This is a genomic window from Vibrio sp. QJM3NY_39 (genome assembly GCF_057785895.1).
This window is the reverse complement of record NZ_CM173505.1, coordinates 3,226,879-3,284,549: the sequence shown is the minus strand read 5'-3', so window position 1 is coordinate 3,284,549 and position 57,671 is coordinate 3,226,879. Positions and strand designations below refer to the sequence as shown.

General features: G+C 43.8%; 46 protein-coding genes and 1 riboswitch. Of the genes, 34 read left to right on the top strand and 12 right to left on the bottom strand.

The annotated features are described in order from the left end of the window. Positions 1-65 precede the first annotated feature (65 nt). On the bottom strand, positions 66-1,433 hold the full coding sequence (lysC, locus tag AC3CHU_RS14520) for a lysine-sensitive aspartokinase 3 (RefSeq protein ID WP_171314850.1): 1,368 nt from the start codon (positions 1,431-1,433) through the stop codon (positions 66-68). 109 nt (positions 1,434-1,542) lie between these two features. Next, positions 1,543-1,720, bottom strand: a riboswitch (Lysine riboswitch). 176 nt (positions 1,721-1,896) lie between these two features. Between lysC and AC3CHU_RS14515 the strand changes: the two genes are divergently transcribed. Beyond that, positions 1,897-3,036, top strand: a complete 1,140-nt coding sequence (locus AC3CHU_RS14515; RefSeq protein ID WP_171308604.1) for a pyridoxal-phosphate-dependent aminotransferase family protein — start codon at positions 1,897-1,899, stop codon at positions 3,034-3,036. 104 nt (positions 3,037-3,140) lie between these two features. On the opposite strand, the gene AC3CHU_RS14510 is transcribed toward AC3CHU_RS14515, so the two are convergent. From AC3CHU_RS14510 to AC3CHU_RS14495, 4 genes are all read right to left on the bottom strand, one after another. Continuing rightward, positions 3,141-4,904 (bottom strand): PglL family O-oligosaccharyltransferase, encoded by a 1,764-nt coding sequence (locus AC3CHU_RS14510; RefSeq protein WP_171314852.1) that lies wholly within the window; start codon positions 4,902-4,904, stop codon positions 3,141-3,143. A 96-nt stretch (positions 4,905-5,000) separates the two neighbouring features. After that, entirely contained in the window at positions 5,001-7,832 is a 2,832-nt protein-coding gene (uvrA, locus tag AC3CHU_RS14505) for an excinuclease ABC subunit UvrA (protein ID WP_488524805.1), read from the bottom strand. Between the two features lie 182 nt (positions 7,833-8,014). Beyond that, on the bottom strand, positions 8,015-8,884 hold the full coding sequence (gene galU, locus AC3CHU_RS14500) for a UTP--glucose-1-phosphate uridylyltransferase GalU (RefSeq protein WP_488524804.1): 870 nt from the start codon (positions 8,882-8,884) through the stop codon (positions 8,015-8,017). A gap of 157 nt (positions 8,885-9,041) precedes the next feature. Then, positions 9,042-9,689 (bottom strand): LuxR C-terminal-related transcriptional regulator, encoded by a 648-nt coding sequence (locus tag AC3CHU_RS14495; RefSeq protein WP_017073009.1) that lies wholly within the window; start codon positions 9,687-9,689, stop codon positions 9,042-9,044. 278 nt (positions 9,690-9,967) lie between these two features. Here AC3CHU_RS14495 and AC3CHU_RS14490 point away from each other — a divergent pair, with 278 nt between their 5' ends. The 26 genes from AC3CHU_RS14490 to tldD all read left to right on the top strand — a co-directional run bounded on the left by AC3CHU_RS14490 (position 9,968) and on the right by tldD (position 40,458). Further along, the gene (locus tag AC3CHU_RS14490; RefSeq protein WP_017078845.1) at positions 9,968-10,534 is read left to right on the top strand and encodes a single-stranded DNA-binding protein; all 567 of its coding nucleotides are present in this window, start codon (positions 9,968-9,970) and stop codon (positions 10,532-10,534) included. Between the two features lie 161 nt (positions 10,535-10,695). Further along, a complete protein-coding gene (gene csrD, locus AC3CHU_RS14485) occupies positions 10,696-12,711 on the top strand; it encodes an RNase E specificity factor CsrD (protein ID WP_488524803.1) in 2,016 nt (671 codons plus the stop codon). A 2-nt stretch (positions 12,712-12,713) separates the two neighbouring features. Further along, positions 12,714-14,156: an MSHA biogenesis protein MshI gene (locus AC3CHU_RS14480; RefSeq protein ID WP_488524802.1), complete on the top strand. Its 1,443-nt coding sequence runs from the start codon at positions 12,714-12,716 to the stop codon at positions 14,154-14,156. After that, on the top strand, positions 14,156-14,803 hold the full coding sequence (locus AC3CHU_RS14475; RefSeq protein ID WP_488524801.1) for an MSHA biogenesis protein MshJ: 648 nt from the start codon (positions 14,156-14,158) through the stop codon (positions 14,801-14,803). Before AC3CHU_RS14480 ends, AC3CHU_RS14475 begins: the two co-directional genes overlap by 1 nt. After that, entirely contained in the window at positions 14,796-15,128 is a 333-nt protein-coding gene (locus tag AC3CHU_RS14470) for a hypothetical protein (protein ID WP_004735948.1), read from the top strand. The genes AC3CHU_RS14475 and AC3CHU_RS14470 overlap by 8 nt, the downstream gene beginning before the upstream one ends. Before the next feature lie 15 nt (positions 15,129-15,143). Next, on the top strand, positions 15,144-16,811 hold the full coding sequence (mshL, locus tag AC3CHU_RS14465) for a pilus (MSHA type) biogenesis protein MshL (protein WP_065207161.1): 1,668 nt from the start codon (positions 15,144-15,146) through the stop codon (positions 16,809-16,811). A 52-nt stretch (positions 16,812-16,863) separates the two neighbouring features. Then, positions 16,864-17,703, top strand: a complete 840-nt coding sequence (locus AC3CHU_RS14460) for an ExeA family protein (RefSeq protein ID WP_017078839.1) — start codon at positions 16,864-16,866, stop codon at positions 17,701-17,703. A gap of 2 nt (positions 17,704-17,705) precedes the next feature. Further along, a complete protein-coding gene (locus AC3CHU_RS14455) occupies positions 17,706-18,857 on the top strand; it encodes a tetratricopeptide repeat protein (protein ID WP_488524800.1) in 1,152 nt (383 codons plus the stop codon). After that, entirely contained in the window at positions 18,847-20,571 is a 1,725-nt protein-coding gene (gene mshE, locus AC3CHU_RS14450; protein WP_488524799.1) for an MSHA fimbrial ATPase MshE, read from the top strand. Before AC3CHU_RS14455 ends, mshE begins: the two co-directional genes overlap by 11 nt. Positions 20,572-20,583: 12 nt before the next feature. Next, positions 20,584-21,807 carry a type II secretion system F family protein gene (locus tag AC3CHU_RS14445; protein ID WP_488524798.1) on the top strand — a complete coding sequence of 408 codons (1,224 nt, stop codon included), beginning with the start codon at positions 20,584-20,586 and terminating at the stop codon, positions 21,805-21,807. Between the two features lie 3 nt (positions 21,808-21,810). Next, positions 21,811-22,266: an MSHA biogenesis protein MshF gene (locus AC3CHU_RS14440; protein ID WP_102495632.1), complete on the top strand. Its 456-nt coding sequence runs from the start codon at positions 21,811-21,813 to the stop codon at positions 22,264-22,266. 79 nt (positions 22,267-22,345) lie between these two features. Next, a complete protein-coding gene (locus tag AC3CHU_RS14435; protein WP_488524797.1) occupies positions 22,346-22,921 on the top strand; it encodes a prepilin-type N-terminal cleavage/methylation domain-containing protein in 576 nt (191 codons plus the stop codon). Between the two features lie 35 nt (positions 22,922-22,956). Beyond that, the gene (locus tag AC3CHU_RS14430) at positions 22,957-23,421 is read left to right on the top strand and encodes a type II secretion system protein (protein ID WP_488524796.1); all 465 of its coding nucleotides are present in this window, start codon (positions 22,957-22,959) and stop codon (positions 23,419-23,421) included. 146 nt (positions 23,422-23,567) lie between these two features. Then, a complete protein-coding gene (locus AC3CHU_RS14425; protein ID WP_488524795.1) occupies positions 23,568-24,065 on the top strand; it encodes a prepilin-type N-terminal cleavage/methylation domain-containing protein in 498 nt (165 codons plus the stop codon). After that, a complete protein-coding gene (locus AC3CHU_RS14420; protein ID WP_054547871.1) occupies positions 24,062-24,424 on the top strand; it encodes a type IV pilus modification PilV family protein in 363 nt (120 codons plus the stop codon). Before AC3CHU_RS14425 ends, AC3CHU_RS14420 begins: the two co-directional genes overlap by 4 nt. Continuing rightward, on the top strand, positions 24,424-25,146 hold the full coding sequence (locus tag AC3CHU_RS14415) for a PilW family protein (protein ID WP_488524794.1): 723 nt from the start codon (positions 24,424-24,426) through the stop codon (positions 25,144-25,146). Before AC3CHU_RS14420 ends, AC3CHU_RS14415 begins: the two co-directional genes overlap by 1 nt. Next, a complete protein-coding gene (locus AC3CHU_RS14410) occupies positions 25,136-25,579 on the top strand; it encodes an MSHA biogenesis protein MshP (RefSeq protein ID WP_488524793.1) in 444 nt (147 codons plus the stop codon). Before AC3CHU_RS14415 ends, AC3CHU_RS14410 begins: the two co-directional genes overlap by 11 nt. A 7-nt stretch (positions 25,580-25,586) precedes the next feature. Further along, positions 25,587-29,384, top strand: a complete 3,798-nt coding sequence (locus AC3CHU_RS14405) for a LamG-like jellyroll fold domain-containing protein (RefSeq protein ID WP_488524792.1) — start codon at positions 25,587-25,589, stop codon at positions 29,382-29,384. Between the two features lie 150 nt (positions 29,385-29,534). After that, a complete protein-coding gene (locus AC3CHU_RS14400; protein ID WP_004735928.1) occupies positions 29,535-30,578 on the top strand; it encodes a rod shape-determining protein in 1,044 nt (347 codons plus the stop codon). A gap of 94 nt (positions 30,579-30,672) precedes the next feature. After that, positions 30,673-31,560, top strand: coding sequence for a rod shape-determining protein MreC (mreC, locus tag AC3CHU_RS14395; RefSeq protein WP_004735927.1), 888 nt, complete (start codon positions 30,673-30,675; stop codon positions 31,558-31,560). Further along, on the top strand, positions 31,550-32,038 hold the full coding sequence (mreD, locus tag AC3CHU_RS14390) for a rod shape-determining protein MreD (RefSeq protein ID WP_004735926.1): 489 nt from the start codon (positions 31,550-31,552) through the stop codon (positions 32,036-32,038). The genes mreC and mreD overlap by 11 nt, the downstream gene beginning before the upstream one ends. A gap of 7 nt (positions 32,039-32,045) precedes the next feature. Further along, positions 32,046-32,732, top strand: a complete 687-nt coding sequence (locus tag AC3CHU_RS14385; protein ID WP_017090476.1) for a Maf family protein — start codon at positions 32,046-32,048, stop codon at positions 32,730-32,732. 20 nt (positions 32,733-32,752) lie between these two features. After that, a complete protein-coding gene (gene rng / locus AC3CHU_RS14380; protein WP_004735923.1) occupies positions 32,753-34,222 on the top strand; it encodes a ribonuclease G in 1,470 nt (489 codons plus the stop codon). A gap of 10 nt (positions 34,223-34,232) precedes the next feature. After that, complete coding sequence (locus tag AC3CHU_RS14375; RefSeq protein ID WP_488524791.1) at positions 34,233-38,105, top strand: YhdP family protein; 3,873 nt, start codon at positions 34,233-34,235, stop codon at positions 38,103-38,105. Between the two features lie 75 nt (positions 38,106-38,180). Beyond that, complete coding sequence (locus AC3CHU_RS14370) at positions 38,181-38,993, top strand: carbon-nitrogen hydrolase family protein (RefSeq protein ID WP_488524790.1); 813 nt, start codon at positions 38,181-38,183, stop codon at positions 38,991-38,993. A gap of 19 nt (positions 38,994-39,012) precedes the next feature. Continuing rightward, complete coding sequence (gene tldD, locus AC3CHU_RS14365; RefSeq protein WP_145564581.1) at positions 39,013-40,458, top strand: metalloprotease TldD; 1,446 nt, start codon at positions 39,013-39,015, stop codon at positions 40,456-40,458. 135 nt (positions 40,459-40,593) lie between these two features. Here tldD and AC3CHU_RS14360 read toward each other — a convergent pair whose 3' ends face one another. Continuing rightward, the gene (locus tag AC3CHU_RS14360; protein WP_004735919.1) at positions 40,594-41,973 is read right to left on the bottom strand and encodes a PhoH family protein; all 1,380 of its coding nucleotides are present in this window, start codon (positions 41,971-41,973) and stop codon (positions 40,594-40,596) included. 465 nt (positions 41,974-42,438) lie between these two features. Between AC3CHU_RS14360 and rapA the strand changes: the two genes are divergently transcribed. Beyond that, the gene (rapA, locus tag AC3CHU_RS14355; RefSeq protein WP_017086997.1) at positions 42,439-45,348 is read left to right on the top strand and encodes an RNA polymerase-associated protein RapA; all 2,910 of its coding nucleotides are present in this window, start codon (positions 42,439-42,441) and stop codon (positions 45,346-45,348) included. A gap of 140 nt (positions 45,349-45,488) precedes the next feature. Here the strand turns inward: rapA and AC3CHU_RS14350 are convergent, their stop codons facing one another. After that, positions 45,489-46,766: an NRAMP family divalent metal transporter gene (locus AC3CHU_RS14350; protein ID WP_488524789.1), complete on the bottom strand. Its 1,278-nt coding sequence runs from the start codon at positions 46,764-46,766 to the stop codon at positions 45,489-45,491. Positions 46,767-46,924: 158 nt separating this feature from the next. Here AC3CHU_RS14350 and rluA point away from each other — a divergent pair, with 158 nt between their 5' ends. Continuing rightward, positions 46,925-47,659 (top strand): bifunctional tRNA pseudouridine(32) synthase/23S rRNA pseudouridine(746) synthase RluA, encoded by a 735-nt coding sequence (rluA, locus tag AC3CHU_RS14345; protein ID WP_488524788.1) that lies wholly within the window; start codon positions 46,925-46,927, stop codon positions 47,657-47,659. A gap of 34 nt (positions 47,660-47,693) precedes the next feature. Beyond that, on the top strand, positions 47,694-48,656 hold the full coding sequence (locus AC3CHU_RS14340; RefSeq protein WP_488524787.1) for a D-2-hydroxyacid dehydrogenase: 963 nt from the start codon (positions 47,694-47,696) through the stop codon (positions 48,654-48,656). Positions 48,657-48,831: 175 nt separating this feature from the next. On the opposite strand, the gene AC3CHU_RS14335 is transcribed toward AC3CHU_RS14340, so the two are convergent. From AC3CHU_RS14335 to argR, 4 genes are all read right to left on the bottom strand, one after another. Then, positions 48,832-49,269 (bottom strand): universal stress protein, encoded by a 438-nt coding sequence (locus AC3CHU_RS14335; protein WP_004735912.1) that lies wholly within the window; start codon positions 49,267-49,269, stop codon positions 48,832-48,834. 104 nt (positions 49,270-49,373) lie between these two features. Then, positions 49,374-51,953 carry a TRAP transporter permease gene (locus AC3CHU_RS14330; protein ID WP_488524786.1) on the bottom strand — a complete coding sequence of 860 codons (2,580 nt, stop codon included), beginning with the start codon at positions 51,951-51,953 and terminating at the stop codon, positions 49,374-49,376. A 255-nt stretch (positions 51,954-52,208) separates the two neighbouring features. Next, positions 52,209-53,177 (bottom strand): TAXI family TRAP transporter solute-binding subunit, encoded by a 969-nt coding sequence (locus AC3CHU_RS14325; RefSeq protein ID WP_017078819.1) that lies wholly within the window; start codon positions 53,175-53,177, stop codon positions 52,209-52,211. A 341-nt stretch (positions 53,178-53,518) separates the two neighbouring features. Then, complete coding sequence (argR, locus tag AC3CHU_RS14320) at positions 53,519-53,989, bottom strand: transcriptional regulator ArgR (protein ID WP_004735909.1); 471 nt, start codon at positions 53,987-53,989, stop codon at positions 53,519-53,521. A gap of 351 nt (positions 53,990-54,340) precedes the next feature. Between argR and mdh the strand changes: the two genes are divergently transcribed. Both mdh and AC3CHU_RS14310 read left to right on the top strand, forming a co-directional pair. Further along, complete coding sequence (gene mdh / locus AC3CHU_RS14315; protein WP_004735908.1) at positions 54,341-55,276, top strand: malate dehydrogenase; 936 nt, start codon at positions 54,341-54,343, stop codon at positions 55,274-55,276. Between the two features lie 124 nt (positions 55,277-55,400). After that, a complete protein-coding gene (locus AC3CHU_RS14310) occupies positions 55,401-55,592 on the top strand; it encodes a hypothetical protein (RefSeq protein WP_054547893.1) in 192 nt (63 codons plus the stop codon). Positions 55,593-55,694: 102 nt separating this feature from the next. Here the strand turns inward: AC3CHU_RS14310 and ispB are convergent, their stop codons facing one another. Beyond that, positions 55,695-56,666 carry an octaprenyl diphosphate synthase gene (gene ispB / locus AC3CHU_RS14305; protein WP_171329010.1) on the bottom strand — a complete coding sequence of 324 codons (972 nt, stop codon included), beginning with the start codon at positions 56,664-56,666 and terminating at the stop codon, positions 55,695-55,697. Between the two features lie 268 nt (positions 56,667-56,934). On the opposite strand from ispB, the gene rplU reads away from it, so the two are divergent. Together rplU and rpmA are read left to right on the top strand one after the other, a co-directional pair. Next, entirely contained in the window at positions 56,935-57,246 is a 312-nt protein-coding gene (rplU, locus tag AC3CHU_RS14300; RefSeq protein WP_004740823.1) for a 50S ribosomal protein L21, read from the top strand. Between the two features lie 19 nt (positions 57,247-57,265). Beyond that, entirely contained in the window at positions 57,266-57,523 is a 258-nt protein-coding gene (rpmA, locus tag AC3CHU_RS14295) for a 50S ribosomal protein L27 (RefSeq protein ID WP_004735905.1), read from the top strand. Positions 57,524-57,671: the final 148 nt, after the last annotated feature.

Genomic DNA, 57,671 nt, shown 5'->3' with positions numbered 1-57,671 from the left:
TGCTTAAGAGCAACCCTTTTTGTATCTGTCGTTTGGTGATTTTAACTAATCGAGCAACCGTCGTTTTATTCAAACAGCTCTTGATGCAGTTTTTGAATCGCTAACTTGGAGACAGATTCATCAAGCAAGAAGCACAGGTTGTGTGGGCTCGCTCCGTAACAAATCATACGTAGGTTGAAGTCTTCAAGCGTGCCGAATACTTGCTTCGCATAGCCTTTGCTTTCACTCATGTTGTTGCCAATAAGAGCAACAAGGCATAGGTCGTGTTCAATATCCACAGAACACAGCTCTTCAAGCTCAATTCGAGCGGCTTCTGGTAACTGAGGAGCACCACCTGATGTATCTGTTTGATCGAGAGTGAGTGAGACACTGATCTCTGAGGTAGTGATAAGATCGACAGAGATCTTATGCTTAGCCAGGATCTCGAACACTTTTGCGAGGAAGCCATAAGCATGGAACATATTGGCGCTGCGTAGCGTAACCATGGTTTGGTTGCAGCGTAGGGCAAGCGCTCTGAACAGAGGGGAGCTTTCAACTTGCTGACGAATCCATGTGCCACCGAGCTCTGGTGCTTTTGATGAGCCGACAAATACCGGGATTTGATGGCGTAGTGCCGGGACTAGAGTCGAAGGGTGTAATATCTTCGCGCCAAAGTTTGCCATTTCCGATGCTTCGCTGAAGCTGATCTCTGGGATAGGAGATGCTTTCGATGCGATACGTGGATCCGTGGTGTAGATGCCCGGAACATCAGTCCAGATTTCTAAACCAATCGCTTGTACAGATTCTGCAATCAGTGCCGCTGAGTAATCACTACCACCACGACCTAACGTTGTGGTGTTACCTTCGCTATCGGCGCCGATAAAGCCTTGGGTAACGACAACTTGCTGTTGGCATAGTGGAATCAATTTCTGTTGAGCTAAGGCTGTAATATCTTTTAACAGTGGTTCAGCTTTGCCGAAGTCATCATTGGTGCGCATCACTTCTCTGATGTCAAAACGGACAGCGGGTGTGCCACGCTCGCGAATGATTTGAGCGAGGATATGCGTCGACATCAATTCGCCACATGCCACTAGGTGGTCAGTCAGCTTTGTGCTTACTTGGAACGACGCTGCTTCGGCCGCACTCGCAATGTCATCGAGAATGCAGTGCACATCTTTTTCAATGCTAATTGGGTCAGCTAGCTGATCAAGAATCGCGTTATGAATGTCAGTCAATTGCGTCAATAATTCCTGACGACGAGTTTTGTCTTGGACACCATTCGCTAGCTCAACCAGCAAGTTGGTGACGCCTGAGCACGCGCTGCTCACAACCAGTTTAGTATTTGAGTTATTTTCAATAATGGCAGCACAACGGCTCATTGCTTCAAAGTTGGCAACACTTGTTCCACCAAACTTAGCGACATTAAAAGAACCAGCTACATTAGATGCACTCACGATATATCTCCCACGACTTCCTAAAATAAAATTACGGTTGGGTAATCCAACGTCCGATGTTTTTCGAAGAGAGTATTTAGAGCAAAAAGAGAGGAATTATTAGAATAGTAACCTCAGAAGCTCTTCACCATATAGAAATGGCGACAGTTGCCGGGATTCAGCCCGCTCAACCGATAATAAAGGTCCTGCATCCTTTTATTATCTCGGCACTGCTCCCCCTTGATGCTTTGTATTGGAAATGCGGTTCCACAAAACATCTGCCTGGGCAGTGCTCCTCTTCTGCTAGATAGCCATTTCATTGAACGTGTTTGCGGTAACAATGTCAATCCGTAACTGGAGATATTTAAAAAATAATTTTAACAATTATGTGACACTGGTGTGACCTCAATACTTTTAGCTAATTGATGACGGTATCGATTTGCTTTAGGGTGGATTGTTCACAACATTAACGTAAGGGATGTACATGTCTAATTTAACACTCACTACTGCTATCGAGAGCTTTTATCCGCCACACCGAACGTTAATGGGGCCGGGGCCTTCAGACATTTCTCCTCAAGTATTACAGGCCTTGAGCCGTCCAACTATTGGTCACCTCGACCCGTTATTTATTGCGATGATGGATGAACTGAAACAACTTCTTAAGTATGCATTCCAAACTGAAAATGAATTTACGATTGCTGTTTCTGCGCCAGGCAGTGCAGGTATGGAAACCTGTTTTGTTAACTTGATTGAGCCCGGTGAGAAGGTAATTGTTTGTCGCAATGGCGTTTTTGGTGAACGTATGCGAGAGAATGTTGTGCGCTGTGGTGGTGAAGCGATCCTTGTAGATGATGAGTGGGGCAAGCCCGTTTCCGTTGAAAAGGTCGAAAAGGCATTGGCAGAAAACCCTGATGCAGTTGCTGTCGCATTTGTGCATGCAGAGACGTCTACTGGCGCGTTATCGGATGCTCAAGCGATTTCAGCAGTGGCTCGTCAGTTTGATGCATTGTCGATTGTTGATGCGGTGACATCACTAGGTGGTGTGTCATTGTTGGTTGATGAATGGCAGCTCGATGCGGTGTATTCAGGTAGTCAAAAGTGTCTATCTTGCGTTCCTGGACTGTCTCCTGTCACTTTCTCTCAACGTGCGGTTGAGAAGATGAAGGCGCGTCAAGCTCCCGTACAAAGCTGGTTTTTGGATCAAAGTTTAGTATTAGGTTACTGGAGTGGAGAAGGTAAGCGTAGCTACCACCATACTGCACCTGTGAATAGCCTGTATGCTTTGCATGAGTCGTTGGTTTTATTGAAAAATGAAGGCCTGGATAATGCTTGGTCACGTCACCATGCGATGCACCAAGAGCTTAAAGAAGGCGTAGAAGCACTAGGATTAAAGTTTGTGGTTGATGAAGAGAGTCGTCTTCCGCAGCTCAATGCGCTTTATTTCCCTGAAGGAATCGATGAAGCCAAAATCAGAACACAACTTCTAGAAGAATATAACCTTGAAATTGGCGCGGGACTTGGTTCTTTGGCTGGCAAGGCTTGGCGTATTGGTTTAATGGGTTATGGCGCTCGAAAAGAGAATGTCGCTTTGTGCTTAAAAGCGTTGCAAGACGTTTTAAAATAGCGGCAATAAACTCAAGTTCAAAAGAAAAGCGCACGAGAGATCGTGCGCTTTTTTGTGTCTAGACTAAACGTCAATATGGTGAATTAACTCTAGATTCCTTGGCGTCATTTAGCAGAAGAAATATTATTTTCAGCTTCCGATATTTTCTTATATTGAACCTTGGAAAAGTCTCTATTTGGGAACAAGAAGCTCGCTTCACTACGAATTTGTTCTGCTTTACTGTGATCGCCCAATCCTTGATACGCAAGAATCAGGTTACTGTAGAAAGCAGGCCTTGGCTTACGTTTTATGATCTCTAACGACCAATCTATATAAGGTTGGATCAAGCTAGGATCAGCTTTGTAGAGGCCGATATTTAGATAGGTGCTGTATACGTCCCAATCATAGCGATCTTTCCAGACTACAGGGTTCGTTACCTGCTTAAGAATATCCGGGTTTCTGGGTTTAGAAAGTTCAAATTGAGTTAGGACATAATTGGTATGCAGCGCGCTCAACATATAGAAACTCACCAAGATCGGAACCACCAAGCTAGACACTCTAAACAGGGTTTTACTGACGATACTAAACGGCTGTTGATAGTGACGAGAAGCTCGTTGATCGACCCAGTAAATCAAGATGATGAGTGTTATCCAGTGAATCGCTGAGTGGTAAAAAGGGTACTCGAGCTGAGAATGTAAGAGTATCGGTATAAATAGTGCGAGCAGTGCTAGACGTGTTCCCTTCGCTGAGCTTGCTATACGTGACATGACTAAGAACGCAGCAAGCAAGATCCCGATGATTGGTACTATTCCGCCCTCAACCCCCCAAAACAAGAACTCATTGTGTGGGTGATCCATTGAAGGAAGGCCGGGATGATAATTTGGGTTGAGTTGATGCTGGCGAGCTGTGTATAGCGTGTACTCGGATTCGAATTTCCCGTAGCCATACCCTGTAAATGGCTTTTCGATCATCATATCGAGTGCTTGTGGAAAGGTATAAGCTCGCGGGCTTTCTAAGTTAGCCCTTTTACTGGCGAGGCTATCCGTTGTACTGAGACTGATTACCGAAAAAGCGACCACGATACCGACTAGCACTGATGCGCACCATCCGTAGAAGCGTTTCTTGGTCGTGAATTTGTATAGATAAGGCAGAATGCAGACAAACCCAATGACGGCAGCCAACCATCCGGTACGTGATGCGATGATGATCAGCAAAGGTACGGTTAAGGTCGGGGTTAGGTATAGTAAGAACGACTCGCTAATTTTGTGATTATATTTAGCGGGCTGTCTCGCTAAAAGATACGCTGAAAGCACAAAACCAGTAGCTAAAAAGCTAGCCATAACATTCGGTTGTTGGAATATCCCATAAGGTCGATTAGCCGCAGTGTTGTAACCAAATAGATTGCCGGGTTCCAGTAAGAAATATTGCACGTAACCAAAGAGTGCTTGTATAACCACAGCAAGCACAATGAACCACAACATGCGTTGCTTGTGTTTATTGCTGAACTTAAATTGCTGAAGTACGACGAATAAAGCGAAGCCCGCCCACAATCCCAGTAGTCGACCAGATGCGGCTTGAGGAAAGGCGTTACTGTAGAGCGTGGGTAGCGTAAGTATCACGCAACTGATCAGCAAACCAACGGTTAACTTGGAATATTTGAGTACTCGGTTAGTCGCGAGTTGGTAGAAGCCAATTGCTAACGTAAAGCTAAGAGCTAACCAAGTGGTTGGGTTAAACGATAACGCAAGGCCTGAGCCTCCAGGATTCGGCATGAAAAAATGCATGGCTAACAAGAATACAACAGCTAAAGAAGCCAGAAATGCTTTATTGAGTGGTAGCTGAGTTACCTGATTTTCTAGTTGGGTACCGCTAGTGTGTATTGTTGCCATAAATCCCTAACCTTATAAAAACAGAGCTTGTTCCTTTTGAAACAAGCTCTGTTACTTTAACATTTTTCTGTCTGCTCGCAGGGCGCTATTTTACACCTACTTCAAATTTAACATAGGCTTAAGGAAGCGAGCAGTGTGTGAACCTTCGACTAACGCCACATCTTCAGGTGTACCTTCTGCAACAATCTCACCGCCCCCTTGGCCACCTTCAGGACCAAGGTCTAAGATCCAGTCTGCTGTTTTGACGACATCGAGGTTGTGCTCAATCACGACAACCGTATTACCGTGATCACGCAGCCTATGTAATACCGTCAATAGCTGCTGGATATCGTGGAAATGAAGACCTGTTGTTGGTTCATCAAGAATGTATAAGGTTTTTCCCGTGTCTCGTTTAGACAATTCACGCGCTAATTTAACACGCTGCGCTTCACCACCAGATAAGGTTGTCGCTGCTTGTCCGAGGCGAATGTAAGAAAGGCCAACATCCATCAATGTTTGCAGCTTACGAGCGATAACAGGAACAGGGTTGAAGTATTCTCGAGCATCTTCCACTGTCATCTCTAGAACTTCGTCAATGGTTTTGCCTTTGTAGCGAACTTCTAAAGTTTCACGGTTATAACGCTTACCTTTACACACATCACACGGCACATACACATCTGGCAAGAAGTGCATCTCTACTTTGATGACACCGTCTCCCTGACACGCTTCACAGCGACCACCACGAACGTTAAAACTGAATCGACCTGGCTTGTAGCCACGAGATCGTGATTCTTGGGTACCGGCAAATAACTCACGAATTGGCGTGAAAATACCAGTGTAGGTTGCAGGGTTTGATCTAGGGGTGCGACCGATAGGGCTTTGATCAATATCGATCACTTTGTCGAAATGCTCTAAGCCTTTTATCTTTTTGTGCTGCGCCGGAACTGCGGTTGTAGCACCGTTTAATTGAGTGTGGGCAACTTTAAAGAAGGTGTCATTGATTAGTGTAGATTTACCTGACCCCGATACCCCCGTAATACAGCTGAACAAGCCTACAGGGATCGTCGCAGTGACATTCTTTAGGTTGTTCCCCGTTGCGCCAACGATCTCGACGACCTTTTTCTTGTCGATAGGCGTTCTTTGTTTTGGTATCGCAATTTCTTTGGCGCCGCTCAGGTATTGCCCGGTTAAAGAATTCGGGGTTTCGATGATGTCTTGCATGGTGCCTTCTGCGACCACGTGTCCACCATGCACACCCGCACCTGGGCCGATATCGATAACATGGTCAGCACAACGGATTGCGTCTTCATCATGTTCAACAACAAGCACGGTATTTCCTAAGTCTCTGAGGTGAACCAAAGTTTGCAGTAGACGTTCATTATCACGCTGGTGGAGGCCAATTGATGGTTCATCGAGTACATACATAACACCCACTAAACCAGCACCAATTTGACTTGCGAGACGAATCCGTTGCGCTTCACCACCAGACAGTGTTTCAGCACTGCGTGATAAATTAAGGTAATTCAAACCAACGTTCACCAAGAAATGCAGACGGTCATTGATCTCTTTCATTACTTTATCAGCGATCTGACCACGCTGACCGCTAAGCGATAAGTTTTGGAAAAACTCGAGTGCATCAGCAATGCTGAGCTCAACGATTTCTGGCAGTGTGGTATCGCCAATGAAGACATTTCGAGCTTCTAATCTTAAACGCGTGCCATCACAGCTAGAACACGACTTTGTTGATATGTACTTGGCAAGATCTTCACGCACCGCGCTAGATTCAGTATCGCGGTAACGGCGTTCCAGCGTATTTAAAATACCTTCAAATGGGTGACGTTTGACTCGAATATCACCTCGGTCATTGATGTACTTGAATTCCACTTCAGTACGCCCTGAGCCTTTAAGAATGATCTCTTGAGTCTTTTTAGGCAGAGAGTTGAATGGTACATACAGATCAAAGCCATAATGGTCTGATAGCGATGTTAGCATCTGAAGATAGTAATAGTTCTTCTGATCCCAGCCTTTTATCGCACCTTCTGCAATGCTTAGGTTTTCATCTAAAATCACTCGACTTGGATCAAAATATTGTTGAACACCAAGTCCATCACAAGTACCACATGCACCAGCAGGGTTGTTAAATGAGAATAGGCGCGGCTCAAGTTCTTGCATGCTGTAGCCACACTTTGGACATGCAAAGTTAGCTGAGAACACGATCTCTTCTTGTTCTTTATCATCCATCCAACCGACAACAGCAATGCCGCCAGAGAGCTCTAATGTGGTTTCAAACGATTCAGCCAGGCGTTGTTGAAGATCAGGGCGAACCTTAAATCGATCAACGACCACCTCGATGGTGTGCTTCTTATGTAACTCAAGTGTTGGTGGATCGGATAGGTCACAAGTTTCTCCGTCAATTCGAGCGCGGATAAAACCTTGAGCGGCTAAATTTTCAAGTGTTTTGACATGCTCACCTTTACGTTCTTTGACGATAGGCGCCATTAGCATCATCTTTGAACCTTCAGGGAGTTCCAACACTTTATCGACCATTTGGCTGATGGTTTGCGCAGCCAGAGGGGTATTGTGATCTGGACAGCGTGGTTCACCTACTCGCGCATAGAGCAACCTTAAGTAGTCATAGACTTCCGTAATGGTCCCCACGGTTGAACGAGGGTTGTGAGAGGTCGACTTCTGTTCTATTGAGATAGCGGGAGATAAACCTTCGATGTGGTCGACATCAGGCTTTTCCATAAGAGATAGAAATTGGCGAGCATAAGCAGACAAAGACTCGACATAGCGACGCTGCCCTTCTGCGTAGAGAGTATCAAACGCAAGTGACGATTTTCCTGACCCGGATAATCCCGTGATAACAGTGAGTTTGTCACGAGGTATGGTTAGGTTAATGTCTTTGAGGTTATGCGTACGAGCGCCTCTGATTTCTATTTTATCCATCTCAACAGACCATGTAATTTTAAGTGGATAAAGTATTACATAGAGTGAGATTTGTGCAAAGTTTTACTGGATAAAAAAACAGTAAACAAAAAAGGGTGACTCTTTTGAGTCACCCTTTAAATAATTTATTACGCAGCTAACTAACCGTTAATTATAATTAGTTAATAAGCCAAAACCAGTGATTAAGCTTTTGTTGTTGAGTGCTTACCTAGCTCGATTTGTTGCTGGTCTTTTTTGTATAGGTTTTCAAAGCAGTAGTTTGTTGCCTCGATATAACCTTCTACACTGCCGCAGTCAAAACGTTGGCCTTTAAATTTGTACGCTAATACACAGCCTGATTTTGCTTGTTTTAACAATGCATCAGTAATCTGGATCTCGCCGCCTTTACCTGGCTCTGTTTGCTCGATAAGTTCAAAGATGTCTGGAGTCAGAATGTAACGGCCAATGATCGCGAGATTACTTGGTGCAGTGCCTGGCTCTGGCTTCTCAACCATGTCGTCAACACGGAAAAGATCATCTTTAATCATTTCACCAGAGATAACACCATATTTGTGCGTCTCGTCTTCTGGTACTTCTTGTACTGCAACAATCGAACAACGGAACTGTTTGTATAGCGCAACCATTTGAGCCAGAACGCCCTGCTGCTCATTTACACAAAGGTCATCGGCAAGTACAACTGCGAATGGTTCATCACCCACAAGTTCGCGACCCGTTAAGATAGCGTGGCCAAGGCCTTTCATTTCACGTTGACGAATGTAAGTGAAGTTTGCTGCTTCAATCGTCTCACGGATATTGATCAGCAGGTCTTCTTTATTTGTACCGCTGATCTGATGTTCGAGTTCGTAGTTTTTATCGAAGTGATCCATCAGAGAATGCTTACCACGACCAGTCACAATGCACATGCCGTCCATACCGGCTTCGATCGCTTCTTCAACGCCGTATTCAATTAGAGGCTTGTTTACAACAGGCATCATTTCTTTAGGCATTGACTTAGTAGCAGGTAAGAAGCGTGTACCGTAGCCAGCTGCCGGGAAAAGGCACTTTTTGATCATGATAAGACCCTTTATCTATAATAATTATTGATTCAACCTGAATGGCTGATATTTCTGAGGGCAACTCTAGCATAAGTTATGTCGAAAATTCAGCAACAATACGTATGGTTTACTAGAGTTTCCCTCAAAATTATCATCAGTTTAAGAGGCTGATCAATTATGCAAGTAAGTTCTGATTAGCCCAGGCGATGGCTTGGACTCTATTTTTAACCGCTAACTTACGGAATATCTGATAAAGGTGAGACTTGACGGTGAATTCGCTAATAAACAAATCATCGGCTATTTGAGTGTTTGATGAGCCAGATTGAAGGCAGCGAATCACCTGGATCTCCCTAATGGTTAAATCGACATTGGTGGGTGTCGTGTTGGTGTTGACCATATTGCGGTAATAAAAAAGAAGTTGGTTCGTTACCTTTCTGGGTAACCAGTTGTCACCATTAATGACCTCTTTAAGCCCTTTTGCTATTTTAACTTTTTGTTCAGAATCATAAAACAACCCTTTTAAGACACCATAGGTAAGTAGCTCTGAGGTAGTAAGTTGCTGGGGGACGTTGAACAATATGATCTCATGATTTTTCCACATGACGGGTAAATTAGGGAACACCATGACTAACTTTGGTACCTCTTTGTAATCGATGAGCAAGATACGGTTGCTCTGTTTTCTATCGAAAAGCATCAAGTCGTCCGCTGTCATCTTGTAGAGTGGAATAAATAAGTGCTTTTCTATCTCTTTTACATGTAGATAGGTGTCGCTTGGGTCGATGCACAGAAAGTGTAAAGTGCGAGCGTATCGAGATTTTCTCATTGAAACTCCTTGTTCAATTTGGGTTAGATTTAACGTTGTCATGCATGCTTCGGCTTCTCTAGTGCCTTAATGGTGACTTGCGTTGAATATCAATTCCCAAAGTAAATGAGTGGTTTGTAAGTGGAGAAAAAAGCAACATCGCTCTGAATATCATGATTTGTTACGTTTTTATTCTTTGTATTAGAGCGAGAATAGGAATGCGATTTATCACTGTAGAAAAGCATGCTATTCTTGTGCGCTAAAATTTTCTGAGACTATGAATTTAGACGGAGCAAATCATGGCTAGCCGTGGAGTTAACAAAGTTATATTAGTGGGTAACCTAGGTAATGACCCTGAAATTCGTTACATGCCCAATGGCGGTGCAGTAGCGAACATTACCATTGCAACGTCAGAGTCATGGCGTGACAAAGCAACTGGCGAACAGCGTGAAAAAACAGAATGGCACCGTGTTGCTCTGTTTGGCAAGCTGGCGGAAGTTGCTGGTGAATACCTACGTAAAGGTTCTCAAGTTTACATTGAAGGTCAACTTCAGACACGTAAATGGCAAGATCAAAGCGGTCAAGATCGCTACACAACTGAAGTGGTTGTTCAAGGCTTCAATGGTGTAATGCAAATGCTTGGCGGCCGTGCTCAAGGTGGTGCTCCTGCTCAAGGTGGTATGGGTAACAACCAACAGCAAGGTAGTTGGGGTCAGCCACAACAGCCACAACAGCAGCAACAAGCACAGCAACAATACAGTGCTCCAGCTCAACAGCAGCCGAAAGCACCTCAACAAGCTCCTCAGCAGGCTCAACCTCAATATAATGAGCCGCCAATGGATTTTGATGATGACATCCCATTTTAAGCCCTGTTTTTAATATATTATAAAGACAGTATTAAATTGGAAAAAGCCGCGTTTATCGCGGCTTTTTGTTACCTAGAATTCTTAACGCTTTATTTACAACGTCAATTTATAGTATAAGTAGCAATACGGTATAATGTGAGTTGAAAAGGATTTCGTTATTCATGAGATATACCCCGACACTAAAATTGAGCACTCGATTGGTCGCATTTGTCACTGTGATCGTGATCAGTGCGATGTTCATTCTTTTTATTGGTGGCACACTTTCCTTTAAGCGTATCGGACAAGAATATTTAGATCATTATTTGGTTGGTATTGTCGACGTTGTAGATAAAGAGATGGAAGATCCTGACGCCGCGTATTCGATGCAGCGTTGGATGCCGAAGATGTTGCAGGCGAGCAATATTGTTGAGATGAAACTCTCGAACCAGACTGGCATCGTTTATCGCTTCAAAGATACCTCCCCACAAATTGATCCCAATCGTCTTTATGAAAGAAGCTTCATTCTAGAGCGCAATGAAGGTTATCGAATCGAGTTTAAAGCATTGCCTCCTTATATTGGTTATAGCTACTCAATGGAAGCAATGTGGTCAATTACTTTGGCGGTTGCATTGATCCTTTTCTGTCTGGCTCGTGGTGTTCGTTGGTTGAAGGAACAGTTGATGGGTTCTGAGATCTTGGAAGAGCGAGGAAGAATGATCCTCGCAGGGCAAGTTGAGGCTCATGCAAAGGGAGATGAACTTGAATGGCCATACACGGCAAGTGAAGCCTTGGATGTCTTGATCGAAGAGCTGCAAGATGCTCGTCAAGAAAGAAGCCGCTTCGATACCTTTATCCGTACCCATACCTTCCTAGACAAACTCACAGGCACGGCAAACCGAGTCTTATTCGATAACAAGCTTGAATCGGCTTTGCATGAAAGCGGTGCTCGAGGTGGTGTGTTATTGATACGTATCGACGAATGGGAGCAAGTCCGTGATGCTAATGACAAGCAAATCACTGACGGCTTTATTATCGAAGTTGGCGAAGTATTGTCGAATATTGTTCAACGCTATCCTGATGTTATTTTTTCTCGTTATTACGATGCTGATTTTGCCGTATTTATTCCGCATCAAGGGGCTAAAGATATTGCTACCTTGGCGGCTCAGTGTTTAAGGCAGTTAGACAAGATAACCCCGCCGGAACCTTTAGATTCTGATAATTGGTGCCATATTGGCGTAACCATGTATACCGAAGGTGAGCGTCACAGTCAGATCATGGATGAAACGGAAACGGCATTAAAGAGTGCCCAGCTGGAGCGTATTAATAACTGGAGCCGTTACCCTAAGCAGAATACAAATGAGTTGGATAGAGGCAGTGTTCGTTGGAGAACATTATTGGATAAAGCGCTGCTTCCTGAAAATTTAGTAATCTTTGCTCAGCGATGTTATCTTATGCCGGAATCTGGTCAAGTCAATGAATTACATAGAGAAATATTCACTAGAATTCAGGATCCTGATAAAGGTTTATTGAAATCGTCTCGATTTATGCCTGCGGTAGAGCAAGTGGGTTATCAAGCTCAAATGGACCAATCGGTTCTAAAGGTTTTGTTGAAATCGCTGAAAGAGTCAACTCAGCCTCTCAACTATTCGGTGAATCTGAATGTGACTCCATTTGCGAATAAACAGCATTTTAAGTGGTTTAGAAGTGAGCTATTACAGCTCTCTGCTCAGCATCGCTCTCAGCTTGCGTTTGAGTTTCCTGAAGGGCACTTGATTGCCCACCTTGATTATATGAGACCGGTGGCAAAGATGCTGCGAGGTTTAGGGTGTAAAGTGGTGGTTGGCCAAGCTGGACGAACCATTGTTAGCACTCACTATATAAAGGACTTGAAGGTCAATTACATTAAGCTTCATCGAAGCTTAATAAAGAAAATCGATCAAAGGCATGAGAATCAACTGTTTGTCCGAAGCTTAATTGGGGCATGCGGTGACTCTCCAACTCAAGTTATTGCTGTTGGAGTCGAGACAAAACAAGAAAAGAACACCTTGATAGAGTTAGGCATTAACGGCTATCAAGGGAGATATATCGACGAAGAACAACAAATTATCCCTTTGCCTAATCAAGCTGAAAAGGTCGCGAAAGCGGAATCTGTTGTGAAAGTTGGACGAAGAAATCGATGGCGTAAGAGTAGTAGTTAACAATGAATTTTAAAGCGATTTTAGACAAGATAAAGCCAACTAATAATAAAGGCAGCTCTCAAGTTGTCATGTTAGGCAACGATGCCATTTATATTTCATCGACAGAACAGGAACCTCAAGTAACTAGCATTCCCGTGGTTAATGGGGACTGGGAGAGTGCGCTAAAAAAATCGCTTAGCAGTGAGGCGTTTACTAGTAATAGCCTCCAGCTGATTGTCTGTGCTAACTACTACCAAACCTACCAAATTGATAAACCGGATATTCCAGAGAGTGAATGGTCGGTTGCCCTGCCTTTTTTACTCAAAGATCTTGTATCTGAAAGAGTGACCGAAATTATTGCAAGTGCGGTCGCGTTGCCGACGTCGAATAAGCTGCAAGTGTATGTTCTGCCTAAAAAGCTGTTAGATAAGCTTTTGAATATTGCTAATTCGGTTCAGGTTGAATTAATAGGTGTTGCTCCTGAAGATGAAATCTGGGGCTACAGTGCGGGTGAACTGTCTAACTTTATTCTTCTTCAACGTAGTCAGAACGCACACTTTAAATTAGGTGCTTTTGTTGAGCATACGGTTTGTTTCCAAAGAACGATTCGCAGTGTGGTTCCACCTTTAACGGGTGTTGCATCAAGCGCTCTGCAGTTAGATGGCCTTGCTCTAGAACTCCAACGCTCGATTGATTACCTTTCTTCTCAAATTAAAGGTACTCAACTTCATCAGTTGAAAATCTGCTGTGATGAGGAAGATGAGTCTGAGTTACAAGGCGCGTTAAATAATACATTGAGTTCGACCGTTTCTCTGCTCGTTGAAGGTGAGCGTGATAATTCAGAGAGTTTGTTGGTTAAACTTGCGGCTGAAAAAGAGGCTTTTAATGTCAATCTTTACCCTGAACATCTCAAGCCTAAGAAAGAATATTTTACGCTGACGAATGTTGTTGCGAGCTGGGGGCTCGTTTGTGTGCTGCTACTTGGTGGTTACTTTGTAATGCAGTATCAAGCTTCTAATCTAGATAAAACCCTAACAGCTTTGCAATATGACTCGAACCAGCTTAACAAGCAAGTTAACCAATTGAATAGTAAGTTAACTCAGCATAAACCGTCTCCAGAGAAAGTGGCGGCAGTTGCGCGTCTCAAACGTGAGACTCAGGCTAAAAAAGAGGCTTTGAAGGCGGTAGGACAATACGACGAATCACAACAAGTCGGGTATTCTGGCGTCATGAATTCCTTAGCTAAATTAGGCCGAAATGACATCTCTCTTTCGCACATCTACATGACTCACGATACTTTAGATCTTAGTGGCTTTGCTCGTAACGCAAATGTGGTTCCTAACTGGATTGGTCAGTTTAAAAGTGAGCTTAATTTAGTTGGACGTGCTTTTGAAAAACTAAAAATTGGGCGCAATGATCAGGATGTGGTGACGTTTGAGCTAAGTACTCGCAGGGAGAGTAAATAATGCAGCAGTGGAACCAGCTCAGCGATAAGTTTCTTGCATTAAGTCAGAGAGAAAAATGGCTACTTTTCGTGTGTGGTTTTGTTGGCCTATCTATGTTGTTGTTCACCTTGTTGGTTGAGCCAGCGTATCTCGATTTACAGGCTAAAAATGCTAAGACGATGAATCTGACTCAGGCAAACCAGAGACAGCAAGGTGAGTTGCTCGTTCTTCAAGCTAAGTTAAACAAAGATCCAGACAAAGACATTAATCGAGAGTACAAAAAACTGCTGGTGGAGAGCCAAGATCTGTCACTTCAGCTTTCCCAGATTGTCGATGGACTGATCACGCCTTCTCAAATGTCTCTACTATTGGAGAGTGTTCTTAATGCCGGAAATGGACTTAAGCTCGAATCGCTAGAGTCGTTAAAACCAGAAGCAATTTCGAATAATCAAGAGACCAGTGAATATTCCGGCTATTTTCTTCACCCTGTAAGAATGGAATTAACGGGCAGTTACTTTGATATTTCCGCTTATCTTCAAGCGCTTGAGTCTCTTCCTGTCAGTTATTACTGGCGCACATTTCAGTACTCGGTCGAAGAATACCCTAAAGCTCGACTGGTGTTTGAGGTTTACACACTAGGTACTAGACAGGAGTTTATCGGTGGTTAGAACTCTTTTGTTGTCATTACTTTTTAGTAGCCAAATGGCTTGGGCCGAACAGGATCCTACGGCGCCATTAGGCTGGTTGACGCCACAACAAAAAACAACGTCAGCTAAAAAGGCGCCAACTCGTTATCGCTTACCTTCTCTAGAAAGCATTGTGTGCAAAGGCGATACACCTTGCTATGCCATTATGAATGGTCAGATTCTCGGTCAAGGAGAAACGATCAGAGGGTACCGAGTTAAAAACATAGATCCAGAATACGTCACTCTGCAGAGAAGCTCTAAGCAGTGGAAATTAGAGATGTTCTCTTTAGATGTTAAGAATAATTAAGGTTAGAGTGAAGACATGCGTAAACTTGTAGTAGCAATCCTAGTGTCATCTTTAGTCGGCTGTTCGATGGGACATAGAGATCCCGTTGAGATTAAAGAGTCTTTAAACGAATCAATTAATGAAGCGAATAGCAAAGCGCTTCGTGATCTTCCTTCGTCGGTACAAGATGACCTGATGCCTCAGCTTAATTCGGATGCCATGTCTCCGGGTATGGAAACCGTTAAGCGTTTTCGTATTCAAGCTAAAGGTGTTGAAGCGAGAACCTTTTTTGCTAGCTTGGTAAAAGGCACTGAATACAGCGCGGCTATTCACCCAAGCGTTGCCGGGAAGCTGACTTTAAACCTGACAGATGTGACGTTAGACGAAGTGTTGGCTGTTGCTCAGGATATGTATGGCTACGATATAGAAAAACGCGGCAAAGTTATTCAGATTTACCCTGCTGGTCTACGCACAGTGACGATCCCAGTTGATTACTTACAAGTGAAGCGTTCAGGTCGCTCATTGACGACCATCACCACCGGAACTATCACAACTTCTGATTCGAATTCATCGAGCTCTTCAAGCTCGAACTCAAACTCGTCAAATTCATCCAACTCTTCTAACTCATCGAATTCGACCTCGAACGGTGGTACTGAGATTGAAACGACCTCTGAAAGTGATTTCTGGCCACAGCTTGAAGCGGCTGTTGCTCACCTCATTGGTTCTGGTGATGGGCAAAGTGTAGTGGTAACGCCGCAAGCCAGTGTGATTACGGTTCGTGCTTACCCTGACGAAATTCGTGAGGTTCGAGAGTTCTTAGGTATTTCTCAGAAGCGTTTGCAGCGCCAAGTTATCTTGGAAGCCAAAATCATGGAAGTGACCTTAAGTGATGGCTATCAACAAGGCATCAACTGGACCAAGATGTTCTCGTCGAATGGTACTAACTATACGATAGGTATGGGCTCTATTGTTAAAGATGCCGCTGGTGCGATTATCCCAAGTACATTGCCAGGCATGGACCCAATCGGCGCTGCTTTAGGTGGTCAATCTAACCTTGTTGTCTCTGGTGGTAGCTTTGAGGCGGTATTGAGTTTCATGGGTACACAGGGTGACTTGAACGTCCTATCTAGCCCAAGGGTTACTGCTGCGAATAACCAAAAAGCAGTGATAAAAGTGGGTACCGACGAATACTACGTAACTGACTTATCAAGTGCAGTTGGTAGTGGTGATAACGCGAATGTGGCCCCTGAGGTTGAGTTAACCCCATTCTTCTCTGGTATTTCTCTGGATGTGACCCCTCAGATCGATGATAAAGGCAGTGTGTTTTTGCATGTTCATCCTGCCGTTATTGAGGTTGCAGAAGAGGTGAAAGAGCTTAACCTTGGGTCAACTACAGGTATTGTTTCACTTCCATTGGCAAAAAGCTCTATTCGTGAATCTGACTCAGTGATTCGTGCGCAAGATGGTGATGTTGTGGTGATTGGTGGATTAATGAAATCAAACACCAGTGATATCACGTCGAAAGTACCATTCCTTGGCGATATCCCAGCACTCGGTCATTTGTTCCGTAATACCAGTCAGTTGACGCAAAAAACTGAGTTAGTGATCTTACTAAAACCAACGATTGTTGGCGTGAATACTTGGCAAACTGAGTTAGAACGCTCTAGAGATCTGCTGCAGCAGTGGTTCCCTGATGAAGAGTAATCGCTTATTTTCTCAATGTAGATTGGCAGCATCTAACTAAGCTAGGTCACTTATGTATCAAGCTCACTTTGGTTTTGAACAACTGCCATTTACTTTAACGCCGAATACCGATTTATTTTATGGTTTAGCGCCTCATTTCGAAGCGATTCAAACGGTGATCTCGGCGTTAGAAATGGGCGAGGGCGTGATTAAGGTCACCGGAGAGGTTGGTACTGGAAAAACCATGGTTTGTCGGATGTTGGTCAATCACCTAAATGATTGTACTGCTCTTATTTACCTGCCAAATCCTGTGCTCTCTGGTGCTGATTTACGCCAAGCTGTTGCTAAAGAGCTGGGTTTGACTATCGATAATGAAGCAACCTTAGTTGATAACATTCAGCATAAGCTCATTGAGTTACACAACTCAGGTTTAAGAGTGGTAGCGATTCTTGATGAGGCTCAAGCTCTATCGGATGAAGCTCTCGAAACATTAAGGTTGTTCGGTAACCTTGAAACTGAAGATAAAAAACTGCTGCAAATTGTTTTATTAGGGCAGCCTGAGTTGGATGCTCGATTAGAGGCTTATCACCTTAGGCAGTTTCGTCAAAGAATTACGTTTAGTTCAACACTGAGGCCGCTGACTCTCGATGAAACGGTGGCGTATATTGATAATCGGATTGCTAAATCTGGTGGTAATCCTGAATTGTTCAGTTTGAATCAAAAAAAGGCGATTTGTCGCTCATCGTTAGGTATTCCAAGATTGATAAATCAACTATGCCATAAGGCTCTTTTGCTCTCGTTCAGTGAAGATAAGAAAAGTATCGACAACCAGCACCTGTTTTCAGCCATGCATGAAACTTACGATGTATGTAAGCCTAAATTTAAAACGCCAATACTGTGGGGTTGGAATTAATTATGAGCGTCATAAATAACGCCTTGTCTGAATTGGCAAAGAAAAAGTCAGCGACGTCGATTGAAGCGGCAGTGGTGCCTAAAGTGAAAACACGCTCCCCATTGGTTTGGTTAGTGACAGGTTTCACTTTGAGCTTAGCGATGGGCGGTTGGGCAATATCACAAGGCCCAGCCGTTGAACATTCAATCTCAACTCGAGATGCTCAAGTCCAGGTCTCTGTCGTAGAGAGTTCTGGAGAAATGCAGGATGTTGTCACTCAAACACTCTCATCGCCAACCAAGAAATTAGTGACGCTAGATTTAACGCCCCATTCAGCAGAAAACACAGTAGCGGCCAATAACGTTCAAGCTAAGCCAACGACAAGGTCGAGTACTTCTAAAACGACAACCCCTAACGTTACGCCTAAACCGTTAAGCACGGCTAAAGCGACTAATACTGACATTCCAAAGCCGATTTACGTTGCTAGCGTGGCAAAAAAAGATCCGGATCCTATCTCTAATGAGAAAGAATCTTCTGACAGTTCAGAAAATAGCGCAATGTTGATTGAGCAGGTAGAGCTAACGCCTGAGCAATTATCAGTGAATGCACAAGGGCGAGCTCAGAAAGCACTTGATGCGAATGATCTTACTGGTGCTTTGAAAGGTTACACCGAAGCCTTGCGTTATACGCCACGAAATGAAGAGGTTCGTCAGAAACTCGCGATTCTCTATTTTGGCAAGGGTGACACTCGCAAAGCCTACGAGCTGTTTCAATCTGGTATCAAACTTAATATCAACAGCGAAAAGCTACGGTTGGGTTTATCTAAACTGCTGGTTAAAGCTAACCAAGCAGAAGCAGCTTTAAGCCCGTTAATCCACATGCCACCAAATCCTACTCAAGATTATTTGGCAATGCGTGCTGCATTGAGTCAAAAATCTCAGCAAGAAGACATCGCGCTCGAGAGTTACCAAAAGTTAGTCGAGGTTGATTCAGATAATGCTCGCTGGTGGCTTGGCCTTGCGATTCAACAAGAGCGTCAACTTGATTTTTCTGCTGCAAAAGAGTCATACCAAGGTGCCTTAACCAGAGTTGGAATCTCATCTCAATCGCAAAACTTTGTGCGTGACCGCTTAAACATAATCAAAGCTTTAGAGGAGAGTGGCGATGCAAATTAGATTAAGAAAAAGGCTAGGTGATTTGCTCGTCGAAGAGGGAATCATCACTGAGGCCCAAGTTGAACAAGCTCTTGCTGCTCAAAAAAGTACCGGTCGTAAGCTGGGTGATGCGCTGATTGAACTTGGTTTCTTATCAGAACAACAGATGTTGAGTTTCTTGTCCCAGCAACTCGCTATTCCTCTCATTGATTTAAGTCGAGCGGTTGTTGATGTTGAAGCGGTGCAGCTTTTACCTGAAGTACATGCTCGTCGCCTTCGTGCATTGGTTATTGGGCGCCAAGGCGATACGTTACGTGTCGCAATGAGTGATCCTGCGGATCTGTTTGCTCAGGAATCATTACTTGGCCAACTGGGTGACTACGCGCTTGAGTTCGTTGTCGCTCAAGAAAGACAATTAGTGGATGGCTTTGATCGCTATTACCGCCGAACCAAAGAAATTGCGTCTTTCGCCGAGCAGCTTCATGCCGAACACCAAGTCAATGACGCCTTTGATTTTGATATTGCTGGTGAAGACAGTGACGAAGTGACGGTCGTTAAGCTGATCAACTCGTTATTTGAAGATGCAATCCAAGTCGGTGCATCTGATATTCATATTGAGCCCGATTCAAACGTCTTGCGTATTCGTCAGCGTATTGATGGCGTGCTGCATGAAACACTGCTGAATGAAGTCAATATTGCCTCTGCACTCGTACTGCGCTTGAAGTTAATGGCAAACCTCGATATCTCAGAGAAGCGTCTTCCTCAAGATGGTCGTTTTAACATTCGAGCCAAAGGCCAGTCTGTTGATATTCGTATGTCGACCATGCCAGTTCAGCATGGTGAGTCTGTGGTGATGCGTTTGCTTAACCAATCAGCAGGCTTACGTAAGCTAGAAGCATCGGGTATTCCCAATGATCTTCTTGTTCGTCTTCGTCAACAGTTACGCCGTCCACATGGCATGATCTTGGTCACTGGCCCGACGGGTTCAGGTAAAACAACCACCCTCTATGGTGCGCTAAGCGAATTAAACGAGCCGGGCAAAAAGATCATTACCGCGGAAGATCCGGTGGAATACCGCCTTCCTCGAGTGAACCAAGTTCAGGTAAACCCTAAGATCAATCTCGATTTCTCTACTATCCTCAGAACTTTCCTTCGTCAGGATCCTGATATCATCCTTATTGGTGAGATGCGTGACCACGAAACCGTTGAGATTGGTTTGAGAGCCGCACTGACGGGCCACTTAGTCTTAAGTACGCTGCATACCAACGATGCCGTAGACAGTGCACTGCGTATGATGGACATGGGTGCTCCCGGTTATCTTGTGGCAAGTGCCGTGAGAGCGGTGGTGGCACAGCGATTAGTTCGTAAAGTGTGTACTGATTGCAAGGTTGAGGATGAATTGGATGAACCTCGTAAGCAGTGGTTGAGCGTACGTTTCCCTAATCAAGTGGCTGTGCCATTCATGAAAGGTCGTGGTTGCCAGAACTGTAACCTAACCGGTTATCGCGGGCGTATTGGTGTATTTGAAATGTTGGAGCTAGAGCAAGACATGATGGATGCCCTCAGAGCGAATGACGCGGTTGGCTTTGCTCAAACGGCAAGGCGGTCTAAAAACTACAAACCGTTGTTGGCTTCTGCGATGGAGCTAGCTTTGCAAGGTGTCGTGAGCCTCGATGAGATCATGCACCTTGGTGAAGGCGATGCTTCCGGTGCCACTGACCCAATTTATCTGTAGGGGTAGAGTGATATGCCAACGTATCGTTATGTAGGTCGCAGTTCTGATGGCAGCCAGGTTACGGGTCAGTTAGAGGCGAATAACGAAGATCTTGCCGCAGAAAGTTTGATGAGTAAGGGAATTATTCCCACCTCAATCAAGCTCGGTAAAAGTGGTGGTTCAGTCTTGGATATGGATGTATCTAGCCTGTTTTCACCCAATGTTCCGCTTGAAGTCTTGGTTCTGTTTTGTCGACAGTTATACAGCCTAACCAAGGCAGGCGTACCACTATTAAGGTCGATGAAAGGCCTGACTCAAAACTGTGAAAATAAGCAGCTGAAAGCAGCGCTAGAAGAAGTGGTTGCAGAGCTAACCAATGGCCGTGGATTAGCAGCATCGATGCAGATGCATCCCAAGGTATTTAGCCCGTTGTTTGTCTCTATGATTGGGGTTGGTGAAAATACCGGTCGTTTAGACCAAGCTTTGCTGCAATTGGCTGGATACTATGAACAAGAAGTAGAGACTCGCAAACGAATCAAGACTGCGATGCGTTATCCAACCTTTGTGATCAGCTTTATTTTGGTCGCGATGTTCATTCTCAATATTAAGGTTATTCCACAGTTCTCTAGTATGTTTGCGCGCTTTGGTGTCGACCTGCCGCTCCCAACTCGTATCTTAATTGGCATGTCGGAGTTCTTTGTTAATTACTGGGGCTTAATGCTCGCGGTTATCTTTGGTCTTATTTTTGCTTTCAAAGCATGGGTTAAGACAGACAAAGGATTGGAGACGTGGGACAGGTTACGCTTAAAAATACCCGTGATTGGTGGGGTAGTGAATCGAGCGCTACTTTCGCGTTTTTCGCGCACATTCGCCTTGATGCTAAAAGCCGGTGTACCACTGAACCAATCGCTGTCGTTGTCTGCGGAAGCGTTGGATAACCGATTCCTTGAGTTGAGAGTACAAGCTATGAAAGCCGCAATAGAAGCCGGTAGTACGGTTTCTTCAACAGCGATCAATAGCGAAATTTTCACCCCACTGGTGATACAAATGATTTCGGTGGGTGAAGAAACCGGCCGTATTGATGAGCTGCTACTTGAGGTATCCGATTTTTATGATCGAGAAGTCGATTATGACTTAAAGACCTTAACCGCAAGGATCGAACCTATTTTATTGGTGGTTGTGGCTGGTATGGTGCTGATCTTAGCTCTGGGTATTTTCCTACCTATGTGGGGAATGCTGGATGCAATCAAAGGCTAGGGAATGCTAAATAACCTACAACGCTCACGTTTTGTTATTTGGAGTGTCGTTATTCTTTTTCTTATTGTGGGGGTGCTCTCTGCCTTTAAAACGGTAGAAGAAGAAGCGACTAATACGGCATTGATCGTCGCGAGCAAGCGAATTTTAGAGCAAGCGAATTTGTTCAAGCAACAGTATTTGTTATCGGGTGCTGAGCAAGACAATGACTCGGAACATCCTAAAAATTATAGCCGAACAGGCTGGATAATGCCGATTCAAGGAGATGAGCGAGACTGTCATTATTGGCTTGAAGAATTATACCCTCAAGAAAGCATTTTAGGGCTCAGTTCACCGAGTGTTGAAGATAAAAGTGATAACATACAGTTTCACTGTCGTTATCATTATAGTGATAAGTATCAGATAGATATATTACTCAAGAAAGAAAGATTTAGTGTAAAAGCCAATATTTTGGCTTTGTGAAAATATTGACAGTTTTTGTATGGTTTTATACGTGCGTGAATGTATAATGCGCGTTAATAATTAGATGAGTAGGTAGAAAATGCTTAAGAATCAAAAGGGTTTCTCCCTTGTCGAATTAGTGATAGTGATAGTGGTCGTTGGTTTATTGGCGGTAGCAGCTTTACCCCGCTTCCTCGACGTGACAGATGAGGCTAAAAAATCAAGCATTGAAGGTGTCGCTGGTGGTTTTGCAACCGCCGTTTTGTCGGCAAGAGCACAGTGGGAAGCTGAAGCTAGACCATCTGAGAAGATTGGTGTTGAAACATACAATACTGTAAATTATGATGGTGTTGATTTTTGGTTAACAAGATCAAAGAACAGTAACAATGTCGATACCGATTTTAGAGATGGCTATCCATGGGCTCTGAACAATAGTTCTGGCACCGCGCCACAAGACATTTCAGATAAAACCTGTTCTGAATTGATGGAAAACTTGCTGCAAAATCCACCTAAAGTCGGTGCGATTTCGGAAGTCGATAGTGGCTCAAATTACAAATATTCAGCGCAAGCGAATTCAGGTGATGCAACGTGTACTTACGTTCAATTAGAAGGTAGTACCGAGCACGAATTTGTTTACGAAATTAAAACTGGTCGTGTGACCGTAACTTTGCAGTAAGTCTGCGTAAAATTAAACATAGAGAGAGCTTAACTATGAAAAGACAAGGCGGTTTCACCCTAATCGAACTAGTGGTTGTAATTGTTATTCTGGGTATTCTTGCTGTAACTGCGGCACCACGTTTCCTAAACCTACAAGATGATGCTCGTTCTGCTTCAATTCAAGGTTTAAAAGGTGCGATAGCTGGCGCTGCGGGTATCACTTACGGTAAGGCTGCAATTGATGGACAAGATGGAGTTTCTGGAGCAATCAGTGTAGGAACTAGCACATTGAATTTAGTCAATGGTTACCCTGAGGCGACCTCAACTGCTTTAAACTTAGTTGTTGAAGGCTTAGATGAGTGGGAACTTAAGGGCACTCCAACTGCTACCACAATTCGTTACGGTATTACGGGCTACGCGACAGAGTGTGTTCAATATGTGGAAGCTACAGATTCAGAAAATGGCGCTAATATTACAGTCTTTACACCTGCTGCGAATGGCACAGAGTGTAATGACTAACTTCTAATTCTAGTTTAAGGCCAGCATTTGCTGGCCTTTTTTATTTAGAAGTAAATTATTAAAGCTCTAATATTCATCGCAAATATGTTCAATGTTTTTATTCTATCTTGTAATCTAGAGTTAAGATTGACTTACTTAGGGTCTATATGGATATAAAGCCAAACAAAGGTTTCACTTTAGTTGAATTGATTGTGGTGATTCTTTTACTTGCTATTATTTCAGCGACAGCTTTTAGTCGGCTTGGTGGGCGACAGAGCTATGAGTTGTATGCTCTGCAAGAACAGGTTTCTTCTGTTGTTCGGCAAGTTCAGTTAAATAGAATGCAATCTAACATGGACATGTCTGTGTCAGGTGCTGAAAGCTTACGTTTAGTGGCTGCGAACAATTGCATCGGCTCGCAATCTGCTTGTGACAACTTATCTGAAACAAGAAGTGATGTTATCGCTAGTGATGATTATAGTTTCTCATCTGTACCTTCCTCTAATTACTCTTCGCCAATCGAATTCAGCCTTTTAGGTAATCCTGAAAATACCGCTTCATCTGGTGTTCAAATTACGATTTCATCCAATAATAGTTCAGACAGAGCTTGGGTTTGTATCAATTCTCAAGGTTTTGTTTATCCAAGTAATCAGGCATGCCCATGAAGTACGTAAATAGTGGCTTTACGCTTATCGAGTCGATTATTGTTATTGTACTACTTGGTTTTGCAATGCTCGCATTTTCTACTTTTCTCGCACCACAATCCGCGCTTTCAGGGCAAGTGAATTATTCCAACCGAGCTTCGGCATTAGGTCAAAGTATTATGACCGATCTGTTAGCTCGTGATTACGGGTCAGTAAGCTCTGGAACACCTATAGAGCTTGGCAGTACTTACACTAATTTTGATGTGGCGTTGATAGTTACCAACGATACACCGACCACGTCGATGCAGAAATTTACGCTAACAATTACCGCGAGCAATAATCCCCCTATCACTTTAGTCGCCTTTAAAGGGGAGTATTAATGAAGGATAAAGGGTTTACTCTAATAGAGATGATTTTGGCTATAGTCGTATCAAGTATTGTGTTGCTTGGTGTTGCGAATTTTACAGAGCTTGGTATGAGGGGCTACTTTGGTTCCGTAGAGCGTTTTCGACTACAAACGGAAGCTAGGTTTGTATTGGAAAAGCTTTCTCGTGAAGTGAGGCATGCTGTACCTAATTTGTTTCCAGCTTCAGTGAGTAGTGGTTGTGTATCATTCTATCCAATTGTTGATTCAGGTTTTTATGCCATTTCTGGAGCTGATATTAATTTCTTGGTTAGTGATACCGGAGCAACGAGTAGCTCATTACAATCCATGTCATTAGTAATAAACCCGACGCGTCCTCACACTGATATCAACGAATTAAACAATATATACCCTCTTAACAATGTTACTCCTCCTAGTGTATCTGCCGCCTATTTTTCTATTCCAAATGGTGCTAACACTCTTATCAGTGAATCTGTAGGCAAAAGGCACTACATTTTTGACTCGAATAACCTTGTGGAATATTGCCTTGCGAATAGTAATTTACTAACTCGTAATGGTGTCACAATAAGCGATCGAGTTATGAATGAGAATAGTACCCTGAGTTATCAGCCTGCGGATGTTCAGAGTAATGGTGTTGTTGAGTTGATTCTCGAGTTTGCAGAAAATAATGAGTCCACAGTGTTTGAGCAAGAGATACAGGTGATAAATGTCCCGTAAATCAACCCAAAAAGGCAGTGCGCTAATCATGGTCATCTTTGTTATCGTAGTGCTTGGTTTCTTAGCAACAAGTTTGAGTCGAACTAGTTGGTCTGATAATGACTCAAACACCCGAGTGGTGCTAGGCACGCAAGCTTGGTTACTCAGCCATTCTGTTAATGAGTATGTGATGACGCAATTCTATCCCGATCCTGACCCACAATCTTCATCTGCTATTTCAACTGTGTGCACTGACCCTATACCGAGTGCTGTGGCAAATGTTGCTGATTCAATAGTTTCTGAGTCATCGATGAATTGTTCGCTGAGTTCATTGCAATGTACAAGCCGGGGGCAGCTCGATGGTTTTGTTTTTTATGTTTTAGAGTCCTCTGTTGTTTGTGGTTCTGGAGTGAGTGAAGTTCAACGTAATCAAGAGCTTTGGGTTAAGGAGTAAACTCTGAATGTTACTTAAACTAAGGTTATCATCTAGACTATTATTAATTGTCTTTCTATTTACATCATTTAATGTAGATGCAAAAAAATATGACTTGAATGACTTAAATGATTTTTCTAAGTTATGTAGTGGTTCGGTATCTTATTCATCCTCATTTTACCCGATGATATATTACTGTAATGGGTTTTTTTCATCAAAAAATGATGATGTGAATGCTAATAGTGGGTCTACAATTCTCGCATATGGTGGTTATAATTTAGACGGGACCAATATTGGCTCTAATGGATCAAACATAACTCTAAAATCAAGTACGTGGAATAGTAATAGCAATATAGAAAAATCTATAATTCATGGTAATTTGAATCTACATACGGCTTTAACATTATCAGATACTTATATTGATGGGTATGTTAAAAATAATGTATACATGAGTATTTTTATTTCTGATGATAGTCATATCACTGGTTATGTTGAATCTTGGTTTAATATAACAGTAGAAGGTTCAGATATTAAGGGTGACGTTAGAAATAATTCAAATAGTTCAATCTATATCCATGAAGGATCCAGTGTTAATGGTAAAGTCAATGCTGGAACATCTGTTACTATACTTGACTCAATCATAAAAGGTGACGTTAAAAATAGAAGTAATAATAATATTTATATTGGTGATAATTCCGAGGTTCGTGGATCCATTGATGCCGGTTCATCAATTACAGTAAATGACTCATTGGTGACAGGTAATATTTCAAATAGAAGTGACAATCATGTCTATATTGAGAGTTCATCTAAAGTTGAAGGTAATATTATAGTTCGAGGGGAGTTGTTTTTAAGAGACTCAGAGGTCTTAGGTGATATTCAAAGCCTCTTGCAGGATATCAATTTAGATAATGCAACGGTTCATGGGAACGCAACAGCTGCGAATAATAATTGGGCAACAGTTTATTTTCAAGATAACAGTGAGGTTTATGGACAATGCTTGTATAGAACAGACCCTATTGATGCGTGCCAACAACGAGGGTTGTCACCGCTAGCACAGTATCATTTTGATAAGAATTCTTGGGGTGGGGGGAATGTTTTTGATGTTACTGATAGTGCTGGTGGTTTTAATGGTAAAGCAGTAAATCAACCAAATTTGAACCATAATCCTTTTGAACCAGCTTTAATCAATGATTTTAAGAACTTTGGTACTTGTGGATATGCTCAGTTTAGTAATTCTGACAACTCGTATGTCGAAGTTCAGCATTCTTCAGAATTATCCTTTGAGGAAGAACTTTCTGTTTCAGTTTGGATTAAGCTAGGTGACCGTTACCCTCAAGGTAGTTCACTTTATACAATTGTAGCAAAAGATACAAACTATGAATTTCATATTAATAGTCAAGGGAAAATATATTGGTACTGGTTGCAAAAAAACAATCAAACTAGAACTCTGACTAGTAATATAGTGATTAAAAAAAATGAATGGTATCATATTGTCATTGACTACAAAGCAAATAGGAAAAATTCTCAAGCAAAGCTTTATATTAATGGGGCTTTAGATAATATTGTCGGAGATAATGGAAATAAGAAACTGAAAAAAAACAATGAACCATTAAGAATTGGTAATGATGCTAACTTTTCTACTCGTTCATTTAATGGGTACATTGATGAAATTAATGTTTTTAATCGATCTTTAAGTCCTGATGAAGTTAAAGAACTCTACAGTGAACGTCATTTATGTGATCCAATAGATGATAACTTGGTACTCGTAGTTGAACCCAAGGTTGAATATGTATTGACTTGTGAGGTTGCAGCCGTCGAATTCAAAGTCGTAGATGAGAATGGTAGTGTAATTAGTACCGTTCAGGATAGCTTCACTGCATCACACACACCAAGTTCGACTGGTAAATGGTGTGAAGATGAGAGCGGGAGTAACTGTTCTACATCTTCGGGGGACTACCAAAGTCACTTTGTGAATGGGCAAAAAACTTTATACTTATCTTCTTCTAAATTAGATAGTTATGATGTCAGTGGTACTTGGAATGGCGACTTAGAAACTGCCACATCAAAAATTAGCTTTGTACCTTATAAGTTCGATGTTGATGAGCAGTTTGTTGTGGCTGGCGAGGAGTACGAAGTGACGGCAAAAGTGTCTTCTTGTAATACGCAAGATTCTTCGTTGTCACAAGATTATGTGGGTACGCCTACTGTGAGTTTAAATATCGTCCAACCAGTGAGCGGTGATGATGCGATAAGCTTACTCGATTACACACCTGATTTTGAAGTGAGCGATAAAGGAGAGACAACTGATGCATTTTCGATTCAAGAGGCAGGCCAGTTTAAAATAACGTTAACAGACGATAGTTTTGACTGTAGTGAAATATCAGGTTGTCCTGAAAGTGGTATTGATAAACTTTCAGGTAGTTTCTTGGTGAATTCTCGTCCTTGGCAATTTGCGATCTGTACGGATAATAACTCTGATGGAAACAGCAGTAGTGGGGCAGCATTTGTTGCAGCGGGGGAAGAGTTTGACGTGCTTGCTAAACCAATTAGGTTCACGAATGACTCTAGTCAGCTATGTAACAATAACTTGGTAACACAAAACTATTTGCTTTCTTCAGGTGCAATAGGTGCGAATCATACATTAGATACACCTAGTAATGGTGATGCAGTGTTAGGTAGTTTAGAACCGAGTAGTCAACTGATTCAATCTAGTTCTGATATTGTTTCTTCTGATAATGGTTATAAATTCAAAAGCTTAAAGTATTCAGAGGTTGGTAGTATCAACTTTGAAGTGACTGAAAACTCAAACAGCTTTTACGGCAAGATTCTGGGTGGATTTTCTGGAAGTAAATCTATTGGTCGCTTTTACCCTAAATATTTCACCACGATAGGTACTCCAATTTGGGATTATCCAGGAAGTGGAGTAAGTGAGCAAAGCTTTGCTTATATGAATCAACCATTCGATGGTGTCGAATTTGAAGTTGAGGCGTTAAATGCTCTAGGGAACGCGATTACAAATTATGCATCATTTGATACTACGTTAACGGCAGGTTTCTCATTATTTGAACCAAATTTTGGTGACCGTTTTAGTGCTCCTGTACCAAACAAAGTGTGGACTGTTGCTGATAATAGAAGCATTGGAACTTTTACATTAAGTCAAAGTTCCCCTTCAACAGACTGTGATTCAGAACTATGCCTCGAAAAGTTACCAACCGCTGATAACTATGAAGATGGCCCTTATAATGGTGCAACAGGGACTGTTACTGATATCTCAATTACTCATACTGGCTCTGAAGATGATGACCCGGTTACATATCTGAATGAAGAAGGGAGTAGAGATCCTCAACGCCTAACCGAGCAGCCCGATATCCGCTTTGGTCGAGTGGAGTTAGACGATGTTGGTGGTAATTCAGGTTCAACAATTACTATTCCTCTAAGATCGGAGTATTGGAATGGCAGCCGCTTTGTTCTTAATGAAGATGATAATGCTACAAACGTCGAAGCTTCTACGAGTGCTAGCGATGTTATTTGGTCAGAAGACGGCAGTGTCATCACGACAGTAACACTCGCTAATGGCGGGCTTGTATCTGATGGAGAATCTCGTAACCTGACGGCTTCTCAAGGTACAGGTGTAAGCATCCGTGAACAAGTACAGTTGTGGCAAAATATGGATGATATTCCATGGCTCAGATACGATTGGGATAGCGATAAAGTTTCGGATGAGGAAAATGGAGAGCAAGATCCCTCCACCGTCGTCACATTCGGCATCTACCGCGGTAACGATCGAGTGATCTATCGAGGTGAAAGTGGTTTAACAGGTCAGTAAAAATATAATTTTTGCCCCTTAAGTTAGGAATCTGTAAGAAATTGCGGGTTTCAGTCCATGTTTATACTTCAATGCCTTGCCGTGACAGCAAGGCATTGGTACATTTAGTGCAATTTTTGTCTTCTAATTCTTGCAGGATGAGCGAAGAATATGTTTAAAAAACTTCGTGGCATGTTTTCAAACGACCTATCGATTGATTTAGGTACAGCCAATACCCTTATATATGTAAAAGGCCAAGGCATTGTTCTTGATGAGCCTTCCGTTGTCGCTATTCGCCAAGATCGTACGGGGTCTGCAAAGAGTGTAGCTGCTGTTGGTCACGCTGCTAAGCAAATGCTTGGTCGTACGCCTGGTAACATTTCAGCGATTCGCCCAATGAAAGACGGTGTAATTGCTGACTTTTACGTAACCGAAAAAATGCTTCAGCACTTTATTAAGCAAGTGCATGACAACAGTGTGCTTAAACCAAGCCCTCGCGTTTTGGTTTGTGTACCTTGTGGTTCAACTCAGGTTGAGCGTCGTGCTATCCGTGAATCAGCATTAGGTGCTGGTGCTCGTGAGGTTTACCTAATCGATGAGCCTATGGCTGCTGCGATTGGTGCTGGCCTACGTGTATCTGAGCCAACGGGTTCAATGGTTGTTGATATCGGTGGTGGTACGACTGAAGTTGCGGTTATCTCACTAAACGGTGTGGTTTACTCGTCTTCTGTACGTATCGGTGGTGACCGTTTTGATGAAGCGATCATCAACTACGTTCGTCGTAACTACGGCAGCTTGATCGGTGAAGCAACGGCAGAGAAGATCAAACACGAAATCGGTTCAGCTTACCCTGGCGATGAAGTCGATGAGATCGAAGTACGTGGTCGTAACCTTGCTGAAGGTGTACCTCGTAGCTTTAGCCTGAACTCAAACGAAATTCTTGAAGCACTTCAAGAGCCGTTATCCGGTATCGTATCTGCAGTGATGGTTGCACTTGAACAGTGTCCTCCAGAGCTTGCTTCTGATATCTCAGAAAACGGTATGGTACTGACAGGTGGTGGTGCACTGCTTAAAGACCTTGATCGTCTGCTTACTGAAGAAACGGGTATCCCTGTTGTTGTGGCAGAAGAGCCATTAACGTGTGTTGCTCTAGGTGGCGGTAAAGCCCTAGAGATGATCGACATGCACGGCGGCGACCTGTTCAGCGAAGAATAATATCTAGTGTTAGGCTCTTTTCTTATCTAGTTTTATGTAAAGAGCCTAGGACCTTGTCTATAGGATCAAATGTAGCTCTAGGACCAAATATAGAATGAAGCCAATTTTTGGTAGAGGTCCCTCTCTACAATTGCGCCTGTTTTTTGCTGTAATTTTATCAGCCAGCCTTATGCTGGCTGATAGTCGTTTAGATGCTTTCTCAAATGTACGCTATCTATTGAACAGCATGGTTGCACCTATTCAATATGCAGCCAACTTACCTCGTACTATGTTCGATGGTGTCTACGATCGTTTTAGTACTCGTAAAGGCCTGATCGAATCCAACCATAATATTAAACGAGAAGTCTTGCGCCTGAAGAGCGAGCTGATTCTGCTTGAGCAATATCAAGAAGAAAACAAGCGCCTCCGTAAGCTGTTAGGATCTCCGTTTATCCGTGATGAAAAGAAAGTCGTCACAGAAGTTATGGCGGTAGACACTTCACCATATCGTCATCAAGTTGTGATCGACAAAGGTCAGATTGATGGGGTGTATGAAGGTCAACCGGTGATCAACGAAAAAGGCATTGTCGGCCAAGTGACTTTTGTTGCTGCTCATAATAGTCGTGTCCTGTTACTGACTGACGCAAACAACGCAATTCCTGTTCAGGTTATTCGTAATGATATTCGAGTGATCGCTTCGGGCAATGGCATGATTGATGAGATCCAGCTAGAGCACATTCCAACCAGTACCGATATACAAGAAGAAGATCTATTGGTGACATCTGGACTCGGTGGAGTATATCCAGAAGGTTATCCAGTCGCCTACGTTACTGCCGTTGATTACGACCCAAAACGTGAATTTGCCGTTATCAAAGCGGAGCCTGTGGTTGAGTTCGATAAGCTCAGATACTTGCTGCTAGTATGGCCTGATGAAAACAAACAGATGCAAGCGGATCAATCCAGCATAGAACAAGCATTGTTAGAGGGCGAAGATGGCCAATAGCGTTTTAAGAAGCAAGGTAGTCATTGGCTGCTCATTTTTAGTAGCCCTTATTCTGCAAACGATTCCTTGGCCTGGTAGTTTGGATCTATTTAGACCATCTTGGCTGCTACTGGTTACCTGTTACTGGGTTTTGGCCCTACCTCACCGTGTTAACGTGGGTAGCGCTTTGATTCTGGGCTTATTGTGGGACCTATTGATAGGCTCGACGTTAGGTATTCGAGGCATGATGATGGCAATCGTTATGTACATTATTGCGATGAATTTCCTAGTCATTCGTAATATGGCGCTATGGCAACAAGCGATGATTATTGCTGCGTTAACGGTATTGTTTGAGGTGTTGATCTTCTTTGGTGAATATTTGATCCAAGATGTCGTTTTCAATCCATTATCGTTATGGAGCGCATTGATAAACTGTATACTTTGGCCTTGGATGTTTCTATTAATGAGACGCGTACGTCGTCATTGGCATGTAAGGTAGAGTGACAATGGAAAAGAAGCATTTAGTTTTGGCATCCGGTTCACCACGCCGCAAAGAACTGCTATCTCAACTTGGTTATGAGTTTTCTGTCCTTGTAACTGATGTTGAAGAGTGTAAACACGCCCAAGAAACCGCCGAAGAGTACGTTAAGCGACTATCTTTAGATAAAGCCTTAGCTGCGTTGTCTTTATTGAAAGATAACCCTTCTGAAAAGCAGCATGTCGTTCCTAGTTCTGATAATGTAGTTTCTAGTGTTGATAATGTAGCTGTTGGCTCTGGCATCGTAGCTCTTGACTCTGATGCTATTTCTCTTGATTCTGAAACAGTCGTTCTTGGTTCTGACACAGTCGTCGTAAGCCAAGGGCAAGTGCTCGAGAAACCCACCGATTTTGCCGACTCTAAGCGCATGCTTACTCAGTTAGCAAATGAGCGTCACCAAGTGATGACAGCAGTGTCTGTGGTTTCAGAAGAAAAACAAAGAACAGAAATCATTATTACCGACGTATGGTTTAAACCCCTCAGTGAACAAGAAATAGAACAATACTGGCAAACAGGGGAGCCATGCGATAAAGCCGGTAGCTATGGGATCCAAGGTTTGGGTGGGCGCTTTGTTACCCGAATCGAAGGTAGTTATTACGCCGTTGTCGGCTTGCCTTTATATGAAACGGACCAGCTACTGCAAGAATTCTTATAATTACTAATCTGAGGTGCACCATGAGTGCTGAATTGTTGCTGAACGTGACCCCGAGTGAAACTCGCGTGGCCATGATTGAAGGGGGGGCTCTTCAAGAGATCCATGTCGAACGAGATGCTCGACGCGGTATCGTAGGAAATATCTATAAAGGACGTGTAAGCCGTGTTCTTCCGGGAATGCAGGCGGCTTTTGTGGATATAGGCCTTGAGAAAGCAGCTTTTCTACACGCCTCTGATATTGTTCCACACACTGAATGTGTCGCTGAAAACGAAAAGAAGCAATTTCAGGTCCGTGACATCTCTGAGCTTGTTCGCCAAGGACAAGACATTGTGGTTCAAGTCGTCAAAGATCCTCTTGGTACCAAAGGTGCCCGTTTAACGACTGATATTACTTTACCGTCTCGTTATTTGGTCTTTATGCCGGGCGCAAGCCATGTCGGAGTTTCTCAACGTATCGACAGTGAGTCTGAACGTAACCGCCTTAAAAAAGTCGTGTCTCGTTACTGTGATGAACACGGTGGCTTTATTATCCGTACTGCAGCAGAAGGCGCAGACTCGAATGAGTTGGCACAAGATGCGGCATTCTTGAAGCGATTGTGGCTAAAAGTGTTAGAGCGTCGTGGTAAACACAAAGCTCGTACTCGTCTATACGGTGAACTTTGCCTAAGCCAACGTATCTTACGTGACTTTGTTGGTACTGAGTTGAGCCGAATCCAGGTCGATTCGCGTTTAGAATATGAAAACCTAAAAGAATTTACTTCTGAGTACGTGCCAGAGCTGACTGAAAAGCTTGAGTTGTATGAAGGCGACAAGCCTATCTTTGATATGTACGATACCGAGAACGAAGTTCAACGCTCTTTGGATCGTAAAGTCGAATTGAAGTCTGGTGGGTATCTGATTATCGACCAAACGGAAGCGATGACGACAGTCGACATCAACACCGGTGCCTTTGTCGGTCGTCGTAATCTAGAAGAGACGATTTTCAACACCAACGTAGAAGCGACGCAAGCCATTGCTCGTCAGCTGCGTTTGCGTAACTTAGGTGGCATTATCATTATCGACTTTATCGATATGCTGTCTGAGGAACATCGTAAGCGAGTACTAACTTCTTTAGAGGCGGCGCTAGACAAAGATCGTGTGAAAACCAATATCAATGGCTTCACACAGCTTGGCTTGGTTGAGATGACGCGTAAACGTACTCGTGAAAGTATTGAGCATATTCTGTGTTCGAGTTGTCCTGCCTGTGAAGGGCGTGGCAGTGTGAAGACAGTTGAAACCGTTTGTTATGAAATTCTTCGAGAGATCACACGAGTGAATCGTGCGTATGACGCTGATAAGTTTGTGGTCTATGCGGCAGCTGCCGTTGCCGAAGCGCTAGAGGGCGATGAGTCACATGCGCTTGCGGAGCTTGAAGTGTTTATTGGTAAACAAGTTAAAATCCAAGCTGAGCCTCTGTACATACAAGAGCAGTTTGATGTTGTTATGATGTAATGGATATTTTGTGAGTTCAAGCGTTACTCTGATTCTTCGTGCATGTCTATGGTTAGTGGTTACTCTCTTAGTAACGCTAGCCATTGCTGTTACTACACTGCGTGTAGCCTTACCCAATTTAAATAAGTATCAATCTGAAATTGAGCTTTGGGTAAACCAACATTCCGGTTTTGATTTTTCTATTCAAGACGTGGGTGGTTTTTGGCGTAACACTCACCCCTCTATTGCTCTGCAAGGCGTTAAAGCTAGCCTTCCCAATGCAGAAGATGTGACCTTCTCTGTTGAGCGTGTTGAAGTCGAGTTTGACTTGATTCAATCGCTCGTTCAGATGCGTCCAGTTGTGGCCGATCTGGTCATGAATCAAATGTACCTTGATATTAGCTCAATTGATCTGTTTGCTGGAAAAAACGGTACAGACGAACCTAAAGACCCCGGCTCTTCGAAGCGAGTGATGCAAGAGCTGGATAATTTACTATTGAAAACTTTGGTGGATGTGACCGCTAAAGATTCTTCACTTCTCTATCGTTCAGTCTCGGGCGAAGATCGTCAGCTCGATATCGACATTTTAAAATGGCAAAACACAGATAAACATCACCTTGCTGAAGGGGTTGTTAGCATTAAAGACGCCAATCTTAACTCGTTGTCAGTAAGTGCTAACTTTATCGATGGTGGCTCATTAACCGATGTAACCGGTGAGTTCTATGTGAGTGCAGATAACATTTCGGTTAAACCATGGTTAACCCGTTACATGCAGGCTGAGTCTGGTGTTGAAACCGGTACTGTGAGTTTAAATAGCTGGCTGACCTTGAGAAACAGCAAACCAGTGAGTGCGTATGTTGAGGTGTTACCTTCTGAATTGACTTGGAACGAAGATGGCCAACATGATCTGATGATTGAGTCAGGGGTGTTTAAACTGTCTCCACTCGCTGAAGGTTGGCAAGTAAATGGGCACTCACTTAACCTAAGAACCGACGATAGACCATGGCCTGAACTTGATGTTGCCTTCAAGTGGAATAGCGGTCCTTGGCAACTCAATGTTTCTGAGCTTGATGTTGCAACACTAACGCCGTTGATTAAGTTGTTGCCGGATTCTGAACAGTCCACCCAAATGATTAACTCGTTGGCTCCCGGTGGTTTGGTTTCTGATATTCGAGTTTCAATGGATTCAGGTATCGAAAGCTTACGTTATTCAGCGAGTTTTAGTGATCTTGCCATTGAGCAATGGGAGTTGGTTCCGGGCTTTAGCCAAGTTTCAGGCAGTGTGTTTGGCTCTGCATCTGAAGCGAAAGCCAGTCTGCATGTGATTGATGATGTGTTTCCTTATGGTGACGTCTTTCAAGCGCCTTTGAATATCAAACAAGGTCAGGTTGACATTGTTTGGCAGCAAGATGAAAACGGTTGGAAGCTTTGGTCAGATAAAATCACAGCAGCCACGCCAGATTTACAAGTCCTAGGCGCATTTCGCTTGGACTTCCCAAAGGATGCTAGCCCATTCTTATCGTTCTACGGCGAAGCTGATGCTTACAATGTCGGCGAAACATGGCGTTACTTACCCACATTGGCACTTGGACAAGATCTTACCGACTACCTTTCTACTGCGATTCAAGCCGGTAAAGCCGACACTGTTAAGTTACTTTGGCATGGTGAATTAGCCCAGTACCCCTACACCAACCACGATGGCATTTTCCAAGTTTGGGTTGGTTTAGAGGACGCTAAGTTCAGTTTTGATACCGCATGGCCACTGATTACCGATCTTCAACTTGATCTGTTGTTTGAAAATGATGCGATGCATCTGGATTCTCGTTCCGCTCAACTGATGGATGTGACAGCCGACCGAATCACAGGACGCATTCCTTATTTAGGGGAAGGCGGCCATATTGAAATTGAAGCTAAAGCGACGGCGTCAGGTAATGCGGTTCGTGATTACATGACGGCTTCACCATTGGTTGATTCTGTGGGTGCCGCCTTAACGGCGCTGCAAGTGAGTGGCGATGTATCGTCTGAATTCCAACTCAATATTCCTTTTGATTCCGAAAAAGAGCCAAGAGCGTGGGGTTATGCTGATCTCAAAGATAACCATGTAGAGATTGAAGCTCCGCCAATGGTGCTTGAAAACACGACAGGACGTATTGAATTTGATAATGATGTGATTACGGCCAACGGTCTCGCTGCCGATTTATTAAAGCAAGGTATTTCCGTTGACTTTAAAGGGCTCAACGATGGGCCTGGATATACCGTTGATATCGATGTATTGGGCGATTGGGACGTTAAGCCTCTAGAGCCTTATATTGGCGAGCAATGGTTAAGCCGTTTATCGGGTCATGCTCAGTGGCAAAGTCAGATCGATATTCAACTTAATGACATCGGTTTTAGTTACCAACTGGATTTGCAGTCAGATCTTAAGTATTTGGCCAGTGATTACCCATACCCATTGGCGAAAAAATCATTAGAAAGTGGCTCAGCAAGGCTACAAGCATCGGGTAACCAAGAAGCGATTACTGCACGTTTACAGCTCCCTAGCACCAAGTATCAGGCTGAAATTGATATTACAGGCGATGTTCCCAAGTTAACGGCGACTAACTTAGTGCTTGGTCGGGGTGGTTATAAAATTAGTCCTGTCGTTGGCCATCATGCGTTAATTCGCACTGACAAGTTCAATGCCGATGATTGGTTATCGGTTGTTATGGAACCGGTGAAGCCTTCAGATGCTGTGCTCAGTCAAATGAACACGCCAACCATTCCTGCACCAAGTCGCATTACGTTCGAGAGTAAGGAGCTGATCTTAGGTGGTATTCCTTGGAATGATGTCGATTTTAGCGCTCGTAAGAACAAACAGGCGTGGCAGATGGAAGTGTCTAGCCAAGAGATCGAAGGGGATATTAATTATCTGCCTCCATACGATTTAACGGTTTCGCTGGATCGCCTACATTTGTTCGTTCCTGAGTGGAGTGACAAGAAAAACCAAGAACAATTGCTTCAACGAAAAGAGCAAGAAGCCCCATTGATCTCTGAATTGGATAGAAAGATCCATGATGCGATGCCAAATCTAAAATTGACCCTTAACGATTTTTGGTTGCAAGGCTATAAGGTCGGTAAGGTCGATGTTGAACTGGCTAGGCAAGACGATCGTATTGAGTGGAAGAAGATTCAGGTTCGAAGCGGCGGAAACAAAGCGGATGTGAGTGGCTGGTGGGAGTTGAAAGGCGATAAGAGTCATTCATCGCTAGCCGTTGATGTTGAAGGCGAAAACAACAGTGAATTAATGGAACGTTTTGGTATTACTTCAGGGATTCAAAAAGCGCCTTTCGCGCTGGAAGGTCAACTGCAGTGGGATGGATCTCCTTGGGGTATTAAAATGGATACCCTTGACGGAAACGTTGAAACCAAATTCGGCAAAGGCATTATTTCAGACGTAAGCGGTGCTGCTCGATTGCTTGGTTTGTTTAGCCTAGATTCAATCATTCGTAAGATGCAACTCGATTTCTCTGATGTGTTTGATAAAGGCATGGCGTTCAACAGCATCACAGGTACGGGTAAAATTCAAAATGGCATATTCCTGACGAATGACTTAAACATGGATGCCGTCGCAGGCGAGATGCAGATCAAAGGTATCGCTAACTTGAATACGCGTCAGGTTGATGCTGAAGTGAACTTTACCCCAGATATTACCTCGGGTATTCCGGTATTAACGGCGTTTGCTGTGACTCCGCAAACCGCACTGTACGTATTGGCGGTAACTACCGTTATTTCGCCAGTGGTTGAGGTCTTTACCCAAGTTAATTACTCGGTAAAAGGCCCATTGGATTCACCTACGGTGAGTGAGCTTTCTCGTAGTTCTGGCGAGTTCCAGCTACCCGAAAAATTGAGAAAACTAGCTGAGTAGTTGTTAACAAGCCAGTCGGTTAATATACGGTCAAATGCCGATTTCTGAATCATAATGAATAGAGGAGCGAGACACATGGATAGTGTTGGGTTGATTCAAATGACATCTGGCCCTAGCCCTGAATTGAACCTTGCTTACCTTGCTCAAGAAGTAGCAAAGTGCAAAGCGTTAGGGGCTAAGTGGGTTGTTTGCCCTGAAAACACGTTAGTTTTTGGTAGCAAAGCCGATTATCACCAGTATGCAGAGCCCTTAAATGATGGCCCATTACAGAAGAAACTGTCTGAGTTAGCTACGCTTCATCGAATCTGGATTATTGTCGGTAGCATGCCGATAAGTACGATTAAAGGCGTGACTACTACAACATTGGTGATTGATGATTTTGGCAGCTTAGTGGCTCATTACGACAAGCTACATATGTTTGATGTTGATGTGGCCGATGCGCATAAGTGTTATCGAGAGTCCGATATTTTCACTCCGGGTGAGCGAGTTGTGACGACAGAAACGCCTTTTGGTCGCTTAGGTTTGAGTATTTGTTATGATGTGCGCTTTCCACACTTGTATTCAGAGTTACGCAAGCAAGGTGCACAAATCATAGTGATACCAGCAGCGTTTACAGCAGTGACTGGTCAAGCGCATTGGGAAGCCTTATTAAGGTGCCGTGCGATCGAAACACAATCGTGGATTGTCGCGGTAGGGCAAGGTGGCAAACATCCTTGCCAAAGAGAAACATGGGGACACTCAATGGTGGTTGATCCATGGGGACGAGTGGTCGCACAATTGGACCAAGAGCCTAAAAGTATGGTGGTTGAGATAGACACATCCAGTTGTGAGTCAATTAGGCAAAATATGCCAATAGCGCAACATTCTCGATTCACCAATCAATTTTAATTACAAACAAGAGCCATTTATGAGCATTAATCAAATTGAAGAAGCACTACTGAACCCGACAGGGCTTACGGAGCAAAATATCGCAGATACATTGGCGAGCATTGCTACCCGCCAAATTGATTATGCTGATATCTATTTCCAGTCAAGCTGGCATGAATCTTTGGTGCTAGAAGATAGCATCATTAAAGACGGTTCTTTCAACATCGACTGCGGTGTTGGTGTTCGAGCGGTATCTGGCGAAAAAACCGGTTTTGCGTACTCTGATCAAATCCAATTAGAGGGTCTGAAGCAAAGTGCGATTGCTGCTCGTGGTATCGCGAAGCAAGGTCAAAACGGCAAGGTTCACGCTTTCAAACGCAATTCGAACCAAGCTTACTATGACGCGGTTAACCCGCTAGCAAGCTGGGAAAAACAACAAAAAACAGAATTGCTTAAAGCGCTTGATGCTTACATTCGTACTAAAGAGCCGATGGTAACTGAAGTATCGGTAAGCTTAAGTGGTGTACATGAGCAGATGCTGGTTGCGGCAACTGATGGTACTTTCGCTGGTGATATTCGCCCGCTGGTTCGCTTGTCTATTAGCGTACTTGCTCAGAAAGGCGATCGTCGTGAACGTGGCAGTGCTGGTGGCGGTGGTCGTTTTGGTTACGACTTCTTCTTAAGTGATGCTAATGGTTCTCAGGTTGCTTATCAATTTGCTGATGAAGCAATCCGCCAAGCGTTAGTTAACCTTGAAGCGGTTGCTGCACCTGCTGGTGCAATGCCTGTCGTTCTTGGTTCGGGTTGGCCGGGCGTTCTTCTACATGAAGCGGTAGGCCACGGTTTAGAAGGTGACTTCAACCGTAAAGAGTCTTCAGTATTTTCTGGCAAAGTGGGCGAGCAAGTTACATCAAGCCTATGTACGATTGTTGATGATGGTACATTAACGGATCTTCGTGGTTCATTAAACGTTGATGATGAAGGTGTAAACGGTCAGTACAATACCTTAATCGAAAATGGCATCTTAAAAGGTTACATGCAAGACAAGCTTAATGCTCGTCTAATGGGTGTAGCGCCTACGGGTAACGGTCGTCGTGAATCTTACGCGCACCTTCCTATGCCGCGTATGACAAACACTTACATGCTGCCGGGTGAACATACTCCTGAAGAGATTATCTCAACGGTTGAAAGAGGCATCTACGCGCCAAACTTTGGTGGCGGTCAGGTTGATATTACTTCTGGTAAGTTCGTGTTCTCAGCTTCTGAAGCGTACATGATTGAAAACGGCAAAATCACTCACCCAGTGAAGGGTGCAACGCTCATTGGTTCTGGTATAGAAGCGATGCAGCAAGTGTCTATGGTAGGCAACGACCTTAGTCTAGACCGTGGTGTTGGTGTGTGTGGTAAAGCCGGCCAAAGCGTTCCAGTCGGTGTTGGTCAACCAACATTGAAGCTAGACTCTCTTACAGTAGGTGGTACTGAGTAATTCAGGCTAACCTCGTTTGATTAGAGTTTCAGTTTCTTAGAAAATAGAAGCTAGAAGCTAGAAGCTAGAAGCTAGAAGCGCCTCCAATGTGAGGCGCTTTTCTGTTTCTGGAGCGCTATTTACTAAACCGAACAGTTACATATTTTCTTCAGCAAACTCGGCCAGTCGGCTTCGTACCACACCATTGAGGTGAATATTGGCACTGCCTTCGAAGTCTTTAAAACGCTCGACCATGTAGGTTAAGCCTGAAGTCACAGGGGTTAAGTAGGATGAATCTATCTGAGCTAGGTTTCCTGAACAGACGATCTTAGTGCCTTCACCACAGCGGGTGATGATGGTTTTGATTTGTGAAGCGGTGAGGTTCTGACACTCATCCAAAAGGACAAAGGCATTTTGAATTGAGCGGCCTCGCATGAAGTTAATCGATTTGAACTGGATATTGGCTTTGTCACAGATGTACTTCATTGACCCTTCGGTGCAGTGATCGTTCTTGTGCAGAGCTTCCAGTGTATCGGTCACTGCCGCTAACCAAGGCAGCATTTTTTCTTCCTCGGTGCCGGGAAGGAACCCAATCGACTCACCGATATCGGGCGTGTTTCGGGTTACGATGATCTTATCGAATTGTTTACGCTCTATGGTTTGTTCAAGTGCGGCAGCCATGGCTAACAGTGTTTTACCACTACCTGCAGCGCCGGTGAGAATCACCAAATCAATATCAGGGTCGAGCAGTGCATCAATCGCCATCCCTTGATAGACATTCTTAGGTGTAATGTCCCATGTCTTGCGGTTCATTAACCTTTCTCGACTGAGATCTCTGAGCGTAATGCGTTCGGCCTCAATCTCTTCTACACGACCAGCAAAGTCACTTTCTTCGTCAATCACATATTGGTTGAGGAAGGTTGGATCGAAAGGTGCTCTTGCTAGCGTGTGCAGCGTTTTTCCGCCTAAACTTCTACTCTCGACGTTATCGACGCCATCCCAGAATGAGCCTTCGAGTTGTTGAAAGCCTTTAGTGAGGTATTGGATGTCATCAATCAATTGGTCGGTTTGATAGTCTTCAACAAAGCGGACCCCAGCGCCTTTGGCTCGTAAGCGCATGTTGATGTCTTTAGTGATAAGAACCACTTCGCGTGGCGCGCGTTTGTTTTGAAGGTAGAGGACTGCGTTGAGGATTCGGTTATCGCCTGCCTTGTCATCGGCGAAGGCTTTGATGCTTTCTTGAAGTTCGTAATCAGCGAGTATTGAAATACTGCCAGATGCGTTTATGTCTTTAGAAAAAGGAATGCCTTCCGATATTTGGTCTGGTGTGGCTTCCCTGAACAAGTCTTCGAGCGTTCGAATCGCAATTCTCGCATCTCGAGCAACGTCTCTTTTACTGTCTTTGATTCTGTCGAGTTCTTCTAGCACCGTCATGGGGATAACGACATCGTGCTCTTGGAAAGAAAATATAGCGAAGGGTTCGTGAAGTAGGATATTAGTGTCTAAAACAAATAGCTTCCGGTTGGTCTCGCCCATAGCATCTCCTTGCCGACGTGCGGCTTGCCTTGCATTCATTGAACGTAGATAAAGCTCATATAAAGATTAGTATCTCATTCCGGTGATAGTCAACTACTCACCTAAACTTCATCTAGAGAAATATCGCCATATCGTTGTGAATGAATATGGCGTATTCGTTTGAGAGCAGCAATCTGCTACCTATAGATTACCCATGATTTTTTGACAGTTTGATTGCACTGGCGAAAACAGAAAAAAAGTATGAAATCATCTCCTTTAGGCGTGACCTAAATCACAGCATCGAGTAAGATTAGCGACCTTTTTCTGCACCATTTTCTCGAGATATTTATTATTAAGAGCGCACTTAAAAAGTGGCTGCAAACTAGGCATTTTTGGCTATATTTTTAATGCAGGAGCGATAACGCTCTTGTTTAAATTACAGTTCAAATGACCAAATTCCAACTATAAGATTGAGGTAGTCGATTCATGACATTTGCTTTGGGGCAACGCTGGATAAGCGATACGGAGAGCGATTTAGGTTTAGGTACCGTTGTAGCAATGGACGCTCGAACAGTGACAGTAATGTTTGCAGCATCAGAAGAGAATCGTGTCTATGCACGCACTGATGCTCCCGTAACCCGAGTAACGTTTAATGTTGGCGATGTCATCGAATGCCAAGAAGGTTGGTCTCTATCTGTCGAAGAAGTTATCGAAGATAAGGGGCTACTGACTTATTTGGGCACTCGTGAAGACACTCAAGAGACAGAGGTGACTCTGCGTGAAATATTCTTAAGCAACCAGATCCGCTTTAACAAACCACAAGATAAGCTGTACGCAGGTCAAATCGACCGTATGGATAACTTCGTACTGCGTTACCGTGCGTTAAGCAATCAATACCAGCAACATAAGAGCCCGATGCGTGGCTTGTGTGGTATGCGCGCTGGTTTGATTCCTCATCAGTTGTACATTGCTCATGAAGTGGGTCGTCGTCACGCTCCGCGCGTTTTACTAGCTGATGAAGTGGGTCTAGGTAAAACCATTGAAGCAGGCATGATCATTCACCAACAGGTGTTGTCTGGCCGTGCTGAACGCATTCTGATTGTGGTACCTGAAACTCTGCAACACCAATGGTTAGTAGAGATGATGCGCCGTTTCAACCTGCACTTCTCTATCTTTGACGAAGAGCGTTGTATTGAAGCCTTTGCTGAATCAGATAACCCATTCGATACACAGCAATACGTTCTGTGTTCTTTAGATTTCCTACGTAAGAGCCGTAAGCGCTACGAGCAAGCACTTGAAGGTGAGTGGGATTTGTTGGTTGTCGATGAAGCGCACCACCTTGAGTGGAGCCAAGATAAACCTAGCCGCGAATACCAAGTGGTTGAAGGATTAGCTGAAAATACTTCTGGCGTACTGCTACTGACAGCAACCCCTGAACAGCTGGGTCGTGAGAGTCACTTTGCACGTCTGCGTCTGCTTGACCCTGATCGCTTTTACGATTACGAAGCTTTCGTTGAAGAAGAGGACCAATATGCCCCTGTTGCTGATGCAGTAACGGCATTGTTCTCTGGCGTGAAGCTTGAAAACAGCGCAAAGAACCAGATCACAGAGCTTCTGTCTGAGCAAGATGTTGAGCCTCTGTTCCGTGTTATCGAAGGTGATAGCAGCGAAGAAGAGCAAGCCTTAGCTCGCCAAGAACTTATTGATAACCTTATGGATCGCCATGGTACTGGCCGTGTTCTTTTCAGAAACACACGTGCTGCAATCAAAGGCTTCCCTAAGCGTAATGTAAACCTACTGCCGATGGACATTCCAACGCAGTACACAACCTCGATGCGTGTATCGGGCATGATCGGTGGCAAGATGGCACCAGAAGCTCGAGCGATGAAGATGTTGTACCCAGAAGAGATCTTCCAAGAGTTTGAAGGTGAAGATTCAAGCTGGTGGCAGTTCGATTCACGTGTTAACTGGTTGATTGAAAAGATTCAAGATAAGCGCAGCGAAAAGATCCTAGTGATCGCCTCTCGTGCGAGTACTGCTCTTCAATTAGAGCAAGCACTACGTGAGCGTGAAGGTGTGCGTGCAACCGTATTCCACGAAGGCATGTCGATTTTAGAGCGTGATAAAGCGGCGGCTTACTTTGCTCAAGAAGAGGGTGGCGCTCAGGTTCTTATCTGTAGCGAAATCGGCTCTGAAGGTCGTAACTTCCAGTTTGCTAACCAGTTAGTGATGTTCGATTTGCCATTCAACCCAGACTTGCTTGAGCAACGTATTGGTCGTTTGGACCGTATCGGTCAGCTGCGTGATATCGACATTCACGTTCCTTACCTAAAAGGCACATCGCAAGCGATTCTAGCGCGTTGGTTCGATGAAGGTCTGAACGCATTTGCAGAGACGTGCCCTACAGGTCGCACGGTTTACGACAAGTACTCTGATGTTCTTATTGAGATGTTGGCTTCTGGTAACACTGAACAACTTGATGAAGTGATTGAAGAATCAGCCAAGCTAAACCAAAGCCTGAAATCGGATCTAGAAAAAGGCCGAGATCGCCTACTAGAAATGCACTCAAATGGCGGCGAAAAAGCGCATGAGATTGCAGAAAAGATCGCGTCGACTGACGGTGATACTAATCTAGTGTCTTTTGCACTGAGTCTGTTCGATACCATTGGTTTGAACCAAGACGATAAGGGTGAAAATGCGCTAGTTGTGACGCCATCTGAGCACATGATGGTTCCAAGCTACCCAGGCCTACCTTATGAAGGTGCAACCATCACGTTTGATCGTGAAACTGCGCTGTCTCGTGAAGACATGAACTTCATTAGCTGGGAACACCCAATGATTCAGGGCGGTATTGATCTGCTATTGAGCGAAGGTGTGGGTGCGTCTGCGGTATCTCTACTGAAGAACAAAGCGTTACCTGTTGGTACAATTCTACTTGAGTTGGTTTACCTTGTTGATGCACAAGCGCCAAAGCGCAGCGGTATCAGCCAGTTCTTACCTAAGACGCCGATTCGTTTGATGATGGATGGTCGTGGTAACGATTTATCTGCTCAGGTTGAGTTCGATAGCTTTAACCGTCAGCTAAGTCCTGTGAACCGTCACTTGGCAAGCAAGTTGGTGAATTCAGTACAGGGTGAAATTCACAAGCTAATTGAAGCCGGTGAGACGCATGTACTGCCGAAGGTTGAAGAAGTTCGTCAGCAAGCCCAGAAAGATATGCAAACCAACTTGAACGGTGAGCTAGAACGTCTACAAGCGCTTAAAGCGGTCAACCCTAACATTCGTGATGAAGAGCTAGAGGTTATCGAAGCTCAAATCAATGAACTGACCGGTTACATCAGCAAAGCTCAGGTTCAGCTAGATTCACTACGTTTGATTGTGGTTTCTCACAACTAAGCCAAGAACTCGAATATCGCTAGCTTTACGCTTTAACGAAATAAGGCCTTCATCACGAAGGCCTTATTTGTATCTGTAGCTTGGTTAACAGTTTATTTCAGAGTTCGGTTAGCAGTTTGGCTAATAATTTGGAGAGCTGATTACATCAACCATTTCCACCAAACGAACAGAGCTAAGAAGCCAAATAGGTAAACCAGACCTGCTACAGACAACCATTTTAGCTTAGTGCCAATCGCAAGCGCTTTAGGTAGCTCTGCTTTGCTCACCAAAATGAAATTCAGTAATGCGAAGAATGGGGTTGTGATAAAGGCGAGTACCATCGCGAAATCGAGCATTGGCATCAAGGCTGCACTAAAGAACATTACGATTGCTAGCGCAGCGATAGACACGATGATTATCCACCCTTGTAGCATTCTTGGGCTGCTCTCTTTTTTAAGCAGTAGACGCTGTGATTCAGCAAGTACGCGTGAGTAGCCATCGATAACGGTAATGGTACTGCCAAAAATACAGAAGAAGGCGACGATTGCGATCAGTGGACGAGACCATTCACCAATTGTTGAGGCGTAAATACCGACCAACTGATGAGTGAAGCCAACGCCAGAGCGAGACAATTCAACTCCCGAGCCGTGAAGTACCAGAGCACCTAAAGCAACGAATACCAATGCAAGCAATGCCGTACCAATGTAGCCTACATTGAAATCGAACAGTGCTGATTGAGCGGTCACGTCTTGTTTCTCTTTTTGGCTTTTTAGCCACATAGAGGTGATGCTTGAGATCTCGATAGGCGCAGGCATCCAACCCATAGTCACCACGATAAATCCGATAGCAGCCAATGACCAAGGTGATGGTGGCACAAAAGCGGCGTCAGGTTCGACTGGAGAGCCAATAGCAATCGCAACAGCGGCTAAGGTTGTGATGGTCAGGATCGCCATGATCGCTTTAGATAGAGTGTCGAGCGCGCGGTAATGGCCCGCAAAAAGAATGATCAAACAGGTCGCTAAAACGATTATGCACAAGGTGCTGGTGGCTAAATCAAAAGGAATAAAGTAGCTAAGTAGGCTTGCACTGAATAACAGCAAGGCTGCGGTATTCACGACTGCGGAAATAGCACTCAGTATCGAAAAGATCACAAGGTATGGGCGGCCTAGGTTAGAGTAACCTTCCACCAAGCTTTGACCCGTTCCTAGTGTGTATTGGATACCGGCTCTGAAGAATGGGTACTTAAATATGTTTACGAGGATAATAAGCGCGGCTAGCTGCCAACCATAAATCGCACCAGCCTTGGTTGAGGCGACTAAGTGAGAGCCACCTACGGCTGCTGCGGCCATCATAATGCCTGGGCCAAGAGACTTAATTAAACTTGATAGGGGAGCTGAAGTTGGTGTTTTTGTGCTGGTGGTTTTAACCGTACTTTCCATCATTTTTCCTTTGATGCTGACTTCTTGTTATCCGTTACCCTATCAATACCATGTTTTGTAAGGTCGTCAACTTTTATGTACGGAAATGTTGAAAATTGTATTTATTAATAAACGAATCAACCGTAAATTATTTATTAACCAGTAATTAAGAGGCTTTAATGGCGTTAGAACAGTACACACCACCGTGTGAACCGTGGATTGATATTGTTTATCAAGATGACGATATTCTTGTGGTGAACAAGCCTGCAGGCCTACTTTCTGTTCCGGGAAGGTTGCCCGAGCGTTACGACAGTATGTGGAGTCGGTTGGTTGTGGATTTTCCGGATATTCAGGTGGTGCATCGACTGGACATGTCGACATCGGGCTTGATGCTGCTCGCTAAACACAAACAAGCTGAGCGTCATTTGAAGAAGCAGTTTCAATATCGACTGACACACAAACTCTATTACGCGCGAGTATGGGGTTCAGTAGAAGAAGCAGAAGGTTTGATTGATCTGCCACTCATTTGTGATTGGCCAAATCGACCAAAACAAAAAGTGTGCTTCGAGGATGGCAAATCATCTCAGACTTGCTATGTGGTGGAGCAACAAGAGCCTCAAACGACATTATTGAAGTTGCTGCCGATCACTGGTCGCTCTCATCAGTTGCGTGTTCACTGCATGGAACTAGGGAATCCAATTGTGGGCGACGAGTTTTATGCAACGTCAGATGCATTTAACTATAGTGATAGGTTAGCTCTGCACGCGTGTGAGCTGAGCTTTTATCATCCGGCTAATAATCAGCTTTTCAAAGCCTTTGTTCCGTGTGAATTTTATCCTCAAGCATCACCGCAAATTGAACAGCACTTTGAAATTGCGCCAGAGCTTCCAGACTACAACAAGCTAAAAGCTTAGAATGGTTAAATCAATACCAATACAAGGACGTACAATGCCGAAGTTGAAAGTGGTCTTTCTCGACCGAGCCACCATCCCATCTCAAATTCATTTAAAACCTATCAGCTTTGAACATCAGTGGGTTGAGTATGATTTTACTTCGCCGGAGCAAGTGTTTGAACGAATTGAAGGCGCTGATGTGATTATTACCAATAAGGTGGTGCTCAACGAATCGAATTTAGCTCAAGCACAACAGCTTAAGCTAATAGCCGTTTCAGCTACAGGTGTGAATAATATCGATGTTGGCTACTGTAAGAGTAACAACATCGCGGTGACAAACGTGCAAGGTTACGCGACTCAATCGGTACCTGAACATGTTATCGCGATGCTGTTTACGTTAAAGCGAAACCTCGTTGGTTATCATCAAGACATCGAGGCTGGCGAATGGCAAAAGGACAAACAGTTCTGCTTTTTCACCCATCCAATCCAAGATGTTGCAGGCAGCACATTAGGTTTAATCGGTAGTGGCAGTTTAGGGCAAGCCACGGCGATATTGGCTAAAGCGATTGGTATGAATGTCATCTTTGCTGAGCGTAAAGGGGCTGACTCTTGTCGAGAGGGGTATCTGCCTTTTGATACGGTGTTACAGCAAGCCGATGCAATCAGCTTACATTGTCCATTGACCGAAGCGACTCGAGACCTGATTTCAGAGCGAGAGCTAGCCATGATGAAACCAAATGCGGTGTTAGTTAATGCTGGCCGCGGTGGGCTCGTGGACGAACAAGCCTTAGTTGAAGCTTTGAAAAATCAAGAGATTGCGGGCGCGGGTATGGATGTGTTCACACAAGAACCGGCTGACAACTCGAATCCATTACTGGCTAACAGTCATTTGCCAAATTTACTATTAACGCCACATGTGGCGTGGGGCAGTGATAGCTCAATTCAAAAGCTGTCTGATATCTTAATTGATAACATTGATGCCTTTGTTTCTGGTAAGCCGCAGAATCTCGTCAGTTAATTCGCAGTAAGCGGTTATACACTCAGCTTCAGACATAAAAAAGGTTGGCTTTGAGGCCAACCTTTTTAGATGTTTTGTCTTTAGTTCGACTTAGCTTATCTGCCAGAAGCCAGAAGCCAGAAGCCAGAAGCCAGAAGCCAGAAGCCAGAAGCCAGAAGCCAGAAGCCAGAAGCCATTAGCCTTGAGGTTTGATGACCAATACATTGATTGGTGAATTCTGTACGACTTTACTCGCCACTGAACCCAGTACCACTTTGTCTATTTTCGAGCGCTTATGACTAGGCATCACAATCAGGTCTGCCCCAAGCTTTTCTGCGTAATCTAGAATCGTTGTGTAGGTTTTACCTTCGGCAACGTGAACCTTATAAACTACTTCATCGTCGATGTACTTGTCTGCAAACTCTTTCAGCTGATTTTTCACATCGAGCTTCATTTGGTTTGCTGCATCTTTCGGGAAGTAAGACGCCACCATCGACATGTGAATGCCCGGCAATACGTTCAAGATGTGGATTTCAGCATTACTGTGCTTTGCGTGCCATACCGCTAATTCAACAGCTTTGTCAGAAAAGCCTTTATCGTTAAGATCAACAGGAACAAGGATTTGTTTATACATGTGTTTTTCTCTTTTTTATCAGCGCTTAGTATTGACCAAGCGCTGTGATTATCCTTTCCATGTAATAAAGCCAAATAGAGTTGAGCACTACTTGGCTCTATCCATTACGCGCTAATCTCATCCTTACGAGCACGCCTTCTTTGGTTCATCGCTAAGCCAATTAGAATCAGTAGGGATGGTAAGAATACCCACTCTTTCATTGGTCTTTCTGCGTCTTGGATAACTGATTTAATTTCCCAATCAAAGTCAATGCCAGCCGCTTCTGCTGGGCTACCGAACTCAACCATGTCGACAATCATCTTGCCTTCAGATTTCGTCAGCATTAAGCCCATTGAAGCAATGCGGTCTTCACTTGTTGTCGCAGAATCTTCAAATGGAAGGCGAACCGTCTTCTCAGAATAGTCACCTTCTAAGTTTTCGCCACCCACTCTTAACTCAAGAGATTGTCCCACAGATAGACCTTCTGTGATTTGAGCGATCTCAACTCCAGGTGAAAGAACTTTCTCTGGATAAATCATGTCCCACCAGAAGCCAGGGCGGAAGAAAGAGAAAGTTAGAACCAATAATAGGATCGTTTCCCACCATTTGTTCTTGGTAAACCACCAACCTTGCGTTGCAGCGGCAAAGATAAGTACCGCAGTTACAGAAGAGAAAATAGTGAGGAATAGATGCCACCAAGAATCAATGCCCATCAACAGTAGTTGGGTATTGAAGATGAACATGAATGGCAAGATCGCGGTCCGAATATCGTAGGTAAAGCCTTGAATACCAGTACGGATCGGGTCTGATTTTGCAATCGCGGCGGCCGCAAAGGCTGCCAAGCCAACTGGAGGCGTATCATCGGCTAAGATACCGAAGTAGAACACGAACAAGTGAACCGCAATCAGAGGGATGATCAGGCCATGCGCCGCGCCTAAGGTAACAATTACCGGAGCCATCAGCGTTGATACAACGATGTAGTTCGCCGTTGTTGGTAAGCCCATACCTAAGATTAAGCTGATTACCGCAGTGAACAGCAGCATAAGAATGATGCTACCGCCTGAGATGAACTCAACGAAGTCCGTCATTACCAAGCCGATACCCGTCAGAGTCACCACGCCGACAACCGTACCCGCTGCAGCTGTTGCTACACCGATACCGATCATGTTGCGCGCGCCTGAAACCAAGCTCTCTAATAGATCAACGAAACCGGCTTTAGTTTGCTCTGCAAGATCGTCCGATTTGTTCATCAGAGTCATCAAAGGACGCTGTGTGATCAAAATGAAGATCATGAATACCGTTGCCCAGAAGGCAGAAAGACCTGGAGAGAATCGCTCTACAGTCAGACACCAAACAAGCACCACGATAGGCAATAGGAAATGCAAACCAGACTTAATGGTTGGGCCTGGATCGGGTACTTCTGTTAGCTCGGCATCGATGTCCATGCCACCTTCAGCGGCATATTTTTCTGATACTCGAACCAAGGCTACATAAGAGATCAATAGAGCAACGGTAACAATAGGTGTCGCTGCATCGCCAAAGACATCTTTCGTCCAGCCGACACCGTAGTAAACCGCAGCACTGATGACACAAAGACCTAAAATGGTACCAGTGAAAGACAGTAGGCTTTGTACAATAGTTGGTGTGTGACGACGAGGTAGGCCTGTCATACCCGCTTTACATGCTTCTAAGTGAACAATGTAAATCAGGGCGATGTAAGAGATAAGAGCAGGCAATAGCGCCGCTTTAATCACTTCTACATACGAGATACCCACATATTCAACCATCAAGAATGCAGCAGCACCCATGATTGGTGGGGTTAACTGACCATTGGTTGAAGCGGCTACTTCTACAGCACCGGCTTTTTCACCTGAGAATCCGACTCTTTTCATCAGAGGGATTGTGAAAGTACCCGTGGTAACCACGTTAGCAATAGATGAACCAGACACTAGACCTGATAGGCCAGATGCAACAACGGCTGCTTTCGCTGGACCGCCTTTCATGTGGCCAAGTAAAGAGAACGCAACCTTGATGAAGTAAGCACCTGCGCCTGCGCGTTCTAGCATTGCACCAAACAGTACAAACAAGAATACGAATGACGTAGAGACGCCAAGAGCAACACCGAATACACCTTCAGTTGTTAGCCACAGATGCGACATTGCCTTGTTCAGGCTTGCACCTTTATGGGCGATAACGTCTGGCATGTGTGGACCGCCAAAGGTGTAAAGTAGGAATACTGCAGCCACAACCATAAGAGGTGGACCTAAAGCGCGTCGTGTTGCTTCAAGCAGTAGAACCATACCAAATACAGCAGCAACAATATCGAATGTTGTTGGTGCGCCTGAACGTTCAGCGAGTTGAGTATAGAAAATATAGATATACGAAGCTGAAAAGCTACCAACCAGCGCTAATATCCAATCGACCGCAGGAATTCTATCCCGAGGTGAATTTTTCATGGCTGGGTAAGCGGTAAAGGCTAGGAAGATGGCAAACGTAAGATGAATTGCTCGAGCTTCAGTGTCGTTTAAAATTGCGAAGTTAAAAATGAACGGCAGCGGAGATGCATACCAAAGTTGGAATAGTGACCAACATAGAGGCACAAACCATAAAATACGGCCTTGGATACCGCGAGGGCTACGCGCACCAGTGTCTGATTGTGCCACCATTTCTTGCACATCTGGAGACGGTGATGTTGTCTGCGTCATGTACTTTATCCTTATTATTGATGGTCTGCCTTTCTTACGAACAACGAGACGTTATTTATTTCCTATCTAGTGTAGCGAATGGATAGGGAAATGCGTTTTTTGTTCGTCTTTGTCTTAGGCTTGATACGAAGGTAAGTTCGCCAAATTGGAGAAACTTAAAGGTTTGTCTCTTTTCACTTGGGTTATTTTTATAAAACGTGAAAAGCCAATAAGGAGGACATGCCTCCTTATTGGTAGAGCAGGCTTAAAGTAGAATTACTTTAGAAGGCCTACTTCTTTGTAGTATTTTACTGCGCCAGGGTGAAGAGGGATTGAGATACCCGCTTTAACCATGTCTTCTTTCTTCAGGTTCGCAAATGCTGGGTGCAGGCGTTTGAATGTAGCGAAGTTTTCAAATACCGCTTTAGCAACGTTGTATGCGACTTCATCAGAAACGTCAGACGTTGTTACCATAGTTGCTGCAACACCGAAGCTGTTTACGTCAGCATCTGTACCACGGTACATGCCAGCTGGAACTGTGCTGTATGCGTAGTATGGGTTTTCAGCTACGATCTTGTCGATCTGTGGACCAGTTGCAGAAACCAATTTTGCATCACAAGAAGTCGTTGCTTCTTTGATTGATCCGTTCGGGTGACCAACCATGTAGATGAATGCATCAATCTTGTTGTCACAAAGAGCTTGTGAACGCTCAGAACCTTTAAGTTCAGAAGCAAGCTTGAAGCTATCGTTAGTCCAACCCATAGCGTCCATTACAACACCCATCGTTGCACGGTCACCAGAACCTGGATTCCCAATGTTTACACGCTTACCAGCTAGGTCAGACACATTGTTGATGCCAGCATCGGTACGAGCGATGATGTTGAACGGTTCTGTATGTAGAGAGAACATAGCGCGAAGTTTCTTGTATTCGCCCTGATCTTTGAACTTACTTGTACCGTTGTAGCCGTGGTATTGCCAATCCGATTGAACAACACCGAAATCTAGTTCACCAGCACGGATGGTGTTAACGTTGTAGATCGAACCACCAGTAGATTCTACAGAACAACGAATGTTGTGGTCTTTGCGGCCTTTGTTGACAAGCTTACAAATAGCACCACCAGTTGGGTAGTAAACACCCGTTACTGAACCTGTACCAATTGTGATGAACTCTTGAGCGTTAACTGCGCCAGCGCCCATTACAGCAGCTGCAATAGCCCCAACTTTAATAAGTTTGGTAAATGCCATGAATTTCCCTTCCTTTATTCATTATTAACCCTGAAACAAGTGTAGTCGTTTCTGGAGTTTCCTATTTGGAAACGGCACCTTTTTCAATCCATGTGATGAAAAAGTGGCTGAATAATATCAAAAATTGGCAGAAAATTACTCAAATGTTAAAAGATATAGCTAAAAAATCTAACAAATGACGGTTAGATCTTATGTTTGATTTGCTACTGAGTTTTTAAAATCAATGGTTTAGTGGTGTTTGAGGAGGGGGAGATAGATATTCTAGGATGTGATTTGGATCACGAAGCGAATCGGTGTTCGTGATCCATTAATCAGGTTGATGGTTATGAAACAGTGACCAATTATCCTGCGTATTCAAACAGTTCGCACACAGAATCAAACAATTGCTTCGTGGTAACGGACAGGGTTGGCGTGATGAAGATAGTATCATCGCCTGCAACAACACCTAGTATACCTTCCGACTTACCCAGTGAGTCCAATAAACGAGCAATAAGTTGCGCCGCACCTGGGCCAGTGTGTATCACCACCAATGCATTGTTGTGGTCAATATCTAATACTAATTCTCTTAGAGAGCTAGAAACTGTCGGAACACCAAGTTCAGCAGGAAGACAGTAAACCATCTCCATTTTTGCATTACGAGTTCGAACAGCACCAAACTTGGTTAACATACGCGAAACTTTAGATTGGTTGATACTTTCAAAACCTTCATGTTTGAGGGCATCGACAATCTCGCCTTGCGAACCAAAACGTTCTTCTTTTAGTAATGATTTAAAAGCACGAACTAAGTTGTCTTGTTTTTCTGTATTGCGCATATGTCATTCTTATTCATTAACAAAGATGTTTGCATATTCTCGCATACATATTCAATTTTAGCTAAAGTATCACGGCAATTTGTTAGTCATATCACTGTAAAAATTTAATAGAATAATGTGTTATTAGTGCCGACTTATTTTGTTATTTCAGTCGATTATCGCCATAATGCGAACTTGCTGTGTAGCACGGTTTTATTGACTTGCGCGAAGTCGCAAAGCTGGCGTTAATTGATTGTAATCACTTTGTGATTAATATATTTTTTTAACGATAATTTAGCTTTTTAGCCTTAATTTAGCTCAAGAACTACCCTACCAAGAATTTATAAGAGAAAGCTCTCAAGGAGAATAACAATGAAAGTAGCTGTTATTGGTGCCGCTGGTGGCATCGGTCAAGCCCTAGCCCTACTACTAAAGAACCGCCTGCCTGCTGGTTCAGATCTTGCACTTTACGACATCGCTCCGGTAACTCCGGGTGTTGCTGCCGATCTTAGCCATATCCCAACACCTGTTTCGATCAAAGGTTACGCGGGTGAAGATCCAACACCAGCACTAGAAGGTGCGGATGTTGTGCTTATTTCTGCGGGTGTTGCTCGTAAGCCTGGTATGGATCGTGCGGATCTTTTCAATGTGAACGCTGGCATTGTTAAGTCTCTTGCAGAGAAAATCGCAGTTACTTGTCCTACTGCTTGTGTTGGTATCATCACTAACCCAGTAAATACAACAGTACCAATCGCTGCTGAAGTACTTAAGAAAGCGGGCGTTTACGACAAGCGTCGTTTATTCGGTATTACTACTCTTGATGTTATTCGTTCTGAAACGTTTGTTGCTGAGCTGAAAGATAAAGATCCAAGCGACATCCGTGTTCCTGTTATCGGCGGTCACTCAGGTGTAACGATCCTTCCTCTACTTTCTCAAGTTGAAGGCGTAGAGTTTACTGATGAAGAAATCGCAGCGCTAACAACTCGTATCCAAAATGCGGGTACTGAAGTAGTAGAAGCTAAAGCTGGCGGCGGCAGTGCAACACTATCGATGGGTCAAGCGGCTTGTCGCTTCGGTCTTGCTCTAGTGAAAGCGCTTCAAGGCGAAGAGAACGTAATTGAATGTGCATACGTTGAAGGTGAAGGCGAGCACGCACCATTCTTCGCACAACCAGTTAAACTTGGCAAAGAGGGCGCAGAAGCGATTCTTAGCTACGGTGAACTGAGCGACTTCGAACGTAATGCTTTAGATAGCATGCTTGAAACGCTAAATGGCGATATTGAGATCGGTGTTGAATTCGCTAAATAAGCGGGACACCATTTAACTCAGCCAAAAGATAGTTAATAAGAGCCGATCATTATGATCGGCTTTTTTGATCCTAAAATTCAAGTTGCTCGTATCTGTCTATATAACCAAGGTCGAGGTAAAGTTTATGGCTACTGTTGAAAAGGGTATGAATGTCCACTATTTGGGGCGCTTAGGAAAAATATTGGTCATTGATGAGCAAGAGCAGTACGCCTTGGTAGAGACTTACAATGGGCATGAGCAATACGCAGTGCCAATGGAAGAACTTGAAGAAATTGAAGTACAACTGCCGCTGTCATTAGAAGCGAGCCGATATTGAATTTGATTCTCTTACAAATATTTGTTCAAAACTAAAAAAGAGCCCTGAGGCTCTTTTTTGTTATTTATATAGAAGCTAGAAGCGAGTTGTCTATTAACCTGCTTACTTGCTACGTTTAACAGCTAAGTGTGCGAGCGTGGTTAGCGCTTGCTTATATTCTGAATCAGGAAGTACAGAAAGCTCAGCAATCGCTTTATCTGCTTCTTCATAGGCTTTATTTGTTGTGTACTCTAACGAGCCTGTCTCTTTCATAACAGCCATAATGTCGTCGAGACGCTCCATACCATTGGCTTTTTCAATCGCTTCTCGAATCATACTGGTTTGTTCAGGAGTACCATTGTGCATTGCGTAAAGTAGAGGCAGTGTTGGTTTGCCTTCTGCAAGATCGTCACCAACGTTCTTACCCATCTCTTTACCATCAGCAGTGTAATCCATCACATCATCAATCAATTGGAATGCAGTGCCTAGGTATTTACCGTAGTTTTGCATAGCCGTTTCGATTTCAGGTGATGATTCGCTAAGAATGGCACCGATTTGCGTTGCAGCTTCAAACAAGCGAGCGGTCTTCGAGTAGATGACCTGCATGTAACTTTCTTCTGTAGTGTCTGGGTTATTACAGTTCATTAATTGTTGAACTTCACCCTCGGCAATCACGTTAACTGCTTCACTCATTAACTCAAGGATCTTTAAGGATCCTAGTGTTGTCATCATCTGGAACGAGCGAGTGTAGATAAAGTCACCCACCAAAACGCTAGCGGCATTACCAAAAGCTGCGTTAGCTGTCGCTTTACCGCGTCTCATGTCCGACTCGTCGACGACATCATCATGGAGAAGGGTTGCGGTGTGAATAAACTCGATAAAAGCTGCAGAGGTGATATGAGCTTCACCTTGATAACCAAGTGCACGAGCAGATAAAAGAGCAAGCAAAGGACGTAGGCGTTTGCCACCACCGCTAACGATATAAAAACCAAGCTGGTTGATTAAACTTACGTCAGAATTAAGTTGGGCTTGAATTGTTTCATTCACTTTTGCCATATCATTGGCAGTAAGCGTTTGGATAGCTTTAAAATCCATTGTTCATCCGGCTGAAGTTAGACCCTGTAAGGCTTATACGTTGTATTTAATTGTTGAATAATACACTAAAAAACGTTGATTAATACATCACTTAAAGGCATCATTGCCGCACTTTTCTTTGGCGAACATGTTTTCGCCAATATTTTAAAAATATGGCTTGTCATAGCGGCATGATTCCCGTAGAATCTGCGCCCTATTGATTAGTTTAGCGCACACCCGAGTTGTAGAATTAACAACCATAGGCTGTGCGGAAAAAGCGGAGTAAAATATGTACGCTGTTTTCCAATCTGGTGGCAAACAACACCGAGTAAGCGAAGGTCAAACACTTCGTTTAGAGAAATTAGACGTTGAAACTGGTGCAACTGTAGAATTTGATAAAGTTCTTCTTGTTGCTAACGGCGAAGAAATCGCTGTTGGTGCACCTCTTGTTGAAGGTGGCAAAGTTACTGCAGAAGTAGTACAACACGGTCGTGGCGATAAAGTAAAAATCGTTAAGTTCCGTCGTCGTAAGCACTCGCGTAAGCAAGCTGGTCACCGTCAGTGGTTCACAGAAGTGAAAATCACTGGCATTAACGCTTAAGTATTAGGAGAGTTTAACAATGGCACATAAAAAAGCTGGCGGTTCTACTAATAACGGCCGCGATTCAGAAAGCAAACGTCTTGGTGTTAAGCGTTTTGGTGGTGAATCTGTTCTTGCAGGTAACATCATCGTTCGTCAACGTGGTACTAAGTTCCACGCTGGCACAAACGTTGGCATCGGTAAAGACCATACTCTTTTCGCTCTTACTGAAGGTAAAGTGAAATTTGCAGTAAAAGGTCCTAAAAACCGTAAGTTTGTAAGCATCGAAGCTGAGTAATTTAATCTTTTATTAGATTATTTATACTAGCTTTCAAGCTGAATTCAAAAGCCCTGCCGATTCGGCAGGGTTTTTTATTTATAGCGAGAATAAAAAAGTAGACGCTCTTGTTTTGGTTTTGATAAGCCGTTCTATTTTTGAGAAACAG

What these genes read in the sequence shown, in the direction of transcription:
- AC3CHU_RS14515 (WP_171308604.1), top strand. Translation starts at nt 1,897, where the DNA reads ATGTCTAATTTAACACTCACTACTGCTATCGAGAGCTTTTATCCGCCA.
- AC3CHU_RS14510 (WP_171314852.1), bottom strand. Translation starts at nt 4,904, where the DNA reads ATGGCAACAATACACACTAGCGGTACCCAACTAGAAAATCAGGTAACT.
- uvrA (WP_488524805.1), bottom strand. Translation starts at nt 7,832, where the DNA reads ATGGATAAAATAGAAATCAGAGGCGCTCGTACGCATAACCTCAAAGAC.
- galU (WP_488524804.1), bottom strand. Translation starts at nt 8,884, where the DNA reads ATGATCAAAAAGTGCCTTTTCCCGGCAGCTGGCTACGGTACACGCTTC.
- AC3CHU_RS14495 (WP_017073009.1), bottom strand. Translation starts at nt 9,689, where the DNA reads ATGAGAAAATCTCGATACGCTCGCACTTTACACTTTCTGTGCATCGAC.
- AC3CHU_RS14490 (WP_017078845.1), top strand. Translation starts at nt 9,968, where the DNA reads ATGGCTAGCCGTGGAGTTAACAAAGTTATATTAGTGGGTAACCTAGGT.
- csrD (WP_488524803.1), top strand. Translation starts at nt 10,696, where the DNA reads ATGAGATATACCCCGACACTAAAATTGAGCACTCGATTGGTCGCATTT.
- AC3CHU_RS14480 (WP_488524802.1), top strand. Translation starts at nt 12,714, where the DNA reads ATGAATTTTAAAGCGATTTTAGACAAGATAAAGCCAACTAATAATAAA.
- AC3CHU_RS14475 (WP_488524801.1), top strand. Translation starts at nt 14,156, where the DNA reads ATGCAGCAGTGGAACCAGCTCAGCGATAAGTTTCTTGCATTAAGTCAG.
- mshL (WP_065207161.1), top strand. Translation starts at nt 15,144, where the DNA reads ATGCGTAAACTTGTAGTAGCAATCCTAGTGTCATCTTTAGTCGGCTGT.
- AC3CHU_RS14460 (WP_017078839.1), top strand. Translation starts at nt 16,864, where the DNA reads ATGTATCAAGCTCACTTTGGTTTTGAACAACTGCCATTTACTTTAACG.
- AC3CHU_RS14455 (WP_488524800.1), top strand. Translation starts at nt 17,706, where the DNA reads ATGAGCGTCATAAATAACGCCTTGTCTGAATTGGCAAAGAAAAAGTCA.
- mshE (WP_488524799.1), top strand. Translation starts at nt 18,847, where the DNA reads ATGCAAATTAGATTAAGAAAAAGGCTAGGTGATTTGCTCGTCGAAGAG.
- AC3CHU_RS14445 (WP_488524798.1), top strand. Translation starts at nt 20,584, where the DNA reads ATGCCAACGTATCGTTATGTAGGTCGCAGTTCTGATGGCAGCCAGGTT.
- AC3CHU_RS14440 (WP_102495632.1), top strand. Translation starts at nt 21,811, where the DNA reads ATGCTAAATAACCTACAACGCTCACGTTTTGTTATTTGGAGTGTCGTT.
- AC3CHU_RS14435 (WP_488524797.1), top strand. Translation starts at nt 22,346, where the DNA reads ATGCTTAAGAATCAAAAGGGTTTCTCCCTTGTCGAATTAGTGATAGTG.
- AC3CHU_RS14430 (WP_488524796.1), top strand. Translation starts at nt 22,957, where the DNA reads ATGAAAAGACAAGGCGGTTTCACCCTAATCGAACTAGTGGTTGTAATT.
- AC3CHU_RS14425 (WP_488524795.1), top strand. Translation starts at nt 23,568, where the DNA reads ATGGATATAAAGCCAAACAAAGGTTTCACTTTAGTTGAATTGATTGTG.
- AC3CHU_RS14420 (WP_054547871.1), top strand. Translation starts at nt 24,062, where the DNA reads ATGAAGTACGTAAATAGTGGCTTTACGCTTATCGAGTCGATTATTGTT.
- AC3CHU_RS14415 (WP_488524794.1), top strand. Translation starts at nt 24,424, where the DNA reads ATGAAGGATAAAGGGTTTACTCTAATAGAGATGATTTTGGCTATAGTC.
- AC3CHU_RS14410 (WP_488524793.1), top strand. Translation starts at nt 25,136, where the DNA reads ATGTCCCGTAAATCAACCCAAAAAGGCAGTGCGCTAATCATGGTCATC.
- AC3CHU_RS14405 (WP_488524792.1), top strand. Translation starts at nt 25,587, where the DNA reads ATGTTACTTAAACTAAGGTTATCATCTAGACTATTATTAATTGTCTTT.
- AC3CHU_RS14400 (WP_004735928.1), top strand. Translation starts at nt 29,535, where the DNA reads ATGTTTAAAAAACTTCGTGGCATGTTTTCAAACGACCTATCGATTGAT.
- mreC (WP_004735927.1), top strand. Translation starts at nt 30,673, where the DNA reads ATGAAGCCAATTTTTGGTAGAGGTCCCTCTCTACAATTGCGCCTGTTT.
- mreD (WP_004735926.1), top strand. Translation starts at nt 31,550, where the DNA reads ATGGCCAATAGCGTTTTAAGAAGCAAGGTAGTCATTGGCTGCTCATTT.
- AC3CHU_RS14385 (WP_017090476.1), top strand. Translation starts at nt 32,046, where the DNA reads ATGGAAAAGAAGCATTTAGTTTTGGCATCCGGTTCACCACGCCGCAAA.
- rng (WP_004735923.1), top strand. Translation starts at nt 32,753, where the DNA reads ATGAGTGCTGAATTGTTGCTGAACGTGACCCCGAGTGAAACTCGCGTG.
- AC3CHU_RS14370 (WP_488524790.1), top strand. Translation starts at nt 38,181, where the DNA reads ATGGATAGTGTTGGGTTGATTCAAATGACATCTGGCCCTAGCCCTGAA.
- tldD (WP_145564581.1), top strand. Translation starts at nt 39,013, where the DNA reads ATGAGCATTAATCAAATTGAAGAAGCACTACTGAACCCGACAGGGCTT.
- AC3CHU_RS14360 (WP_004735919.1), bottom strand. Translation starts at nt 41,973, where the DNA reads ATGGGCGAGACCAACCGGAAGCTATTTGTTTTAGACACTAATATCCTA.
- rapA (WP_017086997.1), top strand. Translation starts at nt 42,439, where the DNA reads ATGACATTTGCTTTGGGGCAACGCTGGATAAGCGATACGGAGAGCGAT.
- AC3CHU_RS14350 (WP_488524789.1), bottom strand. Translation starts at nt 46,766, where the DNA reads ATGGAAAGTACGGTTAAAACCACCAGCACAAAAACACCAACTTCAGCT.
- rluA (WP_488524788.1), top strand. Translation starts at nt 46,925, where the DNA reads ATGGCGTTAGAACAGTACACACCACCGTGTGAACCGTGGATTGATATT.
- AC3CHU_RS14340 (WP_488524787.1), top strand. Translation starts at nt 47,694, where the DNA reads ATGCCGAAGTTGAAAGTGGTCTTTCTCGACCGAGCCACCATCCCATCT.
- AC3CHU_RS14335 (WP_004735912.1), bottom strand. Translation starts at nt 49,269, where the DNA reads ATGTATAAACAAATCCTTGTTCCTGTTGATCTTAACGATAAAGGCTTT.
- AC3CHU_RS14330 (WP_488524786.1), bottom strand. Translation starts at nt 51,953, where the DNA reads ATGACGCAGACAACATCACCGTCTCCAGATGTGCAAGAAATGGTGGCA.
- AC3CHU_RS14325 (WP_017078819.1), bottom strand. Translation starts at nt 53,177, where the DNA reads ATGGCATTTACCAAACTTATTAAAGTTGGGGCTATTGCAGCTGCTGTA.
- argR (WP_004735909.1), bottom strand. Translation starts at nt 53,989, where the DNA reads ATGCGCAATACAGAAAAACAAGACAACTTAGTTCGTGCTTTTAAATCA.
- mdh (WP_004735908.1), top strand. Translation starts at nt 54,341, where the DNA reads ATGAAAGTAGCTGTTATTGGTGCCGCTGGTGGCATCGGTCAAGCCCTA.
- AC3CHU_RS14310 (WP_054547893.1), top strand. Translation starts at nt 55,401, where the DNA reads ATGGCTACTGTTGAAAAGGGTATGAATGTCCACTATTTGGGGCGCTTA.
- ispB (WP_171329010.1), bottom strand. Translation starts at nt 56,666, where the DNA reads ATGGATTTTAAAGCTATCCAAACGCTTACTGCCAATGATATGGCAAAA.
- rplU (WP_004740823.1), top strand. Translation starts at nt 56,935, where the DNA reads ATGTACGCTGTTTTCCAATCTGGTGGCAAACAACACCGAGTAAGCGAA.
- rpmA (WP_004735905.1), top strand. Translation starts at nt 57,266, where the DNA reads ATGGCACATAAAAAAGCTGGCGGTTCTACTAATAACGGCCGCGATTCA.